The sequence below is a fragment of the Glycomyces harbinensis genome (assembly GCF_900101745.1).
In the GTDB taxonomy this organism is placed as follows: domain Bacteria; phylum Actinomycetota; class Actinomycetes; order Mycobacteriales; family Micromonosporaceae; genus Glycomyces; species Glycomyces harbinensis.
Genome location: NZ_FNAD01000001.1, coordinates 1 through 54,890, shown reverse-complemented (window position 1 = coordinate 54,890; position 54,890 = coordinate 1). Strand labels below are relative to the sequence as shown.

The window sequence follows — 54,890 nt, the reverse complement described above, 5'->3', positions numbered from 1 at the left end:
ACACCACCGCCGCCGGCGACACGTTCGCCGGCTACTTCGCGGCGCTCGCCGACCTGCCGCTCCCCCAGCGGCTCCGACGCGCCCTCGACGCCGCGTCCCTCGCGGTCACCAGGCCGGGAGCCTCCACGTCGATTCCCATGAGGGCCGACGTCGAGGCGCTCGACCGGTACCCCGGACCTCCGGAGCAGATCTCTGCAGAGGCCGGATCCGAAGCGCCCGAAGAGAACACCGTCGAAAGGACCACCCGATGAAGATCGCGCTCGGCGCCGACCACGCAGGCTTCCCCATGAAGGACACCGTCAGGGCCCTCATCGAAGGCCTCGGCCACGAGGTCGTCGACTGCGGCACCGACAGCACCGACCCGGTGGACTTCCCGGACATCACGGAGGCCACCTGCCGACCGGTGATCGAAGGGCGGGCCGACCGCGCCGTCCTCGTCTGCGGCACCGGGCAGGGGGCCGTCATGGCCGCCAACAAGCTCCCGGGCATCCGGTGCGGGCTCGCCCACGAGCCGTACTCGGCGCACCAGGCCGTCGAGCACGACGACGCCAACGCCATCGCCATGGGCGCCTGGCTCGTCCCCCACGCGCTGATCCCCGACATCGTGCGCGAGTTCCTCGACGCCGTCTTCGACGACGACGAGGACACCCGCCGCCGCGTCGCCAAGCTCAACGCCCTCGATTAGCCGGCTCCGGCCGGCCGTCCACCCGTCCACCCCGATCAAAGGAGATCCCCATGTCGCAGGCAGGAACCGCGACCAAGAGCAGCCCGCTCGGCTCGAAGGACCGCGTCAAGACCGCCTTCGCCGCCGCCCTCGGCACCAGCGTCGAGAACTACGACTTCATCGCCTACGGCACGGCGGCCGCGCTCTACTTCGGCCCCGTGTTCTTCCCCTCCGAGGACCCGCTGGTGAGCACCCTGCTCGCCTTCGCCACGCTGGCGGTCGGCTTCGTGATGCGCCCGCTCGGCGGCGCGGTCGGCGGCTACCTCGGCGACCGGTTCGGCCGCAAGCCGGTGCTCGTCGGCGCCATGATCGTCATGGGCGCCGCGACCTTCGCCATCGGCCTGATGCCGACCTACGCGCAGATCGGCGTGGCCGCGCCGATCATCCTCACGGCGATCCGCATGGTCCAGGGCCTCGCGTTCGGCGCCGAGTGGGGCGGGGCGATCACGATGGCCTACGAGCACGCGCCGTGGCACCGGCGCGGCATGTTCGCCGCCATCCCCCAGTCGGGCAACCCGCTGGGCATCGCCCTCGCCAGCGGCATGTTCGCCTGGAGCTCGACCTTCGAAGGCGACTGGCAGTGGCGCACGCCGTTCCTGTTCAGCGCCGTGCTCGTCATCGTCGCGCTGTTCGTGCGCTCGCGCCTGTCCGAATCGCCGGAGTTCCAGGAGGCGCAGGCGGCCGGGAAGACCGAGAAGAACCCGTTCCTCGCGACCCTGCGCAACGACTGGCGGGGCATCCTCCGCGTGATCGCCCTGCGCGTCGTGGAGTCCTTCGCGTACTACTCGACGGCGACCTACCTGCTCAACTACATCACCGAGCGCGAACCCGAACTGCGCTCGGTGGCCCTGGGCGCCATCACGGCCGCGAGCATCACGGCGATCGCCGTGACGTTCCTGGCGGGCAGCCTCACCGACCGCATTGGCAGGCGGCCCATCTACATCGCCGGCTGCATCGCGGCGGCGCTGTTCGCCTTCCCCATGTACCTCTTGACGAACCAGGGTGAACCGGTGCTGGTCGTGACGGTGTTCATCATCGGCATCGGCCTCATCCACGCCGCCCTCACGGGCACGCAGGGCGCGCTGCTCACCGAGCAGTTCCGCACGGCGACGAGGACTTCGGGCGCCTCGCTCGGATACCAGATCGCCGCCGCGATCGGCGGTTTCGCGCCGCTCCTGGCGGCCGCGCTCGTCGGCGCGTTCGGCTGGCCGGGTGCGTCGCTGCTGTACCTGGGCGCCGCGCTCGTCGGCCTCGTCGGCATCCTCGTCACCAAGGAGACCTGGGGTCGCGCCGAACGCGAGCGGGTGAACGCGCTCGTCGCGGAGGCGCGCCGGGCCTGACCGGCAGGAACGCGTGGAGGCGGGCCCGTTCGGGCCCGCCTCCACGCGTTCGTCGCAGGTTCAGTCGCGGTCGAAGGAGGCCAGGAGGTCGTCGAGGGACTCGGCCAGCGCGTCGGCGTTGGGGTCGAACCAGGCGGTGCGGATCCGCTCGTTCAAGCCGCCGGGCGTCTCGTGGTTGGTCGCGAGCTCCTGCAGCGAGCGGTCGTGGTCGCCGAGGCTGCGGCCGAGGTTCTGGAAGAGGCCGCGCAGGAAGCGGTCCGCGTCCTCCGGCGCGATGCCCTGCTTGACCGCCCAGGAGGAGAGCGCGGTCAGGTAGTGGTAGTGGGTGGAGAGCGTCGCGGTGAGCGCCTGGAGGATGTCGAGCTCCGACTCGTCCCGCAGGGGCTGCGCGCCGCCGAGGGCGTCGAAGAGCCGGTTCACCACCGGGTGGGACGGGTAGGTGACGGTGATCGAGCGCCGTTCGCTCACGGCGGGAAGCGGTATCGCCTTCACGATCTCGGCGTCGGTGCCGAGCGTCCGCCGCAGGTCGTCGTTGGAGATCCCGCCCATCACGTTGAGCACCAGCTTCTCCGGTCCGACTCGCAGTCCTTCGAGCGCGGTCAAGTCCTGCGGCCGGACCGCGATGACCACGAGGTCGGACCGCTCGATCACGTCCTGGTTGTCCGCGCACACGGTCGCGCCCGCGTACCGTTCGGCCAGTTCGGCGGAGGTCCGTGCGCCTCGGGGGGACAGGAGCACCTGCGGGGGATCCGCGACGCCTTCGCACATCCCGGTGACCAGCGCCTTGCCGATCTCGCCCACGCCGATGATCCCGATTCGCTCCATACCCGCCGACTCCTTCGCCGTTCGTGCTTCCAGTGCCAGCGAAATGTACCCGGGTGGACCGGGCACGGCCATGGGCCGGGTTTCCCGCATGCCCTCGACAGGTTCGCGGACTTGAGGCAGACTCCTGGCATGGAATCGCCGACCGACGGAACGTCGACGCTCATCGTCGAAGACCTGCTCCTGCTCCTCCTCGACGACGAGAAGGGGTACATCGCCGGGGAGGGGACGCTGTACTACCCGCTGGGCGGCGCGGTCCTGATCGAGCTCGCGCTCGACGGGCACGTGCGGTTCGAGCCGGCGCAGCGCAAGTTCGCCGCGGCGAAGGTCCATGCCGTGGAAGGGCGGCCGCCGTCCGATCCGATGCTCGCCGAGGCGTATGAGGTCGTCGCGAAGAAGCCGCGTACGGCCCAGGAGCTGCTGATCCTGATCGGCACGAAGCTGCGCGTGCCCGTCGCGGACCGGCTGGTCGAGCGCGGCCTGGTGCGGCGGAACACGAAGAAGGTGCTGGGGCTCTTCCGTTCCACCTCCTGGCCCGCGGCCGACGTGCGCCACGAGGCGGAGCTGCGCGAGCAGATCGAGGCGGTGCTCGTGGAGGGCCGGGACCCCGATCCGCGGACCGGGGCGGTCATCGCGCTGCTGGCCGCGAGCGGGCAGATGCAGCAGGTCCTCGAGTACCCCGAGCTCTCATGGACGGCGCTGGGGAAGCGGGCCGACGCCATCATCGAGGGGAACTGGGCGGCCGAGGCGGTCAAGGACGCGATCGTGGCGACGAACGCCGCGATCGTCGCGGTGACCACCGGGACCGTGGTCTCCATCGTGACCCAGTAGGCCGGTCGCCTACTGCGGCAAGGGCCTCGGGTCGTTTCGCAGTGGTCGGCTCAGTCGGGGATCGGCGTCTGCTGGTACAGGGCCAGCCGCCACCCGTCGGCGGTGCGCACGTACGCCGAGGACATCAGGGCCTCGAACCGCGTCTCGGAGCCTTCGCGCCAGGCCCGGCCGGTGTAGACGAGGGCGGCGGCCCCCTCGCCGAGCGGGACGAGGGTCGCGTCGGTGAGTTCGTAGCCCGCCCAGGGCGGGGCGTCCCGGAGGGATGCGGCCGCCTGCGCCCGGTCCATCGCGACGCCGTGGGCCAGGACCATGCGGCCGTCCTCGGTCATGCGGGAGCCGTAGAACGCCGCTCCGGTGCCCTCGCACAGCGCGTCCCAGCCGGAGCGTTCGAGCGCGAGCAGTTCGTCGAAATCGGTCATGGCCTCACCGTAACCGCGGTTCGGGAAATCCGTGCGGCGATGAATCCGTTGGTCCAGGCTCGTCTTACCCGAGGAACCCGTTTCGAGTGAGGAGTCACCATGACCGAGCCCCGATCGCACACCCTGGAAGCGCCCGGAGCCGTGCTGCACTACGACGTCCGCGAAGGCGCCGGCGACGGCTCGCCGACGCTGCTGGCGGTCGGCTCGCCGATGGCCGCGGCCGGCTTCGCGACGCTCGCCTCGCACTTCGCCGACCGCCGCGTGGTCACCTACGACCCGCGCGGGGCCGAGCGGAGCGCCCGCACCGACGGCGCCGCCGAGTCCACGCCCGAGGAGCACGCGGACGACCTCCGCCGGCTCATCGACGCGGTCGGCGGCGGTCCGGTGGACCTGTTCGCGACCAGCGGCGGCGCGGTGAACGCGCTCGCGCTCGTGACCGCGCATCCGGAGCTGGTGCGCACGGTCGTGGCGCACGAGCCGCCCTCGCCGAGCGAACTGCCCGACCGCAAGGAGGCCATGGCCGCCTGCAAGGACATCCAGGACACGTACCTGGCCTCCGGTTTCGGTCCGGCCATGGCGAAGTTCATCGCGCTGGTCTCGTACGACGGGCCGATCACCGCCGAGTACCTGGCGCAGCCCGCGCCCGACCCGGCGGCGTTCGGCCTCCCGACCGAGGACGACGGCAGCCGCGACGACCCGCTCGTGGGTCAGAACATCGTCACGTGCAACGCCTACGAGTACGACGTGGACGCGCTGCGTGCGGCCTCGACGCGCATCGTGCTCGGGGTCGGCGCCGATTCGGGCGAGACCCTGGCCGCCCGCGCCCCGCGCGCCCTGGCCGAGCGCCTCGGCATCGAGCCGACCGTGCTCCCGGGCGACCACGCCGCGTACCTCGGCGGCGAGTACGGCCAGACCGGGAAGCCGGACGAGTTCGCCGCGGCCCTGCGCGAGGTCCTCTCGGCGTAGTGGCCGCGAGGTCTTGTCGTAGCGATTCGGGCCCGTTCCGTGGATTCACGGGACGGGCCCGTCGTCGCTGCGGGCGCGTCACCGCTCGTCGAGGGCGATGGCCTCGGACGCCTTGGAGAGCTTGGTGTCGAACCGGCTGAGGAACGACAGGAGCGGCCCGGATTTGAGCAGGGCGTCGCGGGCCGCGATGCCCAAGCGCGTGCGCGGGGCGATGAACGCGAGTCCGGGGTCGGCGATCGCCTGGTTGGCGCTCACGTACGGGCGCATGCGCCGTTCGTAGGCGGTGAGCGCGGCCTCGGGCGTCGCCTGCCGCGCGAGTTCTTCGGCGAGCACGTACGCGCCGACCAGGGCGAGGCTCGTGCCCTGCCCGGACATCGGCGAGGGGCAGTGGCCGGCGTCGCCGAGGAGGGCGACGCGGCCCTTCGACCAGCCGCCCATGTGGATCTGGGTGACCGAGTCGAAGTAGAAGTCCGCCGCGTCGTCCATGTCGGACAGGATCTGGTCGGTCTCCCAGCCCGCCCCGGCGAACACCGCGCGCAGGTGCGCGCGCTGCTCCTCGGGGGTGCGGCGGTCGATGTCGGTCTCTGCTTCGGTGCGGTGCAGCAGCAGTGCCTTCGCGCCCTCGGACCGGTGGGTCTGGTACAGGCCGGCGACGCGGCCGGGGGTGTTGAACAGCCGCGCCTCGCCGCTGAGGTCGAGCCGGTTCGGGATCGTGGCGATGCTGACGTAGCTGCCGAGGAAGCGCCGGTACGGCCGTTCGGGGCCGAACGCGAGGGACCGGACGTTCGAGTGGAGTCCGTCGGCGCCCACGACGAGGTCGAAGGGCTCTGCCGGGGCGCCTTCGAAGGAGGCGGTCACGTGGTCGCCGCCCTGGTCCAGGGCCGTGATGGAGTCGCCGTAGCGGAACTCGGCGTCGGAGGCGGCGTCGCACAGCAGGTGCACGAGGTCGCCGCGGAGGATCTCCGCGGACCGCTCGCCGGGCGCGACCAGTCCGGTGCCGAAGCCGGTGCGGGCCTTGCCTTCCGCGTCGACGACCGAGACGTGCGCGATGCCGGTCGTGGCCGCGCGGATGTCGTCGAGGACGCCGGTCCGCTCGGCCACGTCGACGGCCGCGCCCCGCACATCGACGGCGTAGCCGCCGGTCCGGCGCTCGGGCGCCTTCTCGACGACGGTGCTGCGGATGCCGCGGCGGTGCAGCCAGTGGGCGAGCGCGGGTCCCGCGATGCTCGCTCCGGAGATGAGGACGTTGCGTACGGCGGTCATGGCGGGGTCGCTCGCTTTCGGGGGTCGGTGAAGCCGTGTTCGAGGAGGGTGAGGGCCCGGTCGATGCACTCGTACGGGTGCTCGGCGAACCCGTTGAGGCACCAGTGCCGGATCGCTCCGAGAGCGCCGCCTATGAAGGCGTGCACGAAGACCTGGGTCTCGAGCCGGTCGCCGCGCTCCGGCACGGCGGCCACGATCGCCCGGGACTTCTCGTAGGCGTGGAGGATGAGCGCGGCCTCGATCGCAGGGTGGCGGTAGATGAGTGCGACGCGCCGCCGGATCAGCCGCAGGTCGGCGTCGCTCATGGCCGCGAAGCCGGCGCGCAGGGCCTCGCGCAGCGCGCCGATCGGGTCGGCGCCGGCGAACTGGTCGGTCAGGGGGCTGAGGGTGAACTCGTCCTCCTCGTCCCAGATGACGAGCATCTCCTTGGAGCCGAAGTAGCGGTAGACGGTCCGCGGCGAGACCTCGGCCGCGGCGGCGACCGTCTCGATGGCGACGTCGTCGAAGCCGCGCTCCTCGAACAGGTCGAGGGCGGCGTCCTGGATGCGGTGCATGGCGGCGAGCTTCTTGCGCGCCTGCAGGCCCGGCGGTTCGGCGGCATCGGAATCCATGATTTCAGTATAGGCAGTCACTGCCAGAGGGCAGTGACTGCCTATCGGGTCCGACACGGTCGGTCCCGTCGCGATCACCTGTCCCCCATGGGAGCTACGCGCAGGTGTCAACTTCGCAGGGACGACGCGGGGCCGGCCGATCCGTAGCGTTCAGTGCAGGCGCGGCACCCCTGCCGCGGAACTGTGGAGGGAATATTCATGAGACTGGTGTGGCAACTCCTGGCGATCGCGGTGGTCGCCTTCGGCGGCAACATGGCCATGGTGGCGTTCGAGGAGAACCAGTGGCCGGCCCTGGTGATCGGACTCGCCACGGCCGTGCTCTCGGTGGTCGTCTACCGGTGGATCGTCCGCCTGACGGAGCGCCGCGCGGCCGTCGAGCTCGGCCGGAAGGGCGCGGTCACCGGCACCGGCTGGGGGACGCTGCTCGGCATCGGGCTGTTCGGCCTCGTCATCGTGAACATCGCCTTCCTCGGACACTACGAAGTGGACGGCATCGGCGAGCCCGAGGCCATGATCGGCCTGTTCGGATTCATGGCGGCGGCCTCCGTGACCGAGGAGCTCCTGTTCCGCGGCGTGCTGTACCGCGTCCTCGAGCAGTGGTGGGGGACCGTGATCACGTTGGCCTTCACCGGCTTCGTGTTCGGCATGGTCCACCTCGCCAACCCCAACGCGACCCTGTGGGGCGCCGTCGCCATCGCGATCGAGGCCGGCCTGATGCTCGGCTCCGCATACATCGCCACCCGGAGCCTGTGGGTGCCCATCGGCATCCACTTCGGCTGGAACTTCGCCGCCTCCGCGATCTTCAGCACCGAGGTCTCCGGCAACGGCACCCCGCAGGGCCTCCTCGACGCCGCCACCTCCGGCCCGACGCTGATCACCGGCGGCGACTTCGGCCCCGAAGGCAGCCTCTACGCGGTCGTGTTCGGCGTCCTGGCGACCATCGTGTTCCTCTGGCTGGCAAAGCGTCGCGGTTACCTCGTGCCCCTCCGACGCGCCGCCCGCGCCGAAGCCGTCGCTAGACTGCCCCGGTGAACCAGCTTCGGCGCCTCCCGGAACTGTGGCGTCGACTCGACGTCACGGTCCGGGACCTCCCGCTCGGTCTGCTGCTCGCCGGATTCTCGCTCGTGCCCACCTTCCAGGACCAGGCGACACAGGTCGGCGATCTGCCTTCGAAACCGTTCGGCCCCATGACGGTCGTGGTGCTCGTCCTCCTGTGCCTCCCGCTGGCCGGCCGGCGGCGGTGGCCGGCGGCCAGCCTGGCCCTGGTGGCGCTCGGCTTCATCGTCTCCATGCTCGGCAGCTACCACATCGTCGCCGGCACCGCCCTCCCGATCGCCCTCGTCAGCTCGGGCGCCCACCTGGAGCGGTACCGCCGGACGGCCGGGGCGGTCCTCACGGCGGCCTACATCGCCCTCGCGTTCGCGCTCGTCGAACTCGGCTCCACCGAGGGCCTCGAGGACTTCGTCATGTTCTACCTCCTGGCGGCCGCCGGGTGGGGCGTCGGGGCCTGGCTGCGCGCCACTCGGGCGGCCGAGGTCGAACGCCGCCGGCACATCGCCGAGGCCACGCGCACCGCCGAGCGCACCCGCATCGCCCGCGAACTCCACGACGTCGTGACCCACCATGTGACGGCGATGATCGTGCAGGCCGAGGCGGCCCGGTACCTCACCGGCACGCCCGACCGCCTCGACCAGACCCTGAAGGCCGTCGGCGACACCGGACGGCAGGCCACCACCGACCTGCGGCACCTGCTCGACCTGCTCAACCCCGACCACGGCGAACCCAGGACACCGCCGGTCGGCCGACTGCTCACGCTCGTGGAGCAGACGCGCCGGGCCGGGCAGCCGGTCGAGTTCACCGAGGAGGGCACGCCCGCGGAGTCGACCGGCAGCGCCGACCTCGTCGCGTACCGCATCGTGCAGGAGTCCTTGACCAACGCCCTCAAGTACGCCCACGGCAGCCGCACCTCGGTGCAGGTGAGCCACCGGGGAAGGGAGATCACCGTGGAGGTGAGCACGGACGGCTCCGGCCGCCGGTCCGAGGTCCGCGGCGGCGGGCGGGGACTGGAGGGCCTGCGCGAACGCGTCGACGTCCTCGGCGGCGAATTCAGCGCGGGCGACCTGACCGGCGGCGGATTCGTCGTGCGGGCGCGCATCCCCGCGGGAAGCCCGTCGTGACCGCGCCGATCAGGGTCCTGGTCTGCGACGACCAGATGCTCATCCGCACCGGGCTGGTGACGATCATCGACGCGCAGCCGGACCTGGAGGTCGCGGGCGAGTGCGGCGACGGGCGGACCGCGGTCGACCTGGCCCGGCGCCTGCGGCCCGACGTGGTGCTCATGGACGTGCGCATGCCGGTGCTCGACGGCATCGAGGCCACCCGACTGCTCGCCGGCACCGCGGTCGCCGATCCGGTGAAGGTCCTGGTGGTGACCACGTTCAACCTCGACGAGTACGTCTACGAGGCGCTGCGCGCCGGGGCGAGCGGATTCCTGCTCAAGGACGCGCCGCCTTCCCAACTGCTGCAAGGAATCCGAACCGTCGCGACGGGTGCGGCGCTGCTCGACCCTGACGTGACGCGCGCGCTCGTGGGCAGGTACGCCGCCCGCATCCGCCCCACCGGCGAGGACCCCGCGCACCTGCCCCTGACCCCGCGCGAACTGGAGGTCCTGCGCCTCATCGCCGACGGCCGCTCCAACGGCGAGATCGCCGCGGTCCTGGTCATCAGCCCCGAGACCGTGAAGACCTTCGTGTCGCGCATCCTGGCCAAGCTCGGCCTCCGCGACCGCGTCCAGGCGGTCGTCTACGCCTACCGGCACGGCCTGGCGACCTGACCCCGCATCCGATGCGGATGTCGGCCCCGAGTCGTAGACTGCCCCTCACACGAGAGGGACGGAGACCGAGGTGACGACACAGAAGGACGAGGTCTTGGCCGAACTGGCCGCGCTCGAGGACCCCAAGATCCGCGAGGTCAACGAGCGGCACGGCGACGACCACGGCGTGAACCTCACCAAGCTGCGGGCCATCGCGAAGCGGCTCAAGACCCAGCAGGACCTCGCACGGGAGCTGTGGGAGACCGGCGACGGCGCCGCGAGGCTGCTCGCGCTCCTGATCTGCCGCCCCAAGGCGTTCGAGCGCGACGAGCTCGACGTCATGCTCCGCGAGGCCCGCACTCCGAAGGTCCACGACTGGCTCGTGAACTACGTGGTGAAGAAGCACCCCGGCGCCGAGGCGCTGCGCCTGTCGTGGACGGCCGACCCTGACCCGGTGGTCGCCAGCGCCGGATGGGCGCTGACGACCGAGCGCGTGGCGAAGCGGCCCGAGGGGCTCGACCTCGCCGCGATCCTCGACGTCATCGAGGCGCAGATGCGGGACGCGCCCGACCGCCTGCAGTGGGCGATGAACCACTGCCTGGCCCAGATCGGGATCGACCACCCCGAGTACCGCGCCCGCGCCATGGACATCGGCGAGCGCCTGGAAGTCCTCAAGGACTACCCGACGCCGCCGAACTGCACGTCCCCTTACGCGCCCGCCTGGATCACCGAGATCGTGCGGCGCCGCCAGACCGTGTAGGCGGCGCCCGCACTGGAACTAGTTCGGAGTGTCGGCCAGCTCGGCGGTGAAGTAGAACTGGTTGCCCACGACGCTGTCGATGGTGATGGTGATGGTGTATCGGTCCGCGCCGTCGACCAGCTCGCAGTAGTGAATCGCACCCGCGTACATGCTCACATCGGTACGGCAGTCGATCTCGGGGAGCGAACCCCACTGCTCGACCAGGGCGTCCGCGACGGCCTTGGAGAACTCCTCGGCGGTGACCTGAATGGTGCCGCCGTCGTCGGCCGGCGCCGAGGACTGGGCATCGGCGGGGTCGGTCGACGGGGCTTCGCTCGGCGCGTTGTTGGGCTCGGAGGCCACCTGCACGTCGAAGTCCCACTCGTCGCCGTTGACGCCGTTGAACGTGACGGTCGCGTCGAACTCCGAACCGGTCGAGGCGACGGTCACGAGGCACTCGACCTCCTTGCCCTCGGCGACTTCGATCGCCTCGTCGCCGCAGTCGACCTCGGGGCGCTCGCCGATCTCGCCTTCCAACGCGTCCGCGGCCGCCTCGGAGAGGTCCGCACCGGAGACGGTGGGCTCGGATCCGAAGCTGCACGCGGAGAGCCCGATGACGGCGAAGGCGAGCGGCAGGACGGCTGCATTTCTGATGGGCACTGTGAAGCCTTTCAATCGGAGTGAAGCTCTGCCCATTCTGTCCCCTGTCAGCGGGTTCTGCGAGGCGGAGCACCGGCGGGATACCGGCGGGAATTCCCGGCCGACGCGTAAAACCCGGGCGGGGCGGCCCGTCGATCGGCTCCGGTACGGGCCGAGTACGGGTTTCGGTGTCGGATCGCGTCCACCGGCCCGTCCTAGCCTCTGGGAACGGGTCGAAGTCCCGTCGCCCAACCGGCGTCGAGGCGTCGGCCGGACCTCCCGTTCTCGAATCCCCTCAAGGAGACGCACATGACCGACCAACAGGAACGACCGAACATCTCGCGGCGCCGCCTGATCCAGGTGGCGACCGTCCTCCCCGCCGCGGCGATCCCCGCGCTCGTCGTCGCCAGTCCCGCCGAAGCCGCCTACAACGGCAACATCCGGCGCTCCGAAGTGCTCCTGCGGGCACGGAACTGGTACAACCGGGACATCTCATACAATCAAGGCAGGCGTGCCTCGGACCGCGAGGGCAACCACACCTACCGTCAGGACTGCTCGGGCTTCGCCTCGATGAGCTGGCACAGCCCCACCCCCGGGCACAGCACGCGCAGCATCCCGAACATCTCCTCGGTGATCGACTGGGCGGACCTCAAGCCCGGCGACGTCATCAACAAGTACGACTACCACTGCATGATCTTCGAGAAGTGGACCACGCCGTCCGGGTCGATGCGGCTCTACGAGCTGACGACCGCCGTCATGGGCATGCGCTGCAAGACGTACACCATCTCCAACCTGAGGGCGGCCGGATACCTGCCGCGCAAGTACCACAAGATCGTCTCCGGCTGATCGACCTGCCGCGAAGCGCCGGTGCACCGGGTTCGGTGCGCCGGCGCATCTGCGCACGGGTTCAGCGGGGCGGCAGCGAATAGCCCTGGACGTGCAGTTGGCGGGTCCGCGCCATGTCGATGCTGGTCCGCTGCAGGCTGCCGCCCGCGAGACCGCCGCCGGTGAGCGCCCCGAGGATCGCGGCGGGCAGCAGGATCAATCGCACGAACATGGCCCAGGGGCCCTTCGCGCCGATGCGGCCGCCGTCGCTCACCCGCACCAGGCGGGTGCCGGTCCACATCGCGCCGAGCGCGCGGCCGTTCCGGAGGCACAGGCCGTACAGCAGCGGCAAGACCAGCCACCAGGCGATCATGACCAGCGCGATCACGGCGTCGTCGAGGCCCCGGGACATGTCGACCGCCACCAGCGCCACGACGCCGGCGACAAGCCCCAGCACGAACACCGCGAAGTCGATCAGCCAGGCGAAGCACTTCGTCCAATTCCCGGCGGGGACATAGGGGGTGCCGTTGCCGAACCTCTCGACCTTCTTCGCTGCCATGGCGGCGACTGTAACGCGTGAGCACGGTCCGCCGCACTCGCGATCCCCGCGCCGACCTGCGCACAGGCGCACTTCACGAGGCCGCCGGGCGCGATTCCTGCCGCTTTCCCGCCGGTTCTCCGCCTCGATTCCGCAGCCGCCTGCTGATGTACTCGGCGTACGGATTTCGCAGCGGCTTCTGGTCGCCCGGATGAATGGAGGACACATCGCGGTGCCCTACGGTGCAAGGCCGCGCATCCGCACCGGTGTCCACGTCTCGAACGCGCCGCTGGAGACCGCCGCCGGACTGCTCGCGGACCGGACGGCCACGACGCGGCCGGGCCCGCCCCGACGGCGGTGGGGCGTGATCACCGGGCCCAAGCGGTTCCGGGCCGTGGTCGGTCGCCGTGCCTAGGGGCGTTTCCGGCGGCGGCGTTTCACGTCGAGAGTGCTCGCAGCTGTTCGGCCACCGCGGCCGCCTCGGGCACTTCGCAGGACGCGTAGCCGCCGGCGGCGCGCCGCAGGTGCTCCAGCGCGGTCGGCATGTCGCCCTTCTCGCGGTAGGCCTCGGCCAGGCCGTGGTGGGCCCGCGCCAGCTCATAGGCGTCCTCTGTGGAGGATGCCAGGGCCGCGGCCCGCTCGTGCTGGTCGATCGCCTCCTCGATGCTCCCCGCGGCGGTGAGGGCGCGGCCGAGGTCGTTGCGGGCGGAGCGCTCCAGGGACGGGTCGACGAGCTTCACCGCGTGCTCCACGGCCCGGTCGAGATGGCCGGCCGCCTCGTCGTAGCGGCCCAGCCGCAGCAGGTCCTCCCCGAGCTCGATGAGCGTCGCGGTCACATCGGCCTTGACGCCCTCGCCCCGGTACGCCTTGAGGCTGGCCACGTGCATGTCCACGGCCCGCGCCGGGTCGCCCCCTTCGCGGACCAGGACGCCGCGGAAGACCTCGATGCGGATGCGGTTGTGCTCGTCGCCGGCGTCGAGCCGCCGCTCCGCCGCCGAGAGCAGGCGCTCGGCCTCGTCGAAACGGCCGAGGCGCAGCAGCGGCACGACCGTGTTCGTGCGGATGAGCGCCGCCGCGGCCTCGTCCGCGGCCTCCTCCGCCTGCGCCAGCGCCGCCTCGTGCATCGCGACGGATTCGGCGAACCGCCCGGACCGCCGGTGGAGGACGCCGATGTTGGCCAGCGTCAGCGCCGCGTCGCTGAACTCGCCCAGGTCCCGTTTGAGCGCGACGGACCGCTCGAGCAGGTCGATCGCCTCGCGGTGCCTGCCCGCGGCCAGGAGCTGGCGGCCCGCATCGCCGAGGGTGAAGGCCTCCTTGCGGGCGTCGCCGGTGCGGCGGGCGATGTCCAGCGCGATCCGGTTGACCGTGGCGTGGGGGCCGACGTCCGGATCGTGGACGAAGAACGCGTTGAACGCGGCGGCGAGGTGCCAGGCCTGCTCGAGGCGGCCGTCGTGGGCCGCCGCGACCACGGCGGCCTCCAGGTTGCTGCGTTCGGTCTGGAACCACGCCAGGGCGTCGGGCTGGTCGGCGAAGCCGGGGAGGTCGGTGCCGTGTGCGGCCGCGCCCTCGGTGAACCGGCGCTTGTTGGGGTGCAGTCGGGCGGCCGCCTGATAGGCGAAGTGGAGGTAGGCGCCGACGAGCCGGCCGGTCGCCGCCTCGAGTTCGGCCGCGGTGTCCTCTTTCGCCGCGAGCCGGGAGGCGAACAGCCGCACCAGGTCGTGGAGGCGGTACCTGCCGGGGCTGCGGGTCTCGGCGAGGTGGACGTCCACGAGGGATTCCAGCATCGCGGACGCCTGCTCCTCCCCCGTCTCGCACAGCGCGGCCGCGGCCTGGACGTCGGCCTCGTCGCCGGGGATGAGGCTGAGCCGGCGCAGCAGGCGCTGGTGGTCGGCGTCGAGTTCGAGGTAGGAGGCGCGCAGCGCGGCGGCCACGCCGCGGTGGCCCATGTCGAGTTCGTCGAGGAGGCGGTCCTCGTCGGCGAGGCGCTCCAGGAGGTCCGCGGCGCCCCAGAGGGGGCGGCTGCGCAGGCGGGCCGCCGCCAGGCCCATCGCCAGGGGCAGGCGCCCGCAGCGCTCGGCGATCGCGACGGCCTCGGTCACGGTGGTGCGGCCCGCGGCGGCGGCGCCGATCATGGCGACGGCTTCGCGGATCGGCGGCGGCTCCAGCGGCACCGAGTACGATCCGGCCAGCGAGGACAGGTCCCTGCGGCTGGTCGCCAGGACGAGGCCGTCGGGCGTGCCCGGGAGCAGGGCCTCGACCTGTTCGGCGCTCGCCGCGTTGTCGAGGACCACGAGCACGCGGCGGTCGGCGAGGATGCTGCGGTAGCGGGCGGTGAGTTCGTCGATGTCCGCGGGCAGGGTGCGGTCGGCCAGGTCGAGGCCGCGCAGCACGCGTGTCAGCACCGATTCGAGGTCCTGGCGGGGTCCGACGGTGTGGGTGAACCCGTGGAGGTCCACGAAGAGCTGCCCGTCGGGGTACCGGGGGGCGAGGACGTGGGCGACCCGCACGGCCAGGGAGGTCTTCCCGACGCCGGCCATGCCGTGGACGGCGACGACGGTCGCGCCGTCGTCGACCGCGGCGACGAGCGCGTCCAGGTGGCCTTCGCGCCCGGCGAAGGCCGCGAGCGCCCGGGGCAGCTCGCGGGGCACCGTCTCGATGTGATCCGGTGCCCCGGTGAGCAGCGCCTGCTCCCCCGATTCCAGGCCCAGCGCCGCGGCGATGAGCCGCAGCGTCTTCGGTTGCGGTCGCACCTTGCCCGACTCGATGTCCCGGATGGTGCGCGTCCCGATGCCCGCCTTGAAGGCGAGCTCTTCCTGAGTCATCATCGCTTGGAGCCGGAGCGGCCTGAGGTTGCTGCGGACGTCGGGCGCTAGGTCGGGCATTCCACCATGATAAGTCGGCCCGGCGAGCAATAGGACGAACCGACGCGGGCGCGGCCCAGCCCGAGGGCCAGCGTCCGATCCGGTCGACCATCGCCATCAGGGCCGGCAGGAGCATGACCCGGACGATCACGGCGTCCAGCAGGACGCCCAGTGCCAGGGCGAATCCGAGCTGCTTCATCTCGATGCGGTCGATGAAGATGAAGGCCACGAACACCGACATCATGATGACCGCCGCGCTGGTGACCACGCTGGCCGAGGAGAGGATGCCCTGGTGGATCGCTTCCCTGGGGGTGAGGCCGCGTTTCGCCGCCTCTCTGATCCGGCTCATCACGAACAGCTGGTAGTCGAGCGAGAGGCCGAAGAGGATCGCGAAGACCATGAGCGGGGTGCGGGAGCCGATGAAGCCCGGGGAGTCGAAGTCGAGGAGGCCTTCGGCCCACGTGTGCTGGAACACGAGCACCAGTGCGCCCCAGGCGGCCAGCGTCGACAGGAGGTTCAAGACCATGCTCAGGAGCGCGAACACCGGTGAGCGGAAGGCGATGAGCATGATGATGAACGTCGCCAGCAGCACGAACCCGACGACGAGGAACAGGCGCGCGGACTGGTGGCCCGCGTAGTCCGCGGCGTAGGCGGGCTCGCCGGAGACGGCGAAGACGGCGCCGTCGATCTGTCCGATGGTCGCCGGGACCAGGTCGCCGCGCAGCAGTTCCAGTGACTCGGCGGCCCGGGGGTCGCTGGTGGCGTAGGGGATCGGCAGGTCCAGCCGGACCGCGGTGCCGTCCTGGGAGGTCATGAGGCGGGGCCGGTCGGTCTCGGCGAACAGCGCGTTCCCTTCGGTGCGCGCTTCGAGTTCGGCGACGGCCGCGGCGAGTTCGTCGGCGTCGGCGGGGTCGACCTGGGCGATCACCGAGTGGGTGAGTCCGGCCGCGGGGAAGGCGGCGACGAGCGCGTCGTAGGTCGCGATGGTCTCCAGCGACTTGGGGAAGGACTCCTTGCCTTCGACGCTGGTGGTCATGCCCAGGGCCGGGACGGCGAGGCCGCCGATGATGAGCAGGCCGATGGCGGCGGTCGCGGCCGGGTGTCGCAGGGACGGGCGCAGCAGCGCCGTCCAGACCCGGTTGCGGTCGGGTGTCGCCTTGCGCCGCAGGAGCCTGCCGCCGTCGATGCGGCGGCCGGTCTTGACCAGGAGCGCCGGGAGCACGGTCAGGGAGCTGATCACGGCGATGGCGACGACGATGATGCAGGCGGTGGCGATCGAGGAGAAGATGACGTCGTCGACCAGGTAGAGGCCGGCCAGCGACACGATCACCGCGATCCCGGAGGTCACGATGGTGCGCCCGGCGGTCTCGGCGGCCGCCTCGACCGCGGCGGCGAGGCTGAGGGTGCCGCCGGAGCGGGCCCGTTCCTCGCGGACGCGCTTGAGGTAGAAGAGGGAGTAGTCGACGCCGACGGCCATGCCGATCATCGCGAGCACGCTGGTGACCGCGCCGCCGGCGTCGGGGAAGAAGTGCGAGCTGAGGGCGTACACGCCGAGCGCGGCGATGATCGAGCTGATCGCCAGGACCAGCGGCACCCCCGCCAGCAGGAGCGATCCGAACACGACGAACAGGATGCCCAGCGTGATGGGGAGCGTGAACCGCTCGACCTGTCCCAGCTGGACGCCCAGTTGCGTGTTGAGCTCGTCGGAGAGCGACTTGCTCCCGGTCTGGGCGATGTCGAGCCCGGGGTGGTCGCCCTGCACCGCGGCGGTGGTCTCCAGCAGCGGGTCGATGTGGTCGGCGGCCTCGTGGGCGGGCATGGACATGGTCACGGCGAGCATGACCGCGTCGCCGCCGTCAGAGGTGACCGGTTCGGTGACCTCGGCGACCTCGTCCAGGGCGCTCATGCGCGCGCTCAGGTCGGCGGCGGCCGCGGCGGCGGCCTCGGGTTCCAGGGCGCCGTCGGGCGAGGTGATGAGGATCTGCTCGACGGCAGGCGAGGAGAGGCCGTTCTCCAGTGCCAGCGCCTCGCCGTCGCCGGCTTCGCCGATCCAGTAGTCGGAGAACGCGACCTGGTTGGTGCCGGCGGCGGTGCCGGCGCCGAAGCAGACGATGACGAACAGGGTCCAGGCGACGATCGCCTTCCAGGGGTGGGCGGCGCTCCAGGAGGCGACGCGGACGGTGAACGACCGGCGCTTCGCGGCGGTCGGGGGCGGGGTGGTCGTCGAGGCCGTCGGCGCTCGATCGGTATGGGCTTCCATATGGACCGACGCTAATGAGAATGTCCGCCCGGGTCACTCCTGCTGGCCCTACCCCGCCCGGTGGGGTCCACCCGAGCAGCGTTGGGGCGGACGGCGAGAGGCGCGCCGGATGCGGTTCCGGCGCGCCTCTGGCGATCGGGTCAGATGACCTGTCCGGTCTGGGACTGGAAGGAGTCGCCTTCCGGGGCGGCGTCGGAGCGGACGGTGTCGAGGAAGCCGTCGCCGTCGGTGTCGGTCAGGACCGTGTCGGCGACGCCGTCGCCGTCCGAGTCGATCTCGATCTCGTCGACCAGGCCGTCGCCGTCGTAGTCGGTGGCCGCGACGTCGGCGTACCCGTCGCCGTCGGTGTCGGTGACGACCTGGTTGATCACGCCGTCGCCGTCGGTGTCGTAGGAGACCTGGTCCACGATGCCGTCGCCGTCGGTGTCCGACTCGTACGTGTCGACCTTGCCGTCGCCGTCGGTGTCGGAGATCGCGGTCTCGAAGACGCCGTCCCCGTCGGCGTCGATGAGGACCTCGTCGGAGATGCCGTCGCCGTCGTGGTCGGTGGCGATCGCGTCGGCCTCGCCGTCGCCGTCGGCGTCGATGAAGGTCACGCCGTCGGCGGTGACGGTCTCGTCGGCGTAGCCGTCGGCGTTGAGGTCGAAGACCTCTTCGACGTGCGAGAGGCCGTGCGAGTCGTCCTCGACCGGGGTCTCCTCGGCGGCGTCGGCGTCGTAAGGGGTCTCGTCGTACTCGCTCATGGCTGCCATCCTCGACTCGTGTTCCGTACTGGGTCAGTGGGTGAAGCGTATGGCCTGCGGGGCGGGTGCTGAATCCCCCGAAAGTGCCAACGGGTCTCGGCGTCAGGCGGCCTCGCCGTGGGCGGCCTCGTACTCGGCGATGACGGTGTCGGAGATCTTGCCGCGGGCCTTGACCGGCAGTCCCTGGGCCTCCGCCCAGCGGCGGATGTCGAGGTTGCGGTCGCGGTCGCCGCGGCGCACCGCGCGCTTGGGCGCCACCGCCGCCGCGCTGCGCGTGGAGTAGCCGCCGAGGCGGGTCCCGAACTCCTGATAGGCCGTCAGCCGGTCGCGCAGCTCGTCGGCGTGCGCGGTGGAGAGGTCGATGCTGTAGAGGTAGCCGTCGATGCCGAACTCGACCGACTCCGCGGCCTCGCTCCCGTCGATGTCGTCGGTCAAGGTGACCACAGTCTGCTTCGCCACGGTATGTCTTCCTAACAGGATTATCAAGGGCCGCCGGAGCGACGCAATGCAGTCGATTGAACACGAGCCTGCATCGGTTGTCAGTGGCCGCATGTTCCGAATTCGACAGTAATCTTCGCGCACATCGTAGCGAAGCCGAACACCTATCCGACAGGGTCGTCGTCCCCCGTCGCGCATGGCGACCGAACGGCCGGAAATCGCCACTCGGATAGGATTCCGCCCATGAACCCATCCGCCGACGGGCCCGCGCTGCACGGCCTCCTGCACCATGTCGAATTGTGGGTGCCCGACCTCGATCGGGCCGCCGCCTCATTGGGGTGGCTGCTGGAATCGCTGGGCTACGAGCCCTTCCAGGACTGGGACGCGGGCCGCAGCTGGAGGCTCGGACCGTCCTATGTGGTCGTGGAGCGGTCGCCCGCGCTCACCGGCGAGCGCCATGACCGGTGCGCCCCCGGCCTGAACCACCTCGCGTTCCACGTGCGCGACGACGTCGAGGTCGAGCGCCTCGCGGCCGAGGGCGCCGACCACGGATGGACCCTGCTGTTCGCCGACAGGCATCCGTTCGCGGGCGGCGCCCACCATTTCGCGGCCTACCTGGAGAACCAGGACGGATTCGAGGTCGAGCTCGTGGCCGGGAGCGTCACGGCCGGCGCCTGAGCGCCGGCGGCCGGGATCAGGCGCCCTCCCGTGCGATGCGCAGGGTGACGATCTGGAAGGGCCGCAGCGCGAGGGCCACCGACTCGGCGTCGCCCGAGCGCACGGCACCGGCCTCGACGGCGCGCTCGAGCAGGTCGGTCTCGACGGTCCCGCTCGATCGGAAGCCCAAGTGCAGCAAGGCGTCCGTGCGCGTCCCGTGCGCCTCGTAGAGCCGCACGACCACGTCGCCGGAGCCGTCGTCGGCCAGCTTGACCGTCTCGACGACCACGGCCGGGTTCTCGACGCTCACCAGCGGTTCGACCGCGGCGGCCTCCGTGCGCCGCAGCGGCAGGTTGAGCCGGTACCCCGCGCGCACGGCCTCGGCGACCCCGCCCGGGACCAGCGCGGTGCGGAAGACGTGCTCGCCCTGGTCGGCGATCGGGTCCGGGAACAGCGGCGACTTCAGGAGCGTCTGGCGCACCACCGAGAAGGTGCCGCCGCCGCGGCGCGGATGGCGCGTCACGTCGTGCCCGTAGGTCGCGTCGTTCGCCACGCCCAGGCCCCAGCCGGACTCGGCCACGTGCACCCAGCGGTGCGCGCAGGTCTCGAACCGCGCCTCGTCCCAGCTCGTGTTCGTGTGCGTGGGCCGCTCGATGTGCCCGAACTGGATCTCCGAACGCGCCGAGGCGGTGTGCACGTCCACGGGGAACGCGAACTTGAGCATCCGCTGCTGCTCGTGCCAGTCGACGGCGGTCTCGACGTCGACCGCGCGGCGCCCGGCCTCGACGGTGAACGTCTGCGTCACCGCGGAGGCGCCGAAGGTCCGCACGGTGCGGATCACGGCGCGCTCGCCGCCCTCCTCGACCACCGACACGCTGTCGGCGGCGGCGAGGTCGCGGGCCGAACGCCGGTACTCGATGTCGACGTCCCAGGCGTCGTAGTGCCTCGGCGTGTCCGTGAACAGCTGAAGCAGGCCGCCGCGCTCGCCGGGCGGGACGGTCTCGCGCCCCGTGGCCCGGTCGACGAGCGAGGTGATGAGCCCGTCCCCGTCGAGCACCAGGACGACCTGGTCGCTGGTGACCGTGATCGCCTCCGGGGTCTGCTCGACCGCGACCGAGCCGGAGACCAGGCGCGGTCCGACGCCGAACGCGGGCACGCCGTCGAGCGCGTACGGACCCGAGTTCACGAAGCGGTCGCCCGGCTCGCGGGCGCCGAGGGCGGCGACGGCGTCGGCGATCACCGGTTCGAGGTCGGCCTCGACCTGGCCGTACTCCTTCTCGGCCTGGTCGTAGACCCAGCCGATCGAGGAGCCCGGCAGGATGTCGTGGAACTGGTTGAGCAGCACGGTCTGCCAGGTGCGGCGCAGCAGCTCGGCCGGATAGGCCGCGCCGGTGCGCACGGCCGCGGTCGCCGCCCACAGCTCGGCCTCGTGCAGCAGCGCTTCACTGCGGCGGTTGCCGCGCTTGGTGCGGGCCTGCGAGGCGTACGTGCCGCGGTGGTTCTCGAGATAGAGCTCGCCGTGCCAGACGGGGCGGGACGCGTCCTCGGCCGCCGCCTCCTCGAAGAAGTCGATCGGCTTCGCCACGCGCACGGTCGGCGACCCTTCGAGGTCCGCGGCGCGGCGCGCGGCGGCCATCATCTCGCGGGTGGGACCGCCGCCGCCGTCGCCGAAGCCGAACGGCACCAGCGACATGTCGGCCCGGCCCTTGTCCGCGAAGTTGCGCTCGGTGTGCGCCAGCTCGGCGGGCGTCAGTTTCGAGTTGTAGGTGTCGACCGGCGGGAAGTGCGCGAAGATCCGCGTCCCGTCGATGCCCTCCCAGTCGAACGTGTGGTGCGGGTACGCGTTGACCTCGTTCCACGACAGCTTCTGCGTCAGGAAGAACCCGGCCCCGGCCGCCCGCGCGATCTGCGGCAGCGCACCGGTGTACCCGAACGAGTCGGGCAGCCACACCTCGCGGGTGTCGACGCCGAACTCCTCCAGGAAGAACCGCTTGCCCTCGACGAACTGGCGGGCCATCGCCTCGGCGCCGGGCATGTTCGTGTCCGACTCGACCCACATCCCGCCGACGGGCACGAAGCGGCCCTCGGCCACCCGGGTCCGGATGCGCTCGAACAGCTCCGGGTAGTACTCCTTGATCCACGCGAACTGCTGCGCCGAGGAGCACGCGAAGATCAGGTCCGGGTCGGCGTCCATGAGGTCGAGCACGTTGGAAAACGTGCGCGCGCACTTGCGGACCGTCTCGCGCACCGGCCACAGCCACGCGGAGTCGATGTGCGCGTGGCCCACCGCGTACACGCGGTGGGCGCTGCGGGCCGCCGGAGCGGCCAGCGCCTCGCGCAGTGCCGCCCGGCCGGCCTCGGCGGTGGCGCTCACGTCGCGCGGGTCCACGGCGTCGACCATCGCGTCCAGGGCCGCGAACAGCTCGGCGCGGCGGGGCGAGGACTCGGGCGACTCCAGCGCCAGGCCGCGCGCGGTGGCGACGTCCTGGAGCAGCTCCCACACCGGCAGGTCGCGGTGGACGACGGCGATGCGCCCGAGCCGGTAGATCGGGTCGTCGGACGCGGTCTCCCAGCGGCCCAAGGGGGTCGGTGCGTACCGCTCGCCTGAGGTGAACACGTCCGGGTTCGCGGCGGCCTCGATGTAGAGCGCGAAAGTCCCGCCGGGCGCGAGGTCGAGGCGCACGTAGTCGTTCTTCGGCTCGATCGCCTTGAGGGTGCGCCCGGCGGTGTCGAAGACGAGGGCCTCCACTTGGAAGCCCGCCCCGTCCCCGATGAAGCCGGGGTCGACGACGAGCTCGACGTCGGCGGCGTCGGCAGCCCAGTCGGCGGGCACGGTCCCGGTGACGCGGAACCAGACGGTGCCCCAGGCCCGTCCCCACGCGTGCCCCTGCTCGACGGGGGTGTACGTCTGCGCGGCGGCCTCGCTGAAGGGCACCGGTTCCCCGGGGGCCGTCCAGGCCTCGATCCGGACCGGCGCGCTCGCCTTCTCCTGCGCGGGCTCGAGCCGTTCGCGCACGAAGCGGTCGAGGCGGGTCCGGATGGCGCTTTGCTGCTGATGCATGGGAACTCCTCGGTGGGGACGTGTCCTGAGCGTTCGAGTGCCGGTGCCGCGTGCGAGTCTAGGCCAACGCTTGCCGGATCGACACCCCCGAATTCCCGCCGGAATCTCGGCGGCGGTTTGGCGCACTGCCGTGCGGGCATGCCTCAGGTGAGAGCGCGGTCGGCCCCGGCATCGGACCGCCCGCGCGCGAAGGGAGTCGACATGGGCATGCTGCTCAAGAGTCTGGCCTGGACGGTGGCGCTGGCGGTCGTGAAGGGCGTGGTGGAGTACGCGCTGGACCGGCGCGCCGACGCGCGGGCCGCCGAGAGGCGCGCATCGGAGCCGGTCTCCGGCGGGAAGCGGACGCCCCGCAAGGGCTGAGGCGGCGCGTCGTCGCACGTGAACTCGACTCCGGTCCAGGTCGCGGCCGTCGGCCTTCGGACGCGCCTATAGTGGTATCCCGTGTCGCGATGTCCGCGACGCGGCAGGCGACGACCGCCTCTCGAGCGCACCGCGGCCCTGGGTGCGAGCGGGGCCCGAGCGCCGCACGGAGGTGGAGCGATGGCTGCGATCGACGAGGGTCGGCGCCCCAGCGGCGCCGAGGCGCCCCCGGGACTGCGGGACGGACCGCTGCGCGTGTCCCAGACCGCGGGCGCGCTGCCGGTCCTGCGCGCCTCCGGAGCGGTCGACCTCAACGGCCACGACGACTGGGGCCGCGCGCTGCGCACGGCGCCGCTCCACGACGGCGAGCTGCACCTGGACCTCACCGACCTGGCGTTCATCGACATGCGCGGGATCACCGTGCTCGTCGACGTCGCGCAGCGGCTCCCCGAGGGGGCGCGGATCGTGGTCCACCGGCCCCCGCCCTGCTTCGGCAGGATGATGGAGGTCCTGTGGCCCGGCGGCGTCGAGGCGATCACCGTCAAGGGGGACGCGCCATGACCGCCGCTTCCGGCGGCGCGGCCGCCGATCCGTTCGACCATCCCGCCCTGTACTACTCCGGCGGCCAGGAGTACCTGGACGGCACGGTCCCGTTCATCGAAGGGGGCCTGAGCGCCGGGGAGCCGGTCGCCGTCTCGGTGCCCGGGGCGAACCTGCGGCTGCTGCGGGAGGCCCTGGGCGACTCGGCCGAGCGCGTGCTCATGCTCGACATGACCGAGGAGGGCGCCAATCCCGGGCGCATCATCCCCGGCGTGCTGCGGGCGTTCGCCGACCGGCATCCGGATCGGCGCGTCCGGATCATCGGCGAGCCGATCTGGCCGGGCCGCAGCGAGGCCGAGTATCCGGCCTGCGCGCAGCACGAGGCGCTCATCAACCTCGCGTTCGCCGGCCGCGACGCCGCCATCCTGTGCCCGTACGACGTCGACGGGCTCGACGAGCGGGCCCTGGCCGACTCCCTTGCGACCCATCCGGCCCTGGTGGACCGCGACGGCCGCCGCCCCAGCGGCGAGTACGACCCCGAGCGCATCGTCGGCGAGTACAACCGGCCGCTCGAGGACCGGCCGCGGACGGCCCTCAGGCGGGCCGTCGACCGCTTCACGATCGACAACGCGCGCTGGTTCGTGACCTCCTACGGGCGCCGGGCGGGGCTCACGGCGACCCAGCTCATCGACCTGGAGATCGCCGTGACCGAGCTGCTGACCAACAGCATCTGGCACGGCGGGAGCACCGGGATGCTCCAGATCTGGACCGAGAAGGACCAGCTCGTGTGCGACATCTCCGACGCCGGGCACATCACCGACCCGCTCGCGGGGCGCCGCCCGGTGGACGAGGACCGGGCCTACGGGCGGGGCCTGCTGCTGGTCAACCACGTGGTCGACCTCCTGCGCACGTACACCGGCAAGCACGGGACCACGATGCGCATCCACATGCGCCTGCCCGCGAACGGATGACGGCGCGGACGATGCCCCGGCGGTGACCGCCGGGGCATCGGGTCGGCCTTCAGGGGAGCGGCCCCGGGCGGCTCAGCGGGCCGCTACCAGGCGCAGACTCCCGGAGCGGCCGTTGACCGGGCCGGATCCGCTCGTGGGCGTGTCGTCGCCGAACGCCGAGGTGCCGATCAGGGAGACCGTCGCCGCGGCGTCGAGGGTCCGTCGCACTTTCGGAATGCGCATGGGCGCTCCAATCTGAGGAATTCGATTGCTCGCCCATGACCCTGCTGTTCGGCCGCATGGAAACTGCACGGAATCTGCACGGACGGCTCGTGAAGGCCCCGGCGGAGCACGGCGAGACCGCCGGTCCGCATGTGCGGCGGACCGGCGGTCTCCGGGGGCCGGGTCGGGCCGCGACGGTCGGTCGGGCCCTGCCGGTGTCTAACGGCGGCGGTTCGGGAACTGCACGTCGACGTCGATGTAGCGGGGGCGGTAGAGGCGGGCGTCGGCGTACAGGTCGTCGCCCACGAAGCTGTTCACGTTGTAGGTGACCAGGAGTCGCCCGTCGCCGCCCAGCTGCGGGTGGGCCTTGGCGTTGTAGGTGAAGACGTTCCCGCCGGTCTCGGGGGTGGTGTACAGGACGGTCTTGTCCGTGTAGGGCCCTTCGAGGTCGTCGCTGCGGTAGGCCACGATCTTCGCGCTCAGCGCCTCGGTGGCGTCGCCGGTGACGAGCGTGAACTTCCCCTGGTAGCGCGAGACGCTGAACTCGTTCGAGACGCCTTCGAGGATGCGGCTGGTCCCGGTCGGGTCGTCCTGCCACTCCCCCGCGTTGAAGTACTCCCAGTCGGCGGTCGTCAGCGAGCCGGTCTCGACGCGGGCGAGGTGGGCGTACTTCTGGGCCTGGTCGTCCTCGACGCCGAAGACGTAGGTGTAGCCGTCCCGCGGGTCTTCGTAGATCGCCGAGCCCCAGTTCACGTCCGACTCGGGGAGTTCGGTGACCGAGGTGAGGCTCATGTCGTCGGTGTCGAAGGACGCGACGGCGTTGCCGGTGAACGCGAAGTCGAAGACGCCGGTCCCGGTCTTCACGAACTCCAGGAGCATGACCTGGAGCGTGTCGCCCTCGACCGTGCCGTCGCCGAACCAGTACCAGTTCTGCGACTCGTCGGCCCCGGCCACCTTCACCAGGGATGCGGGGGCGGCCTCGGTGCCGCCGGTGACGGTGGTGAGGTCGCCGCCGTCGTCCACGATGATCGAGTTGTGGAGGAACGGCGAGTCCAGGGGCCTGCCGCCGTTCTCGTCGACCTCGCCCATGAACGTGTCCGAGTAGAGCCACGCGGTCGAGCCGTCGGGCAGCGGGACGCTGTAGGCGGAGTCGGCGCCGGTCCAGCGGCCCGCGGTGTCGCCGTAGGTGCCGAAGCGCTCGGTCAGTTCCTCATTGACCGAGGCCGAAACGGTTGGGACGCAGGCGTTCGCGTCGGGCGCGGCGTGCGCGGCGGCCATGGGGACGGTCGCGGTCGCGAGCCCTGTCAACAGGGCCGCGGCCACTGATTGCGGTCGGAGGGTCATGATCTGCTCCTTTGCAGGTTCCGGGGCGCACCGGAGGGGCCGCCCCTAAGGTCTAGCCGGTCGTGAACACGGCGAGGACGCGTGCGAAGCGTTCGCCGATGAGTCGCTGCACGTCGGGGCCGGGGTGCAGGTTGTCGGGCAGCGGCATCGAGGCGGCGTCGCCGGCGCCGTACAGCGACAGGCCGTCGAGGTACTGGAGGCGGTGGTCGCCGTCGGCGCGGCGTCGATCCACTACGGATTCGAGTTCGGCGCGGACGACCCGCAGCGAGAGCTTGCCGGCCTTCACGTCCGCTTCGGTGCCGCCGGCGACGGACCACTCCTCATCGCGCTCCGGGTCCTGCACGGTGGGCCCGGCCGAGGACTCCACGGGCGCGCACCAGATCGGCGAGACGAGCACGATCGGCGTGTCCGGGTGCCCCTCGCGGATCGTGTCGAGAAAGCCGTCGACGGCGGGGCGGAAGGCGCGCAGGCGCATCACGTCGCCGTTGACGAGGTTGATGCCGATCTTGAGGCTGATGAGGTCGGCCGGGGTGTCGCGGATCGTCCTGGCGGTGAACGGATCGAGCATCGCGTTGCCGCTGAACGCGAGGTTCGTCAGCTCGGCTCCGGCCCGCAGCGCCGCGACCACCGGCCAGGTGCCCGTGGTCGTGTCGGCCCGGTAGCCGTGGCTGATCGAGCTGCCGTGGTGGACCCAGCGGAGGGCACCGGCACCGGGGACGGGAGCGACCGGGGCGTCGGCGCGCAGCGCCAGCAGCTCCACGGCGTCGTAGTACGGCAGCCACAGTTCGAGGTCGCACTCGCGGCCCTGGGCGAGCCCGGTGAACCGGGCCGTCCCGTCGGGCCCGGGCGCGATCTCGCCGGTCGGCCGCTCGAAGGAGAACACGTAGCGGGAGCCGATCGGGACCGCCGCGGACGCGACGACCGCGCCGCCTTCGGTCAGCTCGTAGACGCTCGGCGGCATGGGCGCCGAGGCGTCGGCCGCGATCCGCCGGCCCTGCACGTCCAGCTCGACGACGTCGGCGACCGTGCGGAGCGCGAGCCGCACGCCCGCGCCCTCCGCACTGGTCTGCACCATGAAGACGTCCGGGATCTGGCGCCTCGCCCACTGCGGCAGGCGGTGCGAGACCAGGCCGCGGCCGGTCGACTCGACCTCGACCGCGCCGCGGATCATCGCTTCCTCGATGGCGAAGGGCCGCAGCGGATTCGTCATGAAGCGTCGACCGCGCTGTCGACCACCGTGCCGTCCGCGTGGACGTCCACGAGGCGGTCCCCCAGGCGCAGGCCGCGCAGGACCGCGCCGGGGTCGAGGTCGGCGATGCACGCCTTCGACGTGTCGAGCCGATCGGAGCCGACCTGGGGATCGACGCCGAAGAACGACTCGATCACCAGGGCCACGTACGCACCGGCCGAGGAGCAGGCCCAGTCGTTGATGTACGGCATCTGCGGGGGCGCCTTGCGCGCGCCGCCGTTGACGGTGGGCATGGCCTCCTCGGTGAAGTGCGCCTGCCCGGGAGGGCCCTGGTTGGCCGAGCGGGCGAGCCCGGGGAGCCAGTCGATGGCGACCGAGGGCGCCCCGAGCGCGACGAGCGAGCGCGCCGCATCCGCCGGCCACGCCGGATAGGCGCCGTTCCACTGGTGGTCCGGTCGGACGCTGAAGCTCGCGTCGGGGTCCCATGGGGACAGTGAGCGCATCCACACCTCGGTCTGGAGCTCGCGCCGGTAGAACTCGACCATCTCGCCGCGCACGTGCTCGGGGAGGTCCGCGGCGATCGTGGTGCCGACGACGGCGAAGTCGTAGGTGTGGCGCACCGGGACGCGGGTGCCGTCCGGCTGCCGGGCCGCGAAGTGGCCGCTGCCGGGCACGTAGAGGTCGGTCACGGCCCCCACGAGTTCGTCGGCCTCGGCGGTGAGGGCCGCGGCCCCGTCCTCGTCCCCGCGGGAGGCGAGGATCGCCGCGACGGTGCGCAGGTTCCACACGTTCGCCGCGTTGAGGCTCGCGACCTCGTGGGTGTAGGAGCTCACGCATTCGAGGAGGTTGTCGATCTCGCCGTAGTCGGCCAGCGGGGAGGCGCCGCGCAGCTTGTGCCAGGCGTGGGCCCACTCGCGCAGGTGCTCGTGGACCGGCCGGCCGCCGGGCGTCTCCTCGATCAGCCCGGTGTCGCCGGTGAAGCGGAGGTAGTCGTTGACCAGGCGCGTCATCGCGTAGTCGTTGACCGAGTACCAGCGCCCGACCGGCCCGCCCGTGACCGAGGAGGTGCCGAAGTGCGTGTGGATGTCGGAGGCGATCCAGTGGCGCAGCTGGGTCTTCATCTCGTCAGGGTCCAGCAGCGCGTGCGTGATGGAGCTGAGGCTGTAGTCCCAGATGAACGTGGTGGTGGCCCAGTAATTGGGCATGAGGGTGTCGTAGCTGCGGCCCAGCACGTTGCCCGCGAAGTCGCGCCGGAACCAGATGGTCCCGAGCACCCCCCACCAGTAGAGGCGCCGCAGCGGCTCCGAAGTGGTCTCCAATGTGGGCAGGTGCCCGGAGAACTCGCCGTTGCCGGGCCGGAACGCCGCGTCGAGCTGCCGGTCCCAGAACGACTCGGCGGCTTCCACAGTGCCGGGGACGTCGGCGGCGATGCGGTCGAAGACCGCGGCGGCCGCATCCTGCGTTGCACCGACGGCGTGGACGTAGCCGAACCTGGCGGTCCCGCCGGGGGCGACGTCGAGCCGCACGGTGACCTCGCCGCCGCGCTCGATGCCGCCGATGCCGACCTCGTGTTCCGAAGCGGCGGGCGCGATCCCGGACAGGCGCACGACGGCGTCGGCGTCGACGCCCTGGACGCTCCAGGCCGTTCCCGACGCGTTCGCGAAGACCAGGCGCGAGGGGCCGATCGCGGCGGTGTTGGTCTCGCTCGGCGACTCGGCGTCCAGCCAGGCCTCCGCCGAGCGGGTCGCGCTGGCGGTGAGCGAGAGCGTGACCGGCACCGTCCGGGCGGTGTCGCCCGTGTTGGTGACGCTCACGTCGATGGCGACGCCGGTCTCGCCGGGGGCGCAGACCGTGTCGGTGACCAGGTCGAGGCCGGGCAGGGACACGCTGCGGCGCACGCGGTCGGGGCGCCACTCGTGGGTGATCGGGGCGCCGTAGGACTCGACCAGGCGTCCGTCCACGAAGCACGCCGCGGTGCGGGCGAGGCCCTGGGACACCGGCGGGAACGTGACGGCGCTGATCGCGGTCAGGTCGTGGTCGACCCTGGCGGTGCCGAGGAAGTTGGTGAGACCGCTCGGCGCGATCATGTCGTCGTAGTGGTGCGTGACCGGGTCGGCGGCGAGGTCGCCGACCGTGGGCACCGCGCTCAGCGGAACAGTGCGCATGGGGACCTTCCTAGTACTGCCCGAGGGCGAGGCCGCGGGCGAAGAACTTCTGCGTGAAGAGGAAGAGGATCACCGTGGGCAGCGAGACGAGCAGGCCGCCGGCGAGGACGACGGACATCTGCGCGCCGCCGTAGGTGCTCTGCATGCCCGCGAGCGTGGTCACGATCGGCCTGACGGTGTCGGACTGGCTCAGGACCAGGCCGAGCAGGAAGTCGTTCCAGATGAACGTCGCCTGGAGGATGAACACGGCCACCAGGGCGCTGGAGGCCATCGGCAGGTAGACGCGGTAGAAGATCCGCCACGTCGACGCGCCGTCGAGCACGGACGCCTCGAAGACGTTGTGCGCGATGCCGGTGAAGAAGTTGCGCATCACGAACGCCGAGAACGGGATCGAGATCGCCGTGTACACGATGACCATGCCGAGCTTCGAGTCGAAGATCCCGACGCGCGAGTACGCGTCGAACATCGGCAGCAGGATCATCTGGATCGGGAAGACCGTGCCGCCGAAGATCGCGACGAACCACGCGAAGCCGTGCCGCAGCTTGAGCGCGACGATCGCGAAGCCCGCGGCGGCGCCCACCGCGACGGCGATCGCCGGAGAGACGATCGCGTAGATCAGGGTGCTCACCACGCTGTCCGCGAGCCCCGACAGCCGCATCGCCTCGCCGATGTTGGCGAACAGCGAGAAGTCGGTGGGACGCCACGATTCGGCGGTGGTGAACGTCAGCGGCGACTTCGCCGCGTTGATGACCAAGAGGTACACCGGGAGCAGCCAGATCAGGCCGAGGACGATCAGGACGGTCGTGCGGATGGCTCGCGACATGTCAGACCCCGTTCTTGCTGGACAGCTGCTGGCGCAGGTAGAGGATGGAGGCCACCAGCGTCACGACCGTGAGGAACACGGCGATCGCCGAGCCCAGGCCGTAGTCGCTGTTCACGAAGGTCTCCTTGTACATCGTCAGCGCGAGCGTCTCCGAAGCGCCGCCCGGACCGCCCTTCGTCATGCCCTGCACGATGTCGAAGGTCTTCAGGGAGGCCACGATCGAGAGGCCGACCACGACCGCGGTGAGCGGGCGCAGCATGGGCCACAGGATGCTGCGGAAGAGGCGGAACCCGTTGGCGCCGTCCATCTTCGCCGCTTCGAGGGGTTCCCTCGGGATCGACTGGAGGCCGATCGTGAACAGGAGGGCGTTCACGCCGACGCCCTGCCACGCGGTCGCGAGGATCATCACGACCGTGTTGAGCGGGGCGTCGACGAGCCAGCGCGGCGTGTCCGCGACCCCGAAGGCGCCGAGCGCCTGGTCGAGGGCGCCGCCGCTGCCGAGGATGAACGACCAGATCACGCCGACGCCGATCCCCGAGACCGCGTACGGGATGAGGAACGGGAGCCGCAGCCAGATGCCGCCCTTGAGGTTCCAGGTGAGCAGGGCGACGCCGAGGCCGATCCCGACGGGGACGAGGAGCGTGCCGCCGACCCACAGCAGCGTGTTGAGCACGGAGCTGAGGAACTGGGGGTCGTCGAGCATCTCGGCGTAGTTGTCGAAGCCGATGAACTCGGGGTCGCCCAGTCCGTTGTAGTCGGTGAGGCTGATGAACGTCGTCCACAGCAGGGGCAGGTAGAGCAGCACCGCCACCAGGAGCACGCCAGGAGCGATGAACCCCAGGGCGGACCAGCGGTACTGGTCCTTCTCCCTGCGGTACGGCACCGTCGGGGTCTTGTCGGACGTCATTGCCTGCTACTCCTGATCGGCCCAGTACTTGTCCGCCTCGGCCTGGATGGTCTCCAGGTACGGCAGCGGGTCGCCCGGGTTGGCGATGAAGGCGCCGAACTGCTCGAGCGCGACGGTGAGGATCGGCGTGGGCGTGGCCTCGTAGTAGCGGTCGTAGCGCTCGAAGCCGTCGCCGGTGACGGTGGTGCCGAGCTCTTCGAGCATCGGGTCGGCCACGGTGGCCTGCGGGTTGAACGCCACGTCGCCGCGGGCCTCGCTCCAGGCGGTCTGGGCGTCGGGCGACATCCACCACTCCGAGTAGGACAGTCCGAGCGTCTTCTGCGAGGAGTTCTCGGCGACGCAGAGCGGTCCCGACTCGACGGCCACGGGGGTCGTCTCCAGGGCCGGGTTCACCGCGGGGATCACGAACATGTCGTAGTCCTCGCCGGAGACCATGCCGGCGCCGTCGAGCGAGCCGTTGAAGAACGAACCGAAGTTGATCATCGCGTAGTCGCCCTGCTTGAGGCCGACGGCCGGGTCGACGGTGCTGCCGGCGTCGCTGAACCAGCCGGCCTCCTGCTGGTCGCGCCAGGTCTCCATGATCGCGACGATCCGGGGGTCGGTGTACTCGACCTCGCCGGTCGCGAGCCCGTTGTAGAGCTCGGGGTCGGTGCCGGCGACCAGCTGCTGGAACCACGGGAACGTGAACAGCGTGCTGGTCTGGTAGTAGGGGGTGATCCCCTCGCCGGACAGCTGCTCGGCGATCGCGTCGAGCTCGGCCCAGGTGGTGGGCTCTTCGAGGCCCTGCTCTTCGAAGATGTTCTTGTTGTAGTACATGACCCAGTAGGCGACGTTCATCGGCACGCAGTACTGCTTGCCGTCGAAGGTGTAGGCGTCGCGCATGTCCTCGGTGATCCAGCCCTCGTCGACGGCCTTGTCCCAGATGTCGCTGGTCTCGGCGATCAGGCCCTCGTCGACCAGCTCGGCGAGCGAGGGGCCGGTCTGCCAGGTGAACAGGCCCGGGCTCTTGTCGGTGCGGAAGGACTGGCGGATGAACGCGTCGTACTGGTCGGCGTCGGAGTACCCGGTGGTGTCCAGGGTGATGTCGGCGCCGGACTCGCTGGTCGCGTTCAGCTCTTCGAAGTCGGGTTCCCAGGCGGCCTTGTTCGTGTAGAAGTCCAGCGTGCCCGTGGTCGCGCCGTCGTCCTCGGCGCCGCCGCCGCACGCGGCGAGCAGCAGGCTGACGGCTGTCGCGGCCGAGAGGCCGGCGGCGATTCTCCGTGTTCTCATGGTTCGAACTCCTTTGTTCTTCTCAGGGGGTGGGGTCGGTCCGGCGTCAGGCTTCGCCGGTGCGGGTGCCGCGGACGGAGGCCTTGACGGTGCCGAACCGCTCGCTGCGGGAACGGGCCGTGCGCCGGATGACGTACGGTCCGACGGACGCCGGCACGATGAACGTCTCGGCGTAGTGGATCGTGTAGGGCTCGAAAGCGCCTGTGGGACTGATGATCTCGACTTCGTCGCCTTCCACGAGGTTGAGCACGTTGACGGTGCCCCCGGTGTCGTGGGCGACCTGTTCGGCGAACCAGTGGCGGCGCACCTCGATGAACTCGAGCTCGTGCAGGCCGGTGCGCTCCTCGACCACGCCGTCCTCGTCGGACAGGGTCTCGACCCGGCTGACGAGGTTCGACTCGGTCCAGGCCGTGTCGCGGTACCACTCGAGGTTCCGCTCGCCGTGGTCGAGGTGCACGGGGCGGGGGATGCCGTCGAGGCCGAGGCGCCCCCAGTCCCAGAGCTTGAACGTGAAGAGGTACGGCGTCGCGGAGATCTCCAGGACCATCGAGTTCGCGCCGGAGCTGTGGATGGTCCCGGCCGGGATCAGGAAGTGGTCGTGCTTCTTGGCGGGGAACGCGTTCACGTACTTCTCGGCCTCGAAGGGGCGCTCGCCGTCCTGGGCGGCGCGCAGGTCCGCGAGCATCGCCTCCCGGTCCACGCCGTCCTTCACGCCGAGGTACACGACGGCGTCGTCCCCGGCGTCGAGCAGGTAGTACGACTCGTCCTGCGTGTAGTGCATCCCGAAGGTGCGCTGGATGTAGTCGGTGAGGGGGTGGACCTGGAGGGAGAGGTTGCCGCCGCCCATGGTGTCGAGGAAGTCGAACCGGATCGGGAACTCGGCGCCGAAGCGCGCGAAGGTCCGCTCCCCCAGGAGCGCCTTGGGCTGGGAGAGCACCAGGTCCAGGGACGGGATCTCGACGATCGCGCCCTCGGCGTCCTCCAGCAGCAGCGAGTTCTCCTCGGGCACGCAGTCGAAGCACCACGCGTAGTTGGGCTTGGACGGGTCGAGGTCGAGCTTCTCCTTCATCCACTGGCCGCCCCAGACGCCGGGGTCGAAGAACGGGACGACGCGCAGCGGGGCCTGCGCGGCGTTCGCCAGGCCGGTGCGGAAGGCGTCGCCGGTGATCATCCCGGGCGTGCGCGGGGCCGGTTCCGAGGAGCCGATCGCGCTGGCGTCGAGCACGAAGTCGAGCCGGTCGAACATGGCCCTCTTGTGGCGGTCGGCCACGCGCCATTCGACGAAGAACCCGCGCTTGACCTTGCGCAGCTGGTCCTCGTCGGGGTTCTGGGCCCGCCAGTTCGTGGCCCCGGCCCGCTGGCGCATCTGGATCTCCCAGCGGGCCATGTCGGCGAGGACGAGCGCGTACGGGGCGCCGGTGCGGCGCGCGACCAGGTCGGCGCCCCAGCCGAGGAGCACCGTGGGGCGGCCCGCGCCGTCGACCTCGACGGCGAGCTTGTCGAGGCGCTCGGTGTCGTAGAACGAGTCGAGGTGCGCGTGCGAGAGGACGCCGAAGACCCGGTCGTCGGTGAGGTTGTCGGCGATGCGCGCGTCGATCACGTCGGCGGGGAGCGCGGCGGCGTCCTCGACGTCCACGAGGTGCCACTGCGGGAGGGCGTCGGCGATGATCTCGGCGATCCGCGGGAGGTCGGCCCCCGGGTAGGCGTCGACGACGAGCAGCGGTGCGCGGCCGTCCGCACGGTCGGTCGCCACCTCGGCGGCCTCGGCCCATGCCTCGGCGCCGGTGCGCACGCGGGCGCCCGCCGGCAGCGGCACGGTCGGCTGCTTGACGTAGCGACCGGGTTCGGTGTGGGACGGACTAGCGGTTGGCACGAGCGCTCCTTCGGGATTGCGGATCGGCGGCGAGGACGGAGAGCCCGCGCAGCACCGAGAGGTCGGGTCGATCGGGGATGACGAAGTCCGGCCGGTGCGAGGAGGTCCAGAGGTGCGCTCGGACGTACGCCTCGACCGGCGCGGCGACGGCGGCGCCGGCGCGCAGGATGCCGCCGGACAGGATGACGACCTCGGGGTCGTAGGCGTGGCAGAGGGAGACGGCGGTGGCGCCCCAGGCGCGGATCGCGCGGTCGCGCAGGGCGGCGGCCGCGGCGTCGCCGGCTTCGGCGGCCGCGAACATGTCCTTGACGTCGGCGACCGCGTCGGCGCGGGCGGCGAGGTCGCGGCGCAGGGCCCAGGCCCCGGCGATGGACTCGGCGCAGCCGACGTTGCCGCAGTTGCACAGCGGGGCGTCGAGGTCGACGGTGAGGTGGCCGCCGAGGATGCCCGCGTGGTCGTGGGCGCCGCGCAGGACGGTCCCGTCCATGACGGCGGCGGTCCCGATGCCGGTGCCGAGGGTCATGAGCACGGCGTCGCGGGCGCCGGCGGCGGAGCCGGTGCTGATCTCGCCGACGAGCGCGGCCCTGGCGTCGTTCTCGACCACCGCGGGGAGTCCGAACGAGGTCCGCGCCCAGGCGATGAGGTCGAGGTCGTCCAGGCGCGACTGCTTGTCGTGGGCCTTCACGAGCCGGCCGGCGGCGCGGTCGACGACGCCGGGGACGGCGATGCCGGCCGCGGTCGGCGCCGCGGGTGCGGCGGCGATCAGCTCGGCGGCCTCGGCGGCGGCCCGCTCGAGGTCGCCGTCGCCGACGGGGACCGCGGCGGTGCGGACGGGGTCGCCCGCGTCGAGGACGCCGAGCTTGATCTCGGATCCCCCGAAGTCGATGCAGAGCTCCATCGCTCGCCCACCTCCCCGTACATGGTCTGCGCACCGCCGCGTCCGGTGACGGTGATCTTGAGATTGGTAACGTTACCAATCCTGATGTCGATCCCGCAACCTCTCCCGGCTTCAGATTGGTAACGTTACCAACGACGAGGCCGGGCCTGCAAATTGCCTGATGAGAGGGGTTCGCGGTCAGGGATGTTCGACGGTGACGGGCAGTTCGACCGTGCGGGCGGCAGGGTCGAGCGAGTCGTCGTCGAGCCTGGAGAACAGCAGGATCGCCGCCTCCCGGCCGAGGAGGCGCGCGTCGTGGTCGATCACGGTGACCGGCACCGGCATGAGCTCCGAGAGCTCGAAGTCGTCGAAGCTCACGATGGCCGGGCGGGGCCCGGGGAGGCCGTCTCGGATGCGGCGCCCGATCTCGCGCAGCGCGCCGATGGTGTTCCGGTTGTTCGCGCTGAAGATCGCCGTCGGGGCGTCCTCGCGGTCGAGCATCGCGCGGGCGGCGCGGCTCGCCGCCTCCACGTCCTGCTGGTCGCGGGCCACGATCGTCGGGTCGATCGGTACTCCGCGCTCGGTCATCGCCTGCTCGTAGCCCCGGTAGCGGCGCTCCCCGGTGAACACCGAGCTGCGGTTCCCGAGGAACCCGATGCGGGTGTGCCCGGCGTCCAGCAGGGAGATCGTGCCGCGATAAGAGCCGCCGACGTCGTCGAGCAGCACGGTGTCCACGTCCAGGCCCGGCACGCGGCGCGAGGCGAGCACGAGCGGGACGTCGCCGAGGCGCTCGGGCCGCAGGTGCGCCGCGTCGCCGCTGGTCGGCACCAGGATGAGTCCGTCGACCTGGCGGCCGATGAAGTCGCTCACGAGCTGGCGCTCGCGCGCGTCGTCCTCGCCGGTGTTGCCGAGCAGGATGCGGCGGCCGTGCTCGGCGGCGACCTCCTCGACGCCGAGCGCGAAGTTGCCGTAGTACGGGTTCGCGAGGTTCGTGATGGCGACGCCGACGAGGCCGCTGGGCTGGCCGGGGCGCAGGCTCCGCGCGTTCTCGTTGCGGTAGTAGCCGAGTTCGCGGACGGCCGCCATCACGCGCTCCTGGAGGTCCGGCCGCACGTTCCGGCCCCCGGCGAGGGTGCGCGAGACGGTCATCGGGCTCACGCCCGCGTGGCTCGCGACCTCCTTGATGGTCAGCTGGCGTGCCCCTCGCGTCGTCGACATGCCCGCCCCCCTACGCGTCGTGCGCCAATCCTATGCGAAGGAAAAGATAGCCGAATGCGACCGGCGCCGGTGGCCCCGCGGTTCAGCTCCTCCAGACGGTCTTGAGGTTGGTGAACTCGCGGATGCCCGCGGCGGCGAGCTCGCGGCCGTAGCCGGAGGCCTTGACGCCGCCGAACGGCAGCTCGGGGAACGACACGGTCATGCCGTTGACGAACACCGCGCCGGCGTCGAGGCGGCGGATGAACCACTCCTGCTCCTCGGGGTCGTTCGTCCACACCGAACTCGAGAGCCCGAACGTCGTCTGGTTCGCGATGCGCGCCGCGTCCTCCGCGTCCTCGGCCCGGTACAGGGTCGCGACCGGCCCGAACGCCTCCTCCTGGACGATCCTGGCGTCCTCGCTGAGGTCGGCCAGGACCGTGGGGGTGTAGAACCAGCCGGGCCGCTCGGGCGCGCCGGAGCCTGCGAGGACCTTGGCGCCCTTGGCGATCGCGTCGTCCACCAGCTCGGCCAGGTCGTCGCGGCCCGATTCGGTGGCGAGCGGGCCCACCTCGGTCTCGGGGTCGAGCGGGTCGCCGACGACGAGCGCCGCGGTGGCCTCGGCGAAGCGGCGGCTGAACTCGTCGTACACGTCGGCGTGGACGATGAACCGCTTCGAGGCGATACAGGACTGTCCGTTGTTGATGGTCCGGGCCTTGACCGCCGTCTCGACGGCCGCGTCCAGGTCGGCGGAGGGCAGCACGATGAACGGGTCCGAACCGCCCAGCTCCAGCACCGACTTCTTGATCGCCGCGCCCGCCGCCGCCGCGACCGCGCGCCCCGCCGGCTCGGAGCCGGTGAGCGTCACGGCCTTCACCCGCGGGTCCTCGACCACGGCCTTGACCTCGCCCGATCCGATCAAGAGCGCCTGGAACGCCCCTTCGGGGAAGCCCGCGCGCGCGAACAGCCCGTCGAGGTACAGGGCCGTCTGCGGCACGTTCGAGGCGTGCTTGAGCAGGCCGGTGTTGCCCGCCGCCAGCGCGGGCGCCGCGAAGCGCAGGGCCTGCCAGACCGGGAAGTTCCAGGGCATGACGGCGAGCACGGCGCCGAGGGGTTCGTACCGGGTCCAGGCCTTGGAGGCGCCGACGGCGGAGGGGTCGGACAGGGGCTCGTCGGCGAGGAAGGCCTCGGCGTGCTCGGCGTAGTAGCGCAGTCCCTTGGCGCTCTTGCGGATCTCGGCTTCGGCCTGGGCGATCGGCTTGCCCATCTCGACCACGAGGAGGCGGGCGGTGTCGTCCACTTCGGCTTCGAGGAGGTCGGCGGCGGCGCGGAGCCACCGGGCGCGCTCGGCGAACGTGGTGTCCTTCAAGGCGGCGAACGCGTCGTGGGCCAGTGCGATGCGCCGCTGCACTTCTGCTGCGGTGTGCGGCGTGAATGCACGCTCGGTCTCGCCGGTCGTCGGGTTGATGGTCGCGATCGCCATTGAACGTCCAATCCCTCGCGCCGCTCCGCCGGAGGCGACGAGCGGATACTGGTCAGTAACAAACACTGTAGGCGATGTCCGCGGCTGCGGACAGTCGCTACAGGTCGGTCATCTTCTCGAGCGCTTCGGGGTAGCGGGCGCCCTGGATCCGGACCCGCGAGGCGGCCTGCTCGATGTCGAGGAGGTCGCCGGCGGTGAGTTCGACGCGGGCGGCGCCGAGGTTCTCGGCGAGGCGTTCGGGCCTGCGGGTGCCGGGGATGGGGACGATCCAGGGCCGCTGGGCGAGGAGCCAGGCGAGGGCGATCTGGGCGGTGGTCGCGCCCTTGCCTTCGGCGATGCCGGCGAGGAGGTCGACCAGGGCCTGGTTCGCTTCGCGCGCTTCGGCTTCGAACCGGGGGATGGTGCCGCGGATGTCGCCTTCGGTGAAGATGGTGTCGGCGGTGATGGCGCCGGTCAGGAAGCCCTTGCCGAGCGGGCTGAAGGGCACCAGGCCGATGCCGAGTGCTTCCAGGAGCGGGATGATCTCGTCCTCGGGGCGGCGCCACCACAGCGAGTACTCGCTCTGGAGGGCGGCGACGGGCTGCACGGCGTGGGCGCGGCGGATCGTGGCGGCCGAGGCCTCGGAGAGGCCGAAGTGCAGCACTTTGCCCTGGGCGATGAGGTCTTTGACCGCTCCGGCGACGTCCTCGATGGGGACGTCGGGGTCGACGCGGTGCTGGTAGTAGAGGTCGATGCGGTCGGTGCCGAGGCGGCGCAGGGAGCCTTCGACGGCCTCGCGGAGGTGCTCGGGGCGGCTGTCGGTGCCCCTCCAGCCGCCTTCGGGTTTGATGTCGAAGCCGAACTTGGTGGCGATGACGACCCGGTCGCGCACGGGTCGGAGGGCTTCGCCGACGAGTTCCTCGTTGACGTAGGGGCCGTAGACCTCGGCGGTGTCGAAGAAGGTGACGCCTTGGTCGACGGCGGAGCGGATGAGGTCGACGTGGTCGGCCCTGGTGCCGGTGGAGGGGCCGTAGCTCTGGCTCATGCCCATGCAGCCGAAGCCGATCGGGGAGACGTGGAGGCCGTCGCCGAGTTCGCGCGATGCCATGATGGCGGTTCCTTTCAGGTGGTGGCGGGGTCAGTTCTGGCGGGCGCGGGGGCGGTCGTAGGCCTCGTCGGCGACCGGGTCGAGCCAGTCGGCGTCGGGGCGGCCGTCGCCGGCGGTCTCCCACATGGCGAGGTGGACCATGAACCGGTCGGAGGCGGCGCCGTGCCAGTGCTCCTCGCCCGGGGGCGTCCACACGGTCTCGCCGGGGTGCGCCTCCAGGACGGTGCCGTCGCGGGTGCCGACGAGGGCGACGCCGGAGACGATGTGGAGGGTCTGGCCGACGGCGTGGGAGTGCCAGTTCGTGCGCGCGCCGGGCGAGAACCGGACCCAGTTGGCCCTCATGCGGGACGGTTCGGTCCCGGCGTGGATGACGTCCCACCAGACGTCGCCGGTGAACCACTCGGCCGGGGCCTTGCCGGTCGGCTGGGATTCGATGAACTCCATGCTCGCGCCCTTCTCCTCGCGCCGGTCCGCGCGGCCGACCCGCCCATGATGGGCCAGGGCGGGCGCCGGCGCCAAGCGAATCGCGCAATCGAGGGAGGTACTGGTGTTACCTCCCGCCTCGGCCCCCGGGTCTCAGTCGAGGTTGCCGCAGGCGGCGTCGAGCATCGCCCACAGGTCGTCGCGCTGCTCGTCGGGCACCGGGATCGGCGTCGCCACCGGCTCGGCGCCGTCGATCGCGATCCATGCGGTGAAGCCGAACGGCTGCTTCACGTCCCCGATGGCGTGGCCGTCGCAGCGGACGGCTTCGAAGCCGATCGCGACCACCGCTCCCCCGTCCGGGGCGGGCTCCCGCCCGCCGGCGGTCAGCGCGAAGAGCACGCTGCCGCGCACGTCGGTCACGGCCAGTTCGGCGCCGGTCAGGGACCGCAGGGTCAGGTCCGCGGTGAGGGTGCCGTTCTCGGCCTGGGCCATCGGCCCCAGCTCGATCGCGGCGGCGGCCGCGATCACCTGCGCCGCGCAGGCCTCCTTCACGAGCCGGTCGAGGGTCCCGTTCGGGTGGGGCAGCGCCGCCGTGACGACGTGTGCGGCGCCGTCTTCGGTCTCGACCCGGAGCACGGCGGTCGCGGGGGCCGCGGTCGACGCGGCCCCGTCGGGGCACTGGGCCGACCCGTACGCGGTCATGAGGTCCCGGGGGTTCACGCTCGGGGGCACCTCGGCGTCGAACTCCTGCTCCCCCAAGGGCGCGAACGAGTCCGTGACCAGTTCGACCCCGAGGACGCGCACCGGCGCGTCGCCGTGGTTGGTCACCGCGATCGCCACGATGCCCGGCTCCATGAACGAGCGCCTGATCTCGGCGGTGGCGCTCAGGTCCGGCGGCGCCGAGGCCGGCGCGCCGGGATCGGGGTCGGGGGAGGCCAGAAACCCGGCCAGGCCGGCGGACCCTGCGGCGAGCAGGAACGCTCCGACGATGCCGATCCGGACCCAGCGCACGGCGCCTCCTCATCGAACCGTCGACCGCGAACCGGTCCAGTCTCGCACCGCCGCCGGTCCCTGTGAAGCCCCGGCGGGCACCGCGTCACTGGTTGGGCGCCAACCGTTCCGCGGCCGAGTGGGAGACTGGCCGATCCGCGCCGCCGTTTCGCCCGCTTCGTCCGTGCGGCATCGCTCGCGGGTCGGGAGGAGCAGAAGGCCGGGATGCGCGCGTCGGCGTGCCCGGTAATGCCAGTACCTCCTTCGCGGGCGTCGGCGGACGTACGGTGGACGCATGGATCGACGGCAGGACGCGGCGGATTTTCTCAAGTCCCGGCGGGACCGCATGACCCCGGACAAGGCGGGGGTCTTCGGATCGCCGCGGCGGCGCGTGCCCGGGCTGCGCCGCGAGGAGGTCGCGTTCCTCGCCGGTGTGAGCGTCGACTACTACGTGCGGATGGAGCGCGGCGACCTGCGCGGGGTCTCTCCCGAGGTCCTCGACGCCCTCGCTCGGGCATTGCAGTTGGACGAGGCCGAGACCGCCTACCTGCACGATCTCGCCGCCGCTGCCGGGCCCGGTTCGCGCCGGCGCCGCGAGAAGCCCGCGGACGCCTCGATCCGGCCGGGTCTGCAGCGGTTCATCGACGCCGTCACCGGTGCGGCGGTGACGGTGCAGAACCGCCGCGGGGACATCGTCGCCGCCAACGCGCTCGGACGGGCGCTGTACGCCCCCGTCCTGGGCAGTCCCGCGGGCCGGGGCAACACCGCCCGGTTCCTGTACCTCGACCCGACCGCCCGGAGCTTTTGGCCCGACTGGGAGTCGATCGCGGACCAGAACGTGGCCTCCCTGCGCTCGATCGCGGGCCAGCACCCCCACGACAAGGGCCTCCACGACCTCATCGGGGAGCTCGTCACCCGTTCCGACGCGTTCCGCGTCCGCTGGGCCTCGCACGACGTCCGGTTCCACCGCACCGGCGTCAAGCGCCTCCACCACCCCGAGGTCGGCGAGCTCGAACTGGCCTACGAGACGATGGACCTGCCCGCCAGCCCCGAGCTGCGGATGACCGCCTACACGGCCGCGCCGGACACGCCCGGCGCCGAGCGCCTCGCGCTGCTGGGCAGCCTCGCGGCGAGCGGCGCCGAGCCCGAGGACGCGGAGGCCTCGCGGCGGCCGACGTGAAGGTCTCGGGAGTAGCGCCGGTCCCTCCCGGGCTCGCCGAATCGTCCGGTAAGGACGCGTCGGCCGCGACGCGGAAGCCGATGCTGCCGCTCGAACTGTCCGGCGCGCTCGCGGAGCGGGCCGCGACGCGGTAGCGGTTGCAGTACGAGTCGTGGCTCATGTGCGAGCCGCCGCGCATGACCTTGGCATGGCCCTCCTCGGGCCCGGTCGGGTCGGCGGCGGCGGGGCCGTGGTCGCGGCCGAACCAGTCGGCGGTCCACTCCCAGACGTTGCCGACCGTGTTGTACAGGCCGAAGCCGTTGGGGGCGAACGACTGCACGGGGGCGGTCGACCGGTGGCCGTCCGATGCGGTGTTGCCCCAGGGGAAGTCGCCGCGCCAGATGTTGGCGCGGAACTCGCCGTCGGGCTCGAACTCGTCGCCCCAGGGGTAGACCGCCTGCTCGACGCCGCCGCGGGCGGCGTACTCCCATTCGGCCTCGGTGGGCAGGCGGGTGCCCGACCAGGCGCAGTAGGCCAGCGCGTCGTTCCAGGAGACGTGGGTGACGGGATGCTCGGCGAGGCCGTCCACATCGGATCCGGGACCTTCGGGGGCCCGCCAGGTGGCGCCCTCGACCGCGCGCCACCACGGCGCGGTGGGCACGCGCGGCGAGTACTCGGCGAGGGCGGGGTTGAGAAAGCCGTCGAACACGAAGGAGAAGCCGAAGGCCTCGGCCTCGGTCTCGTGGCCGGTGGCCCCGATGAAGGCGGCGAACTGCGCGACGGTGACGGTCGTGGCCGCGATCCTGAACGGCGACAGCTCGATGCGTCGGACCGGCCCTTCGGCGTCCTTCGGTCTGCCGAGGCCGTCGTCGGCGCCCATGAGGAAGGGGCCGCCGGGGAGGTCGAGGAGTCCGGGATCGGGGACCGCGCGGGCGGGCGCCGCGGCGGGGCGTCCGAGGCTCAGGACCTCGCGGCCCGGGGAGCGGTACGAGTCCATGGCGTCTCGCTCTCTGCGTAGGTGCGGAGGCGCCGCGGCGTGAGCGGCGGCCCGGCACCAGCGTAGGACCGGCGGGCCTTCAAGTCAATTGATCCGATAGGAATCATCGGATTTCGAGCGGCGGTCCGGGCCGCCGGCCGGGCCCCGGAGTCCGCAAGGGATGCCCAGACTCGGCCGCCCCTGCCGTCGCGCGGGCCACTTGCGATTGCTCCATATCCACTGAGCTGCGGATTAAACCAAGAGACATGGATGGTTTTCGATCCATTTTGGTCCTATCATCAAGGGAGGCCGGCGTTTCGCGCCGCATCTGCGGGAGCGGACTGTCCACCGGCTCACCGCCCACATTTGGAGTCCATCATGGCCACTTTCCAAGCCGTGTTCTACCTGATCGCGATCATCCTGCTGGTCGTCGCGGCACTGCCCGTCGCGAGCCGCCGCACCCGCGGCGTGGGGCTCGCGCTCCTCGCCGCCGCCTTCGCGCTCACGGCGTTCGCCGCGCCGACGATCGACGCGGCGTTCTGACGCACGCTTCTACCTGCCGAGCCTCGCCCCATTCGAGTTCGGCGGCTTAGCGCGCGATCGGAGGCGCCTCCCGGAACCGAACGGCGGAGGCGCTTGCGATCACCGCAGACCGATGGCGGTCCGCCCTTTCGAGGGCGGACCGCCATCGGCGTGCGAGGGGGCCGCCCCGGAGCGGGCCGCCACTGATCGAGATCTTTCTCCGCCGGAACCGCAAATTCCACGCACCGGTCTCGTCTCAAGGGCGACGGCGCCGCCCGAGGCGCCCCCGAACCAGGAGACGCTCCGATGACCACCACCGAGACCGGCGCCGTTCGCGCCCCGAATCCGCGCCTGGCGCTGGCACTGCTGGCCCTGCCGGCGATGCTCATCGCGATCGACATCAGCGTGCTCAGCGTCGCCCTGCCCGAGATGGCCGCCGACCTGCACCCCTCGACGGCCGAACTGCTGTGGATGAACGACATCTACGGGTTCATGGTCGGCGGCACGATGATCACGATGGGCGCGGTCGGCGACCGGATCGGGCGCCGCAGGCTCATCGTCATCTGCTCGGCGGTGTTCGCGGTCGCCTCGGCCCTCGCCGCGTTCGCCGTCGAACCGTGGATGGTCATCGCGACCCGCGCGGTCATGGGCGTCGCCGGCGCCGCCATCATGCCCGCCTCGATGGCCCTCATCGGCCGCATCTTCCTCGATCCGAAGCGGAGCATCGCCGCGATGGGCGCGTACATGACCTGCTTCCTCACCGGCATGGCCGCCGCCCCGCTGGTCGGCGGCCTCATGATGGCGCACTGGTGGTGGGGTTCGGTCTTCCTGCTCGGCGTGCCGATCATGGTGCTGGTCCTCTTCACGGCCCCTCGCCTGCTGCCGGAGTTCCGGGCCCCGCACGCCGGTCGCCTGGACCTGGCGAGCGCCGCGCTCTGCCTGGTAGCGATCCTGCTGCTCGTCGCCGCGCTCAAGCTGGCCGTCGGCGGCGGCTGGTCGTGGCAGGTCCCGGCCGCGGCCGTCGCGGGGGTCGCGCTCGGCGCGGTGTTCGTCCGCCGCCAGCGGACCCTGGACGACCCGCTCGTGGACCTGTCGCTGCTGCGGCGGCCGGGCGTGGCGCGGGTGATGTGGGTGCTGTTCCTGACCGCGCTGCTCATGGGCGGCACCTCGATTTTCTGGGCCTTCTACCTCCAGAACGCCCAGGGCCTGTCGCCGCTGCAGGCGGCGCTGTGGCTGCTGCCGTCGACCGCGGCGATGATGGTCGCCTCCAATCTCGGCCCGTGGCTGGGCCGGCGCGTGGCGCCGTCGCGCGTCGTCGTCGGCGGCCTGGCGGTCATGGCGGCGGGCTTCGCGTCGTACGCGCTGGTCTCGCCGGGACGGGCCGGGATCGTCGCGATGGTCTGCGGGAGCGTCCTCGCCACCGCCGGGATCGGGGCGGTGTTCCCGTTCCTGATGAACGACGTCATCTCGCGCGCCCCGCAGGAGCGGGCCGGTTCGGCGGCGGCGTTCGTCCAGACCGCCAACGAGATCGGGATCGCGACCGGGCTGGTCGTGCTCGGCAGCATCGGCACCGTGGTCTACCGGTCGTCGCTCGGCGCCGACGGCGGGTCCTGGGTCGACGGCTTCCGGGAGGCGGCCGAGCGCAGCGACCCGGTTCTGCTGGGCCAGGTCCAGGACGCGTTCGTCTCGGGCTTCCGGGCGGTCGGCCTCTTCGGCGTGGCCGTGATGTCGGTCGTCCTGGTCCTGCAGGCCTCCCGCCGCAAGACGGGCGAGGCGTCGCAGCCGGAGGCGGCGCGGGAGGAGGCGTTGGTCTGAGGGCCGGAGACGGCCGAAAACGGCGGTCGGCCCGGGAGGTCGGAATGTGAGAGCATGGCATCCTTTGGTGCGCGGTCTTGGTCCGCGGTCACAGATGGAGGGCACATGTTCAAGGCTTCCCTGGGCGAGGGCGCGGAGCTGCGGCCCCTCGTGCCGTCGATGGCCGAGGAGTTCGCGGCCCACATGGACCGCGGGCGGGAGTTCATCGGGCGGTACGTCTCCATCGCCGACGTGGTCGCCGATGCGGAGGCGGCCCGAAAGCTCTTGGAGACGTACGCCGAGAAGGCCGCCTCGGACACCGGGCGGATCTGGGGCATCTGGCTCGACGAGGTGCTGGTCGGCGGGGTCCTCTTCCGCACCATGGACTTCCGGATGGAGACGGCCGAGGCCGGGTGCTGGCTGGAGCCCGCGGCGGTCGGCAAGGGGCTGGTGACCCGGGGGGTCGCGGCCATCATCGACTGGGCCGTCGAGGTGCGCGGCATCCACCGCGTCGACTGGTGGGCCGCCACCGGCAACACCGCCAGCATCGCCGTGGCGAAGCGGCTCGGGATGACCAGGGAGGGCGTCATCAGGGAGGCCTACCTCCATCGGGGCGTGCGGTACGACATGGAGGGCTGGTCGGTGCTGGCTCCGGAGTGGCGCGCCGCCAAGGGGGCCTGAGGCGTCGGGGGACGCCCGCGGGCGTGGGACATTGACATTTATTAATAGGAAGATTTACTGTCAGTTGTAGGCCTTCGCGGCCGTCGGTCCCCGCGTCCCGTCCCACGCTTCCCCCCGGGAGAACCCCATGAGAAGACCCCGTCTGATCATCGCCCTCGTCGCCGCCGCGACGGCCGTGCTCGCCGGACTGCTCGTCGCCGCTCCGGCCCAGGCCGCGAACGTGCTCGCGAACCCCGGATTCGAATCCGGGACGGCCGCGCCGTGGACCTGCGAGTCCGCGCAGGTCGTCGCCTCCCCCGTCCACTCCGGGTCGAGCGCGATCCGGTCCACCGGCGGCGCCTCCACGACCGGGCGCTGCGCCCTGACCGTATCGGTGCAGCCCTCCAGCACCTACACGCTGAGCGCCTGGGTGCGCGGCTCGCACGTCTACATCGGCGCGACCGGCCACGGCCAGACCTGGACCGGCTCCCCCGGCGCCTATACGCGGCTGACCACCTCGTTCACGACCGGCGCGAACCAGACCACCGCGGAGGTCTACTTCCACAGCTGGTACGGCCAGGGCGACTACTGGGTCGACGACCTCGAGCTCGACGGCCCGCCCGGCGGCGGCGAGGGCGGCGTCCCCGGCGCTCCCGGCTCGCCCCGGGTCGACCAGGCCACCGACGGCGGCGTCACGCTCTCGTGGAACGCCGCGTCGGGCGACGTGGACGGCTACACGGTCCGCCGCCCGGGCGCGGCCGACGTCGAGACCACCGCGACCTCGGTGACCGTCGGCGGCCTCGCCGCCTGCACGACCTACGCGTTCACCGTGGCCGCCTTCAACGGCGAGGGCGAGAGTCCCGCCTCCGCCGTGAGCGCCCGGACCTCCGGGTGCCCCGAGAGCGGGCTCGCCGACCGCGCCCTCATCGGCTACCTCCACAGCAGCTTCGCCAATGGGTCCGGCTACATCCGCATGGCCGACGTGCCGTCCGAATGGGACGTCGTGAACCTCGCGTTCGGGGAGCCGACCTCGCCGACGTCGGGCGACATCCGCTTCTCGCTGTGCCCGGCCGCGGAGTGCCCGAACGTGGAGACCAAGGCCGAGTTCATCGCCGCGATCGACCGGAAGCAGGCCGAGGGGAAGAAGGTCCTGCTGTCCATCGGCGGGCAGAACGGCCAGGTCCAGCTGACCACGACCGCCGCGCGCGACGCCTTCGTCTCCTCGGTGGGCGCCATCATCGACGAGTACGGGCTCGACGGCCTCGACGTCGACCTCGAGGGCCACTCCCTGTACTTCAACGCCGGGGACACGAACTTCCGCAACCCGACGACGCCGGTCATCGTCAACCTCATCGCCGCCCTCCGGTCGCTCACGGCCGAGTACGGCGACGACTTCGTGCTCTCCATGGCCCCCGAGACGTTCTTCGTGCAGGTCGGCCATCAGTTCTACGGCGGCGCCGGCGGCGGCGACAACCGCACCGGCTCCTACCTGCCGGTGATCCACGCGCTGCGCGACCAGCTCGACGTCCTCCATGTGCAGGACTACAACTCGGGGCCCGTGATGGGCCTGGACGGCCAGTACCACAACATGGGCGGCGCCGACTTCCACATCGCCATGACCGACATGATCAAGGCGGGATTCCAGGTCGCGAACACCGGGCAGTTCTTCCCGGGCCTGCGCGAGGACCAGATCGCGTTCGGCCTGCCGGCCGCGGTGAGCGCCGGCAACGGCCACACCGCGCCCGCCCAGGTCCACCAGGCGCTCGACTGCCTGACGTCGGGCGCGAACTGCGGCGGGTACACGCTGCGCGGCGGGGTCTCGCCCGACCTGCGCGGGCTCATGACCTGGTCGATCAACTGGGACCGGTACTACGGCTGGGAGTTCATGAACAGCCACCGTCCCTACCTCGACGGGTTGTAGGAGCCGCGAGGGCCGGGCTTCGGGGGTGCCCGGCCCTTCGCGGGGCTCAGTCCGGCAGCACGCCGCGGCCCTCGCGGACCTCGAACACCAGCTGGGTCTCCGTCCGGCGCACCATCGGATGGACCGTGACGTGCTCCAGGATGAAGTCCCGCAGCGCCTCCGGGCCCGAGACGGCCACGTGCACGAGGAAGTCGTCGTCACCGCCGACGTGGAAGACCGACATGGCCCCCGGCAGGTTCACCAGCCGGTCGTAGAGGTGGTGGACGTGCTCGCGGCTGTGGCTCCCCAAGCGGACCTTGACGATCGCGTGCAGAGGCCGGCCGAGGGCCTCCGGATCGAGCCGGGCGCGGATGCCGGTGAGCACACCGGACTCGCGCAGGGCGCGCACGCGATACGCGCACGTCGACTCGGCGACCCCGGCGCGGGCCGCCAGCGCGGCATTGGTCATCCGGCCGTCCTCGACGAGCGCGGCGAGGATCGCCAGGTCGGTGCCGTCCAACGCCACTGGAGAGGGTTGCGTTTTCTTCGACTGCCCGTCCGCCACGACCACTCCCATCGATGAATCCCCATTGATATCGGCGAATAGCAATGGGTTCTTCAGCGAGTATTGCAGATCATTGCGGTTCTCCCTACAGTCTGGGCATGACTTCGCCATGGCTGCAACTCGACACCGTCGCCGTCCACGCGGGCCGCGACGACCTGGCGGAGCTCGGCGTGCACGCGCTCCCCATCGACCTGTCCTCGACCAATCCCCTGCCGGGCATCGAGTCCGGCGGCCTCTCCTACGAGGCGATGGCCTCCGGAGGCGTCCCGACCGAGGGCGGGTCGGTCTACGCGCGGCTGTGGAACCCGACCGTGGCGCGGTTCGAGTCGGCGCTGGCCGAGCTGGAGCACGCGGAGGCGGCGGTGGCGTTCGCCTCGGGGATGGCGGCCATGACCGCCGCGATCCTGGCGACCACGGGCGGGACCGGCCGCCGCCACCTCCTCGCCGTCCGTCCGCTCTACGGCGGGACCGACCACCTCCTGTCCACGGGGCTGCTCGGGACCGAGACCACGTTCTGCGCCGCGTCGGAGGTCGCCGCCGCGGTCAGGCCGGACACGGCGATGGTGGTGCTGGAGACGCCCGCGAACCCGACGCTCGAGCTGGTCGACGTCCGGGCGGTCGTCGAGGCGGCGCAGGGCGTCCCCGTGCTGGTGGACAACACCTTCGCGACGCCGGTGCTGCAGAACCCGATCGACCTGGGCGCCTCGATGGCGCTCCACAGCGCGACGAAGTACCTCGGCGGGCACGGCGACGTCGTCGGGGGCGTCGTCGCCTGCGGCGACGAGCTCGCGGCCGCGCTGCGCCGGGTCCGGGCCGTCACCGGCGGCCTGCTCCACCCGCTCGGCGCGTACCTGCTCCACAGGGGACTGACGACGCTGCCGATCCGGGTGCGGGCGCAGCAGGCGAGCGCGCAGCGCCTCGCCTCGTGGCTGCAGGCCCATCCGAGCGTCGCCCGCGTGTACTACCCGGGGATCTCGGGCGATCCGCAGGGGCTCGTCGGCAGGCAGATGAAGGGCACCGGCGCGATGATCTCGATCGACCTCCGCGGCGGCTTCGAGCAGGCCGCGCGGGTCACGTCGGCGGTGCGCCTGTTCACGCACGCGGTGTCCCTGGGCGGGGTGGACTCGCTGATCCAGCACCCGGCGGCGCTGACGCACCGGCCGGTCGCCGCCGAGGCCCGCCCCGCCGAGAGCCTGGTCAGGCTCTCCATCGGCCTCGAAGCGCTCGAAGACCTGACCGCGGACCTGGACCGGGCGCTCACCGCTCGGGGCTAGAGGCTGGGGGCTAGGGGCCCGGTATCGGAGGCGCCCTCGACTTCGCGTCGGGGGCGTCTTCGCTCTGCTGTACGATTTCCGACGGTCCTCGCCGTCGCCTCACGGTCGGGCCCCGGTTCTCCCCTGCCCGCCTGCGCTGCTCGCGCAGCCCCCCGCGAACGAGGTATCGCCCCATGTCCGGACCGACCGCGACGACACCGTCCGATCTCGACCGCCGCTCGCTGGCGGCGCTCGTCGCGCTCGCCGTGGCGGCCTTCTGCTACGTGACCGTGGAGACCGCCCCGGTCGGGCTCCTCGGCGAGATCGCCGACGACCTGGACGTCTCGCAGGCGCAGGTGGGCCTGCTGGTCACCGCGTACAGCGTCACCGTCGCGGTGACGACGCTGCCGCTGGTGAAACTGGCCGGACGCGTCCCGCGGCGCCCGCTCCTGCTGGCGCTCATGGCCGTCATGGTGGTCGCGACCGCGAGCTCGGCCGCCGCGTCCGCGTACGAGATGCTGTTCGCGGCCCGCATCGCGACCGCGCTGAGCCAGGCCGTGTTCTGGGGCGTCGTCGGGCCGGTCGCGGCCGGGATGTTCCCGGTGCGCATCCGCGGCCGGGTCATGGCCGTGGTCTACACGGGCGGTTCGATCGGCCCCATGCTCGGCGTCCCCGGCGTGACCTGGCTGGGGCAGCGGGTCGGCTGGCAGGCGGCGCTCCTGGCGATCGCGGCCATGGGCCTGGTCGCGCTCGGGACCCTGTTCGCGGCGCTGCCGTCCAAGCCGACGCGCAACGAGCACGCCGGGCGCGGTACGACGCCGGACGCGCGCCGGTTCGCGCTGGTGCTGCTCACGACCGTGCTCGCGGTCGCCGGGTTCTTCGCGGTGTACACGTACACGTCGGCGTTCATCACCACGGTCGCCGGGATGTCGGCCGCGATGCTCGGGCCGCTGCTGCTGATGCGGGGCGTGGCCGACTTCGGCGGCATCGCCGCGGGCGGCATTCTCTCCGACCGCGATCAGCGCCTCGCCGTCACGCTCCCGCTGGTACTGCTCACGGCCGTCCTGGCCGTCATGTGGGCCTTGGGGACCAGCCCCTGGGTCGCGGGCGGCGCCATCGTCCTCACCGGACTCGCGATGGGCGGGTTCAGCCCCTCGCTCCAGAACCGCATCATGGAGTTCGCGCCGGGCAGCACCGACACCGCGTCGGCGGCCGGCTCGGTGGCGTTCAACATCGGCATCGCCCTCGGCTCCTCCCTCGGCGGGCTCACCCTCGCGCACGGCGGCGCTCAGGGCATCGCGCTCACGGGCGCCGCCTTCACGGCGGCGGCCGCCGTGACGAGCCTGCTCACGGCCAATCCGGCCCGGAGCAGGCCCGCCGGCTGACGGGCGCTACTCCTCGGTCCAGCCGTTCTCGACGGCCCACTCGCGCGTGAGGTCGTCCATCGCGGGCAGGGTGAGGAACGAGACGGCGTACAGGGCGGCGAGGATCCCGATCGGGACGGCCCAGGCCCGGGGCCGGGCCTCCCAATCGCCGGTTCGGGTCTCGCGGTGGCGCAGCCGGGTCTCGGGGAGCCTGCGGTCGGCGGGCCTGAGCGCCCAGGACGCGACGCCGACGAGAACGAAGACCAGGGGCACGCCCCACGACCTGACGCCGTCGCCGGCGACCAGGTGCGCGACCACGGCGCCCGACCACAGGAAGAAGCAGCCCGCGTACGCCCACTCCTTGACGAGCGCGAGCCGGGGCGCGACGACGACGGCGACCGCGCCGACCTGCCACACGCCGATGAGGTAGGCGAAGTGGTGCGGGTATCCGAGGTGCCGCAGCTGGGCCTCGATCCATTCGATCGGGATCAGGTTCCACACCGATCCGGAGGCCAGTTCGTAGGCCATGACGAGCGTCACGGCCCAGTAGGCGACGGTGCGCGGTCGGCCGCTGCGCGGTGCCGCCCCGGTCGCTGGGCCTGTCGTCTCGGTCGTCGGGGTCTGCATCGCGGTCTCCTCGTGAAGTCGTCGAGGCGGGTTCGCCTCGGCGGTACGACAACGCGGCCCCGCCGAATGTCAGGCCGGCCTCACAATTCGGTGCGCTGCGGCGTCGGAGGGGTATGGACCGAAGCGAAGAGAGCGGGGCCGGGTCGGAGCCGGATGCGGGCCTGAGCGCGATCATGGGCGAGCGGGGGCAGCTGATCAACGTCGCGTACCGGCTCCTGGGGTCCCTGGCCGACGCCGAGGACGTCGTCCAGGAGGCGTACGCCCGCTGGTACGCCATGACGCCGCCGGAGCGGGAGGCCATCAGGTCCCCCGGCGCCTGGCTGACCACGGTCGCCGGCCGCATCTGCCTGAACCAGCTCACCTCGGCGCGCGCCAGGCGGGAGACCTATGTGGGCGAATGGCTTCCCGAGCCGCTGCCCGACCGGGCGGCGGGCCGGCCGGAGGTCGACCCGGCCGACCGGGTCACGCTCGACGAGTCGGTCCACATGGCGTTCCTCGTCGTGCTCGAGTCGATGACCCCGGCCGAACGCGTCGCGTTCGTCCTGCACGACGTCTTCCGGTACCCGTTCAACGACGTGGCCGCGATCGTCGGCCGCACGCCCGCGGCCTGCCGCCAGCTCGCGTCCTCGGCCCGCCGCCGCGTGCGCGACTCCCGGGCGCCCGCGACCTCCGCCGCGCGGCGCGCCGGGATCGTCCGGGACTTCAAGCGGGCCTGGGAGCGCAACGACATCGACGCCCTCATCGGACTGCTCGACCCGGAGGCGTCGGCGATCGCCGACGGGGGCGGCGCCGGCGCCCTGCTCCGCCCGGTCGAGGGCGCCGAGCGGATCGTGGCCTCCATGGTCCGTCTCGAGGACCGGCTCCGGCGCCTGCGGATCCTGGAGCGCACGGTCAACGGCCAGCCCGGACTGATCGCCCAGCTGGACGGCGCCACCGTGTCGGTGTACGCGTTCGCGTTCGCGGGCGACCGGATCACGCGGATCTGGGCGGTGCGCAACCCGGACAAGCTCCGGAGTTGGACGGAGGAGGCCTGACCCGTCAGCCGACTTCTTCGGCGCGGCGGCGCAGGAAGCGCTGCTCGGGAAGGCTCGCGGTGGTCCGCGCGGCCAGGAGGTAGGCCTCGCGCGCGGCCTCGCGGTCGCCGGCGCGGTCGAGCAGGAATCCGCGCACCGCGTGGAAGCGGTGGTGGCGGTTTAGGGTGGTCTCCAACTCCCGCAACAGGTCCAGGCCCGCGCGCGGGCCTTCGCTCATGCCGACGGCGACGGCGCGGTTCAGCGTGACCATCGGGGCGGGATCGAGGCGGTTGAGGATGCGGTACAGCACCGCGATCTGCGCCCAGTCGGTGTCGGCGGCGTCGTCCCGCTCCACGTGCAGGGCCGCGATCGCGGCCTGGAGCTGGTAGGGGCCGAGCTCGGAGGACAGCATCGCGTCCTCCACGAGCCGGGTGCCCTCGGCGATCAGTCCGCGGTCCCAGAGCCTCCGGTCCTGCTCGTCCAGCGGGATGAGCGCTCCGTCGGAGGATTCCCTTGCGGCCGTGCGGGACTCGGTGAGCAGCATCAGCGCCAGCAGGCCGGCCGCCTCGCCGTCGCCGGGGACGTCCTCGCGCAGCATCCGGGTCAGCCGGATCGCCTCGGAGGCCAGGTCGCGGCGTTGCAGCCGCTCCCCCGCGCTCGCGGTGTAGCCCTCGTTGAAGATCAGGTACAGCACGCGCAGCACGGTCCGCATCCGCTGCGGCCGTTCGTGTTCCGGTGGAGGGGTGAAGCGCGCCCCGACGAGTTTCCCCTTCGCGCGGCTGATGCGCGGGCCCATCGTCGCCTCCGGCACCAGGAACGCGCGCGCGATCTCGCCGGTGGTGAGGCCGCCGACCGCGCGCAGCGTCAGCGCGACCTGCGACGCCGGAGTCAGTGCCGGGTGGCAGCACAGGAGCAGGAGTGTCAGGGTGTCGTCGTGCCCGGCCGCCTCGGCGGGCACCTCCTGTGCCGCGGCGACCGATTCGCGGCGGCGCCGCGCCTCGTCGCCGCGGATGCGGTCGATCATGCGGCGCGAGGCGACCCGGTAGAGCCAGCCGTTCGGGTTGTCGGGCAGCCCTTCCTCGGGCCAGATCCGGGTGGCCTCCACCAGCGCGTCCTGCACGGCGTCCTCGCAGGCCGCGAAGTCGCCGTACCGGCGGGTCAGCGCGCCGAGGACGCGCGGCACGGCTGCGCGCAGCGCGTCCTCCACGCCCCTCACATCTCCGACCCGGCCTCGAACATGATCTGGCGGACCTCGATCCCGAGCCCGGGGATCGTCGCGTCGGGGATCTTCTTCGCCAGTTCGACGGCGCGCTCCTTGCTCTCGACGTCGACGAGGTAGTAGCCGCCGATGAACTCCTTGGCCTCCACGAACGGGCCGTCGGTCGCGGTCGGGACGCCGTCGGCGGCCTTGACCGTGACGCTCGCGGACGGGTCGGAGAGCGCCTGCGTGCTGATCATCTCGCCGGAGGCGGTGATCTCGTTCATGAAGTCGCCGTGGCCGGAGCCGATCATGGCCTGCTCCTCTTCGGTCAGGGCGTCGAGCACCTTCGGGTTGACGTTCATGATGAGTAGGAATTTCATGATGTTCTCCTTGTCGGTTCGCACCCCCGAGTCGGAGCCGCCAACGCGATTTTGACATCCGGCGGAGGATTATTTCCGGCTTCGGTCCCGGCCACCGGTCTTTGCGGGATACGGCCTTGCCCGACAGGGCGATACGGTGTGCCGATGAACCGATTCGAAGGCAGGGTCGCCGTCGTCACGGGCGGGGCCAAGGGTATCGGGGCGGCCTGCGCGGTCCGCCTCGCGAGCGAGGGGGCGGTCGTCCACATCGCCGACGTGGACGAGGAGGCGGGGCGCCGACTCGCCGAGCGGACCGGAGGCGTCGTCTTCAACCGGTGCGACGCCTCCAGCGCGGCCGACTGGAAGTCGCTGTCGGCGGCGGTGCTCGACGCGCACGGCCGCGTCGACGTGCTGGTCTCCAACGCCTTCGCGAGCGTCAACGGCGCGCCCCACGAGTTGACCGAGGCGGACTGGGACCTGACGCAGGACGTCACGCTGAAGGCGACGTACCTGGGGGTCAAGGCGTTCATCGGGCCGCTGCGGGCGGCGCGCGGCTCGGTCGTGGCGGTCACCTCGGTCCACGCCCACCGCTCCCTGCACGGCTACACGGCCTACGCCGCCGCCAAGGGCGGGCTCAGCGCGCTCATCCGGCAGCTGGCGGTCGAGTACTCGCCGGACGTGCGGTTCAACGCGGTCGCGCCCGGCCCGATCCTGACCACGCACTGGGCGGGCACCTCGGAGGAGGAGATCGTCTTCGCGGGCGAGCAGACGCTGGCCGGCCGGGTCGGGCGGCCCGACGAGGTCGCCGCCGCCGTCGCGTTCCTCGCCTCCGGGGAGGCGAGCTACGTGACCGGCGCCGAGCTGCCCGTGGACGGCGGCTGGCTCGCGTTCAAGCACTAGGGGGGTTCGTGAACACCCCCTAGGCTTGATTTTTAACCTTTGGTGCTGGTCAGGCACTCCCGCTTGAATACGAGCGAAGCCCTTGCTTGATGATTCTTGTTGCGACACAAAGAATCTCAACAGCAAGGGCTTCGTTTGTCTATTCTCCCTGAACCCGGCACCGGCGCGGGAGCCGGGGCGCTGCGGGACTTCCGGGCCGGATTCCATCAGTGCCTGACCGCCCGCTCGGATGCGCTGTTCGAGCTGACCGACGCGGTGCTGTGTAGCTCCGGGCCAGTGGTTTCGCTGCCGGGCTTGTCACTGACCGGGGTGTTCACCCGAGGGCACGGTGCACTCTACGACGCTCTGTCCG

Annotated in this window: 52 protein-coding genes and 3 pseudogenes (1 of these 55 running past the window's edge); 25 read left to right on the top strand and 30 right to left on the bottom strand. The window is 71.7% G+C overall.

Annotated features, from left to right (window positions below; translation table 11 throughout):
- The 3 genes in view from BLQ63_RS00260 to BLQ63_RS00250 are tightly spaced (at most 50 nt apart) and all read left to right on the top strand, a layout consistent with a single transcriptional unit that may run on beyond the window.
- Positions 1-251: the end of a ribokinase gene (locus tag BLQ63_RS00260; protein WP_091027162.1), read on the top strand. It extends 1,099 nt beyond the left edge of the window; only the last 251 of its 1,350 coding nucleotides appear in the window; its start codon lies beyond the left edge, outside the window; it ends in the stop codon at positions 249-251.
- Complete coding sequence (locus BLQ63_RS00255) at positions 248-685, top strand: RpiB/LacA/LacB family sugar-phosphate isomerase (protein WP_091027161.1); 438 nt, start codon at positions 248-250, stop codon at positions 683-685. Before BLQ63_RS00260 ends, BLQ63_RS00255 begins: the two co-directional genes overlap by 4 nt.
- 50 nt (positions 686-735) lie before the next feature.
- The gene (locus tag BLQ63_RS00250) at positions 736-2,064 is read left to right on the top strand and encodes an MFS transporter (protein ID WP_091027160.1); all 1,329 of its coding nucleotides are present in this window, start codon (positions 736-738) and stop codon (positions 2,062-2,064) included.
- Positions 2,065-2,124: 60 nt separating this feature from the next.
- On the opposite strand, the gene BLQ63_RS00245 is transcribed toward BLQ63_RS00250, so the two are convergent.
- Positions 2,125-2,889, bottom strand: a complete 765-nt coding sequence (locus BLQ63_RS00245; RefSeq protein WP_091027159.1) for an NAD(P)-binding domain-containing protein — start codon at positions 2,887-2,889, stop codon at positions 2,125-2,127.
- 129 nt (positions 2,890-3,018) lie between these two features.
- Here BLQ63_RS00245 and BLQ63_RS00240 point away from each other — a divergent pair, with 129 nt between their 5' ends.
- On the top strand, positions 3,019-3,717 hold the full coding sequence (locus BLQ63_RS00240; RefSeq protein ID WP_091027158.1) for a GOLPH3/VPS74 family protein: 699 nt from the start codon (positions 3,019-3,021) through the stop codon (positions 3,715-3,717).
- Positions 3,718-3,767: 50 nt separating this feature from the next.
- On the opposite strand, the gene BLQ63_RS00235 is transcribed toward BLQ63_RS00240, so the two are convergent.
- Complete coding sequence (locus tag BLQ63_RS00235) at positions 3,768-4,136, bottom strand: nuclear transport factor 2 family protein (RefSeq protein WP_091027157.1); 369 nt, start codon at positions 4,134-4,136, stop codon at positions 3,768-3,770.
- A gap of 99 nt (positions 4,137-4,235) precedes the next feature.
- On the opposite strand from BLQ63_RS00235, the gene BLQ63_RS00230 reads away from it, so the two are divergent.
- The gene (locus BLQ63_RS00230; RefSeq protein ID WP_091027156.1) at positions 4,236-5,102 is read left to right on the top strand and encodes an alpha/beta fold hydrolase; all 867 of its coding nucleotides are present in this window, start codon (positions 4,236-4,238) and stop codon (positions 5,100-5,102) included.
- Positions 5,103-5,180: 78 nt separating this feature from the next.
- Here BLQ63_RS00230 and BLQ63_RS00225 read toward each other — a convergent pair whose 3' ends face one another.
- Entirely contained in the window at positions 5,181-6,365 is a 1,185-nt protein-coding gene (locus BLQ63_RS00225; RefSeq protein ID WP_091027155.1) for an FAD-dependent monooxygenase, read from the bottom strand.
- A complete protein-coding gene (locus BLQ63_RS00220; RefSeq protein WP_091027154.1) occupies positions 6,362-6,976 on the bottom strand; it encodes an acyl-CoA-like ligand-binding transcription factor in 615 nt (204 codons plus the stop codon). Before BLQ63_RS00220 ends, BLQ63_RS00225 begins: the two co-directional genes overlap by 4 nt.
- 198 nt (positions 6,977-7,174) lie before the next feature.
- On the opposite strand from BLQ63_RS00220, the gene BLQ63_RS00215 reads away from it, so the two are divergent.
- The 4 genes from BLQ63_RS00215 (at position 7,175) to BLQ63_RS00200 (ending at position 10,548) form a co-directional block, all read left to right on the top strand.
- A complete protein-coding gene (locus tag BLQ63_RS00215) occupies positions 7,175-8,008 on the top strand; it encodes a CPBP family glutamic-type intramembrane protease (RefSeq protein WP_091027153.1) in 834 nt (277 codons plus the stop codon).
- Complete coding sequence (locus BLQ63_RS00210) at positions 8,005-9,153, top strand: sensor histidine kinase (RefSeq protein WP_091027152.1); 1,149 nt, start codon at positions 8,005-8,007, stop codon at positions 9,151-9,153. Before BLQ63_RS00215 ends, BLQ63_RS00210 begins: the two co-directional genes overlap by 4 nt.
- Positions 9,150-9,809, top strand: a complete 660-nt coding sequence (locus BLQ63_RS00205; protein WP_091027151.1) for a response regulator — start codon at positions 9,150-9,152, stop codon at positions 9,807-9,809. The genes BLQ63_RS00210 and BLQ63_RS00205 overlap by 4 nt, the downstream gene beginning before the upstream one ends.
- Positions 9,810-9,879: 70 nt before the next feature.
- Entirely contained in the window at positions 9,880-10,548 is a 669-nt protein-coding gene (locus tag BLQ63_RS00200; RefSeq protein ID WP_091027150.1) for a DNA alkylation repair protein, read from the top strand.
- An 18-nt stretch (positions 10,549-10,566) separates the two neighbouring features.
- Here BLQ63_RS00200 and BLQ63_RS00195 read toward each other — a convergent pair whose 3' ends face one another.
- Positions 10,567-11,187, bottom strand: coding sequence for a DUF4333 domain-containing protein (locus tag BLQ63_RS00195; protein ID WP_177154719.1), 621 nt, complete (start codon positions 11,185-11,187; stop codon positions 10,567-10,569).
- A 288-nt stretch (positions 11,188-11,475) separates the two neighbouring features.
- Between BLQ63_RS00195 and BLQ63_RS00190 the strand changes: the two genes are divergently transcribed.
- The gene (locus BLQ63_RS00190; protein ID WP_091027148.1) at positions 11,476-12,012 is read left to right on the top strand and encodes a twin-arginine translocation signal domain-containing protein; all 537 of its coding nucleotides are present in this window, start codon (positions 11,476-11,478) and stop codon (positions 12,010-12,012) included.
- 61 nt (positions 12,013-12,073) lie between these two features.
- Here BLQ63_RS00190 and BLQ63_RS00185 read toward each other — a convergent pair whose 3' ends face one another.
- Positions 12,074-12,550, bottom strand: coding sequence for an RDD family protein (locus BLQ63_RS00185; protein ID WP_091027147.1), 477 nt, complete (start codon positions 12,548-12,550; stop codon positions 12,074-12,076).
- A 211-nt stretch (positions 12,551-12,761) separates the two neighbouring features.
- Here BLQ63_RS00185 and BLQ63_RS00180 point away from each other — a divergent pair, with 211 nt between their 5' ends.
- Positions 12,762-12,944 carry a hypothetical protein gene (locus BLQ63_RS00180; protein ID WP_091027146.1) on the top strand — a complete coding sequence of 61 codons (183 nt, stop codon included), beginning with the start codon at positions 12,762-12,764 and terminating at the stop codon, positions 12,942-12,944.
- A gap of 22 nt (positions 12,945-12,966) precedes the next feature.
- Here BLQ63_RS00180 and BLQ63_RS00175 read toward each other — a convergent pair whose 3' ends face one another.
- From BLQ63_RS00175 to BLQ63_RS00160, 4 genes and pseudogenes are all read right to left on the bottom strand, one after another.
- Entirely contained in the window at positions 12,967-15,411 is a 2,445-nt protein-coding gene (locus BLQ63_RS00175; protein WP_091027145.1) for an ATP-binding protein, read from the bottom strand.
- 31 nt (positions 15,412-15,442) lie between these two features.
- A pseudogene (locus BLQ63_RS29735) lies at positions 15,443-17,650 on the bottom strand (MMPL family transporter); the annotation flags it as partial.
- Positions 17,651-17,790: 140 nt separating this feature from the next.
- Positions 17,791-18,393 carry a hypothetical protein gene (locus BLQ63_RS28160; protein WP_177154718.1) on the bottom strand — a complete coding sequence of 201 codons (603 nt, stop codon included), beginning with the start codon at positions 18,391-18,393 and terminating at the stop codon, positions 17,791-17,793.
- A gap of 102 nt (positions 18,394-18,495) precedes the next feature.
- The gene (locus tag BLQ63_RS00160; RefSeq protein WP_091027144.1) at positions 18,496-18,852 is read right to left on the bottom strand and encodes a histone-like nucleoid-structuring protein Lsr2; all 357 of its coding nucleotides are present in this window, start codon (positions 18,850-18,852) and stop codon (positions 18,496-18,498) included.
- Positions 18,853-19,074: 222 nt separating this feature from the next.
- Here BLQ63_RS00160 and BLQ63_RS00155 point away from each other — a divergent pair, with 222 nt between their 5' ends.
- A complete protein-coding gene (locus BLQ63_RS00155; protein WP_091027143.1) occupies positions 19,075-19,509 on the top strand; it encodes a VOC family protein in 435 nt (144 codons plus the stop codon).
- Between the two features lie 16 nt (positions 19,510-19,525).
- Here the strand turns inward: BLQ63_RS00155 and BLQ63_RS00150 are convergent, their stop codons facing one another.
- A complete protein-coding gene (locus BLQ63_RS00150) occupies positions 19,526-22,549 on the bottom strand; it encodes an alpha-mannosidase (protein WP_091027142.1) in 3,024 nt (1,007 codons plus the stop codon).
- Between the two features lie 201 nt (positions 22,550-22,750).
- Between BLQ63_RS00150 and BLQ63_RS28155 the strand changes: the two genes are divergently transcribed.
- From BLQ63_RS28155 to BLQ63_RS00140, 3 genes are all read left to right on the top strand, one after another.
- Positions 22,751-22,909 carry a hypothetical protein gene (locus tag BLQ63_RS28155; protein WP_177154717.1) on the top strand — a complete coding sequence of 53 codons (159 nt, stop codon included), beginning with the start codon at positions 22,751-22,753 and terminating at the stop codon, positions 22,907-22,909.
- Between the two features lie 180 nt (positions 22,910-23,089).
- Positions 23,090-23,470 (top strand): STAS domain-containing protein, encoded by a 381-nt coding sequence (locus tag BLQ63_RS00145; RefSeq protein WP_091027141.1) that lies wholly within the window; start codon positions 23,090-23,092, stop codon positions 23,468-23,470.
- The gene (locus BLQ63_RS00140) at positions 23,467-24,420 is read left to right on the top strand and encodes a sensor histidine kinase (RefSeq protein ID WP_091027140.1); all 954 of its coding nucleotides are present in this window, start codon (positions 23,467-23,469) and stop codon (positions 24,418-24,420) included. Before BLQ63_RS00145 ends, BLQ63_RS00140 begins: the two co-directional genes overlap by 4 nt.
- A 72-nt stretch (positions 24,421-24,492) precedes the next feature.
- On the opposite strand, the gene BLQ63_RS28150 is transcribed toward BLQ63_RS00140, so the two are convergent.
- The 14 genes from BLQ63_RS28150 to BLQ63_RS00075 form a co-directional block, all read right to left on the bottom strand.
- Positions 24,493-24,642, bottom strand: coding sequence for a hypothetical protein (locus BLQ63_RS28150; protein ID WP_177154716.1), 150 nt, complete (start codon positions 24,640-24,642; stop codon positions 24,493-24,495).
- A gap of 198 nt (positions 24,643-24,840) precedes the next feature.
- Positions 24,841-25,965 (bottom strand): DUF4185 domain-containing protein, encoded by a 1,125-nt coding sequence (locus tag BLQ63_RS00135; RefSeq protein WP_091027139.1) that lies wholly within the window; start codon positions 25,963-25,965, stop codon positions 24,841-24,843.
- A gap of 52 nt (positions 25,966-26,017) precedes the next feature.
- On the bottom strand, positions 26,018-27,175 hold the full coding sequence (locus tag BLQ63_RS00130; RefSeq protein WP_091027138.1) for a GDSL-type esterase/lipase family protein: 1,158 nt from the start codon (positions 27,173-27,175) through the stop codon (positions 26,018-26,020).
- Positions 27,172-29,319, bottom strand: a complete 2,148-nt coding sequence (locus BLQ63_RS00125; protein ID WP_091027137.1) for a glucosidase family protein — start codon at positions 29,317-29,319, stop codon at positions 27,172-27,174. Before BLQ63_RS00125 ends, BLQ63_RS00130 begins: the two co-directional genes overlap by 4 nt.
- A gap of 10 nt (positions 29,320-29,329) precedes the next feature.
- Positions 29,330-30,142, bottom strand: coding sequence for a carbohydrate ABC transporter permease (locus tag BLQ63_RS00120; RefSeq protein ID WP_091027136.1), 813 nt, complete (start codon positions 30,140-30,142; stop codon positions 29,330-29,332).
- A gap of 1 nt (position 30,143) precedes the next feature.
- Positions 30,144-31,049 (bottom strand): carbohydrate ABC transporter permease, encoded by a 906-nt coding sequence (locus tag BLQ63_RS00115; RefSeq protein ID WP_091027135.1) that lies wholly within the window; start codon positions 31,047-31,049, stop codon positions 30,144-30,146.
- 6 nt (positions 31,050-31,055) lie between these two features.
- Positions 31,056-32,318 carry an ABC transporter substrate-binding protein gene (locus BLQ63_RS00110; RefSeq protein WP_091027134.1) on the bottom strand — a complete coding sequence of 421 codons (1,263 nt, stop codon included), beginning with the start codon at positions 32,316-32,318 and terminating at the stop codon, positions 31,056-31,058.
- 46 nt (positions 32,319-32,364) lie between these two features.
- Positions 32,365-34,191 carry a class I mannose-6-phosphate isomerase gene (locus BLQ63_RS00105; RefSeq protein ID WP_091027133.1) on the bottom strand — a complete coding sequence of 609 codons (1,827 nt, stop codon included), beginning with the start codon at positions 34,189-34,191 and terminating at the stop codon, positions 32,365-32,367.
- Positions 34,178-35,089, bottom strand: coding sequence for an ROK family protein (locus tag BLQ63_RS00100; protein WP_091027132.1), 912 nt, complete (start codon positions 35,087-35,089; stop codon positions 34,178-34,180). Before BLQ63_RS00100 ends, BLQ63_RS00105 begins: the two co-directional genes overlap by 14 nt.
- A gap of 177 nt (positions 35,090-35,266) precedes the next feature.
- Complete coding sequence (locus tag BLQ63_RS00095) at positions 35,267-36,286, bottom strand: LacI family DNA-binding transcriptional regulator (RefSeq protein WP_091027131.1); 1,020 nt, start codon at positions 36,284-36,286, stop codon at positions 35,267-35,269.
- An 82-nt stretch (positions 36,287-36,368) separates the two neighbouring features.
- Entirely contained in the window at positions 36,369-37,745 is a 1,377-nt protein-coding gene (locus BLQ63_RS00090; RefSeq protein WP_091027130.1) for an NADP-dependent succinic semialdehyde dehydrogenase, read from the bottom strand.
- 97 nt (positions 37,746-37,842) lie between these two features.
- On the bottom strand, positions 37,843-38,832 hold the full coding sequence (locus BLQ63_RS00085; RefSeq protein WP_091027129.1) for an aldo/keto reductase: 990 nt from the start codon (positions 38,830-38,832) through the stop codon (positions 37,843-37,845).
- 30 nt (positions 38,833-38,862) lie between these two features.
- Positions 38,863-39,276, bottom strand: a complete 414-nt coding sequence (locus tag BLQ63_RS00080; protein WP_091027128.1) for a (R)-mandelonitrile lyase — start codon at positions 39,274-39,276, stop codon at positions 38,863-38,865.
- A 132-nt stretch (positions 39,277-39,408) separates the two neighbouring features.
- Complete coding sequence (locus BLQ63_RS00075) at positions 39,409-40,266, bottom strand: hypothetical protein (RefSeq protein ID WP_091027127.1); 858 nt, start codon at positions 40,264-40,266, stop codon at positions 39,409-39,411.
- Positions 40,267-40,540: 274 nt separating this feature from the next.
- Between BLQ63_RS00075 and BLQ63_RS00070 the strand changes: the two genes are divergently transcribed.
- Positions 40,541-41,425: a helix-turn-helix domain-containing protein gene (locus tag BLQ63_RS00070; protein WP_091027126.1), complete on the top strand. Its 885-nt coding sequence runs from the start codon at positions 40,541-40,543 to the stop codon at positions 41,423-41,425.
- Positions 41,426-41,480: 55 nt separating this feature from the next.
- On the opposite strand, the pseudogene BLQ63_RS28980 reads toward BLQ63_RS00070, so the two are convergent.
- Positions 41,481-42,401 (bottom strand): annotated as a pseudogene (locus BLQ63_RS28980) (formylglycine-generating enzyme family protein); the annotation flags it as partial.
- Positions 42,402-42,758: 357 nt separating this feature from the next.
- On the opposite strand from BLQ63_RS28980, the gene BLQ63_RS28145 reads away from it, so the two are divergent.
- From BLQ63_RS28145 to BLQ63_RS00050, 4 genes are all read left to right on the top strand, one after another.
- Complete coding sequence (locus tag BLQ63_RS28145) at positions 42,759-42,923, top strand: hypothetical protein (protein ID WP_177154715.1); 165 nt, start codon at positions 42,759-42,761, stop codon at positions 42,921-42,923.
- A 285-nt stretch (positions 42,924-43,208) separates the two neighbouring features.
- Complete coding sequence (locus BLQ63_RS00060) at positions 43,209-44,717, top strand: MFS transporter (RefSeq protein ID WP_091027125.1); 1,509 nt, start codon at positions 43,209-43,211, stop codon at positions 44,715-44,717.
- A 105-nt stretch (positions 44,718-44,822) separates the two neighbouring features.
- Positions 44,823-45,377 (top strand): GNAT family N-acetyltransferase, encoded by a 555-nt coding sequence (locus tag BLQ63_RS00055; RefSeq protein ID WP_091027124.1) that lies wholly within the window; start codon positions 44,823-44,825, stop codon positions 45,375-45,377.
- A gap of 127 nt (positions 45,378-45,504) precedes the next feature.
- Positions 45,505-47,277 carry a chitinase gene (locus BLQ63_RS00050; RefSeq protein WP_091027123.1) on the top strand — a complete coding sequence of 591 codons (1,773 nt, stop codon included), beginning with the start codon at positions 45,505-45,507 and terminating at the stop codon, positions 47,275-47,277.
- Between the two features lie 46 nt (positions 47,278-47,323).
- Here the strand turns inward: BLQ63_RS00050 and BLQ63_RS00045 are convergent, their stop codons facing one another.
- Positions 47,324-47,833, bottom strand: a complete 510-nt coding sequence (locus tag BLQ63_RS00045; protein WP_091027122.1) for an Lrp/AsnC family transcriptional regulator — start codon at positions 47,831-47,833, stop codon at positions 47,324-47,326.
- A gap of 86 nt (positions 47,834-47,919) precedes the next feature.
- On the opposite strand from BLQ63_RS00045, the gene BLQ63_RS00040 reads away from it, so the two are divergent.
- Together BLQ63_RS00040 and BLQ63_RS00035 are read left to right on the top strand one after the other, a co-directional pair.
- The gene (locus BLQ63_RS00040; RefSeq protein WP_091027121.1) at positions 47,920-49,095 is read left to right on the top strand and encodes a trans-sulfuration enzyme family protein; all 1,176 of its coding nucleotides are present in this window, start codon (positions 47,920-47,922) and stop codon (positions 49,093-49,095) included.
- A 173-nt stretch (positions 49,096-49,268) separates the two neighbouring features.
- Positions 49,269-50,459 (top strand): MFS transporter, encoded by a 1,191-nt coding sequence (locus BLQ63_RS00035; protein WP_091027120.1) that lies wholly within the window; start codon positions 49,269-49,271, stop codon positions 50,457-50,459.
- Positions 50,460-50,465: 6 nt separating this feature from the next.
- On the opposite strand, the gene BLQ63_RS00030 is transcribed toward BLQ63_RS00035, so the two are convergent.
- Positions 50,466-51,065 carry a DoxX family protein gene (locus tag BLQ63_RS00030; protein ID WP_091027119.1) on the bottom strand — a complete coding sequence of 200 codons (600 nt, stop codon included), beginning with the start codon at positions 51,063-51,065 and terminating at the stop codon, positions 50,466-50,468.
- A 113-nt stretch (positions 51,066-51,178) separates the two neighbouring features.
- Between BLQ63_RS00030 and sigJ the strand changes: the two genes are divergently transcribed.
- Positions 51,179-52,099 carry an RNA polymerase sigma factor SigJ gene (gene sigJ / locus BLQ63_RS00025; protein WP_091027118.1) on the top strand — a complete coding sequence of 307 codons (921 nt, stop codon included), beginning with the start codon at positions 51,179-51,181 and terminating at the stop codon, positions 52,097-52,099.
- A 4-nt stretch (positions 52,100-52,103) separates the two neighbouring features.
- Here sigJ and BLQ63_RS00020 read toward each other — a convergent pair whose 3' ends face one another.
- Positions 52,104-53,285 carry an RNA polymerase sigma factor gene (locus tag BLQ63_RS00020; protein WP_245680806.1) on the bottom strand — a complete coding sequence of 394 codons (1,182 nt, stop codon included), beginning with the start codon at positions 53,283-53,285 and terminating at the stop codon, positions 52,104-52,106.
- A gap of 5 nt (positions 53,286-53,290) precedes the next feature.
- Positions 53,291-53,659, bottom strand: coding sequence for a YciI family protein (locus BLQ63_RS28725; protein ID WP_091028472.1), 369 nt, complete (start codon positions 53,657-53,659; stop codon positions 53,291-53,293).
- A 144-nt stretch (positions 53,660-53,803) separates the two neighbouring features.
- Between BLQ63_RS28725 and BLQ63_RS00010 the strand changes: the two genes are divergently transcribed.
- A complete protein-coding gene (locus BLQ63_RS00010) occupies positions 53,804-54,538 on the top strand; it encodes an SDR family NAD(P)-dependent oxidoreductase (RefSeq protein WP_091027116.1) in 735 nt (244 codons plus the stop codon).
- 135 nt (positions 54,539-54,673) lie between these two features.
- Positions 54,674-54,890, top strand: a pseudogene (locus BLQ63_RS28720) (NF041680 family putative transposase); the annotation flags it as partial.

What these genes read in the sequence shown, in the direction of transcription:
- BLQ63_RS00245 (WP_091027159.1), bottom strand. Translation starts at nt 2,889, where the DNA reads ATGGAGCGAATCGGGATCATCGGCGTGGGCGAGATCGGCAAGGCGCTG.
- BLQ63_RS00125 (WP_091027137.1), bottom strand. Translation starts at nt 29,319, where the DNA reads ATGCGCACTGTTCCGCTGAGCGCGGTGCCCACGGTCGGCGACCTCGCC.
- BLQ63_RS00235 (WP_091027157.1), bottom strand. Translation starts at nt 4,136, where the DNA reads ATGACCGATTTCGACGAACTGCTCGCGCTCGAACGCTCCGGCTGGGAC.
- BLQ63_RS00130 (WP_091027138.1), bottom strand. Translation starts at nt 27,175, where the DNA reads ATGACGAATCCGCTGCGGCCCTTCGCCATCGAGGAAGCGATGATCCGC.
- BLQ63_RS00010 (WP_091027116.1), top strand. Translation starts at nt 53,804, where the DNA reads ATGAACCGATTCGAAGGCAGGGTCGCCGTCGTCACGGGCGGGGCCAAG.
- BLQ63_RS00080 (WP_091027128.1), bottom strand. Translation starts at nt 39,276, where the DNA reads ATGGAGTTCATCGAATCCCAGCCGACCGGCAAGGCCCCGGCCGAGTGG.
- sigJ (WP_091027118.1), top strand. Translation starts at nt 51,179, where the DNA reads ATGGACCGAAGCGAAGAGAGCGGGGCCGGGTCGGAGCCGGATGCGGGC.
- BLQ63_RS00035 (WP_091027120.1), top strand. Translation starts at nt 49,269, where the DNA reads ATGTCCGGACCGACCGCGACGACACCGTCCGATCTCGACCGCCGCTCG.
- BLQ63_RS00055 (WP_091027124.1), top strand. Translation starts at nt 44,823, where the DNA reads ATGTTCAAGGCTTCCCTGGGCGAGGGCGCGGAGCTGCGGCCCCTCGTG.
- BLQ63_RS00085 (WP_091027129.1), bottom strand. Translation starts at nt 38,832, where the DNA reads ATGGCATCGCGCGAACTCGGCGACGGCCTCCACGTCTCCCCGATCGGC.
- BLQ63_RS00045 (WP_091027122.1), bottom strand. Translation starts at nt 47,833, where the DNA reads ATGGGAGTGGTCGTGGCGGACGGGCAGTCGAAGAAAACGCAACCCTCT.
- BLQ63_RS00215 (WP_091027153.1), top strand. Translation starts at nt 7,175, where the DNA reads ATGAGACTGGTGTGGCAACTCCTGGCGATCGCGGTGGTCGCCTTCGGC.
- BLQ63_RS00120 (WP_091027136.1), bottom strand. Translation starts at nt 30,142, where the DNA reads ATGTCGCGAGCCATCCGCACGACCGTCCTGATCGTCCTCGGCCTGATC.
- BLQ63_RS00135 (WP_091027139.1), bottom strand. Translation starts at nt 25,965, where the DNA reads ATGACCCTCCGACCGCAATCAGTGGCCGCGGCCCTGTTGACAGGGCTC.
- BLQ63_RS00175 (WP_091027145.1), bottom strand. Translation starts at nt 15,411, where the DNA reads ATGCCCGACCTAGCGCCCGACGTCCGCAGCAACCTCAGGCCGCTCCGG.
- BLQ63_RS00060 (WP_091027125.1), top strand. Translation starts at nt 43,209, where the DNA reads ATGACCACCACCGAGACCGGCGCCGTTCGCGCCCCGAATCCGCGCCTG.
- BLQ63_RS28155 (WP_177154717.1), top strand. Translation starts at nt 22,751, where the DNA reads ATGGGCATGCTGCTCAAGAGTCTGGCCTGGACGGTGGCGCTGGCGGTC.
- BLQ63_RS28725 (WP_091028472.1), bottom strand. Translation starts at nt 53,659, where the DNA reads ATGAAATTCCTACTCATCATGAACGTCAACCCGAAGGTGCTCGACGCC.
- BLQ63_RS00095 (WP_091027131.1), bottom strand. Translation starts at nt 36,286, where the DNA reads ATGTCGACGACGCGAGGGGCACGCCAGCTGACCATCAAGGAGGTCGCG.
- BLQ63_RS00155 (WP_091027143.1), top strand. Translation starts at nt 19,075, where the DNA reads ATGAACCCATCCGCCGACGGGCCCGCGCTGCACGGCCTCCTGCACCAT.
- BLQ63_RS00145 (WP_091027141.1), top strand. Translation starts at nt 23,090, where the DNA reads ATGGCTGCGATCGACGAGGGTCGGCGCCCCAGCGGCGCCGAGGCGCCC.
- BLQ63_RS28160 (WP_177154718.1), bottom strand. Translation starts at nt 18,393, where the DNA reads ATGAGCGAGTACGACGAGACCCCTTACGACGCCGACGCCGCCGAGGAG.
- BLQ63_RS00240 (WP_091027158.1), top strand. Translation starts at nt 3,019, where the DNA reads ATGGAATCGCCGACCGACGGAACGTCGACGCTCATCGTCGAAGACCTG.
- BLQ63_RS28150 (WP_177154716.1), bottom strand. Translation starts at nt 24,642, where the DNA reads ATGCGCATTCCGAAAGTGCGACGGACCCTCGACGCCGCGGCGACGGTC.
- BLQ63_RS00230 (WP_091027156.1), top strand. Translation starts at nt 4,236, where the DNA reads ATGACCGAGCCCCGATCGCACACCCTGGAAGCGCCCGGAGCCGTGCTG.
- BLQ63_RS00140 (WP_091027140.1), top strand. Translation starts at nt 23,467, where the DNA reads ATGACCGCCGCTTCCGGCGGCGCGGCCGCCGATCCGTTCGACCATCCC.
- BLQ63_RS00150 (WP_091027142.1), bottom strand. Translation starts at nt 22,549, where the DNA reads ATGCATCAGCAGCAAAGCGCCATCCGGACCCGCCTCGACCGCTTCGTG.
- BLQ63_RS00225 (WP_091027155.1), bottom strand. Translation starts at nt 6,365, where the DNA reads ATGACCGCCGTACGCAACGTCCTCATCTCCGGAGCGAGCATCGCGGGA.
- BLQ63_RS00070 (WP_091027126.1), top strand. Translation starts at nt 40,541, where the DNA reads ATGGATCGACGGCAGGACGCGGCGGATTTTCTCAAGTCCCGGCGGGAC.
- BLQ63_RS00250 (WP_091027160.1), top strand. Translation starts at nt 736, where the DNA reads ATGTCGCAGGCAGGAACCGCGACCAAGAGCAGCCCGCTCGGCTCGAAG.
- BLQ63_RS00030 (WP_091027119.1), bottom strand. Translation starts at nt 51,065, where the DNA reads ATGCAGACCCCGACGACCGAGACGACAGGCCCAGCGACCGGGGCGGCA.
- BLQ63_RS00115 (WP_091027135.1), bottom strand. Translation starts at nt 31,049, where the DNA reads ATGACGTCCGACAAGACCCCGACGGTGCCGTACCGCAGGGAGAAGGAC.
- BLQ63_RS00090 (WP_091027130.1), bottom strand. Translation starts at nt 37,745, where the DNA reads ATGGCGATCGCGACCATCAACCCGACGACCGGCGAGACCGAGCGTGCA.
- BLQ63_RS00050 (WP_091027123.1), top strand. Translation starts at nt 45,505, where the DNA reads ATGAGAAGACCCCGTCTGATCATCGCCCTCGTCGCCGCCGCGACGGCC.
- BLQ63_RS00220 (WP_091027154.1), bottom strand. Translation starts at nt 6,976, where the DNA reads ATGGATTCCGATGCCGCCGAACCGCCGGGCCTGCAGGCGCGCAAGAAG.
- BLQ63_RS28145 (WP_177154715.1), top strand. Translation starts at nt 42,759, where the DNA reads ATGGCCACTTTCCAAGCCGTGTTCTACCTGATCGCGATCATCCTGCTG.
- BLQ63_RS00190 (WP_091027148.1), top strand. Translation starts at nt 11,476, where the DNA reads ATGACCGACCAACAGGAACGACCGAACATCTCGCGGCGCCGCCTGATC.
- BLQ63_RS00185 (WP_091027147.1), bottom strand. Translation starts at nt 12,550, where the DNA reads ATGGCAGCGAAGAAGGTCGAGAGGTTCGGCAACGGCACCCCCTATGTC.
- BLQ63_RS00100 (WP_091027132.1), bottom strand. Translation starts at nt 35,089, where the DNA reads ATGGAGCTCTGCATCGACTTCGGGGGATCCGAGATCAAGCTCGGCGTC.
- BLQ63_RS00040 (WP_091027121.1), top strand. Translation starts at nt 47,920, where the DNA reads ATGACTTCGCCATGGCTGCAACTCGACACCGTCGCCGTCCACGCGGGC.
- BLQ63_RS00255 (WP_091027161.1), top strand. Translation starts at nt 248, where the DNA reads ATGAAGATCGCGCTCGGCGCCGACCACGCAGGCTTCCCCATGAAGGAC.
- BLQ63_RS00110 (WP_091027134.1), bottom strand. Translation starts at nt 32,318, where the DNA reads ATGAGAACACGGAGAATCGCCGCCGGCCTCTCGGCCGCGACAGCCGTC.